General features: G+C 60.7%; 30 protein-coding genes. 8 read left to right on the forward strand and 22 right to left on the reverse strand.

All coding sequences use genetic code 11. The features are described from left to right. Positions 1-173 precede the first annotated feature (173 nt). The 6 genes from AC07OG_RS24790 to AC07OG_RS24815 form a co-directional block, all read right to left on the reverse strand. Positions 174-353: a hypothetical protein gene (locus AC07OG_RS24790; protein ID WP_060542851.1), complete on the reverse strand. Its 180-nt coding sequence runs from the start codon at positions 351-353 to the stop codon at positions 174-176. Between the two features lie 156 nt (positions 354-509). Then, positions 510-1679, reverse strand: a complete 1170-nt coding sequence (locus AC07OG_RS24795) for a lactonase family protein (RefSeq protein WP_495068361.1) — start codon at positions 1677-1679, stop codon at positions 510-512. Then, positions 1672-1971 (reverse strand): DUF5629 family protein, encoded by a 300-nt coding sequence (locus AC07OG_RS24800; RefSeq protein WP_495068362.1) that lies wholly within the window; start codon positions 1969-1971, stop codon positions 1672-1674. Before AC07OG_RS24800 ends, AC07OG_RS24795 begins: the two co-directional genes overlap by 8 nt. Before the next feature lie 178 nt (positions 1972-2149). Further along, positions 2150-3730, reverse strand: a complete 1581-nt coding sequence (locus AC07OG_RS24805) for an aldehyde dehydrogenase (NADP(+)) (RefSeq protein ID WP_495068363.1) — start codon at positions 3728-3730, stop codon at positions 2150-2152. 10 nt (positions 3731-3740) lie between these two features. Beyond that, positions 3741-4733, reverse strand: coding sequence for an AraD1 family protein (gene araD1, locus AC07OG_RS24810; RefSeq protein ID WP_495068364.1), 993 nt, complete (start codon positions 4731-4733; stop codon positions 3741-3743). A gap of 160 nt (positions 4734-4893) precedes the next feature. After that, positions 4894-6216, reverse strand: a complete 1323-nt coding sequence (locus AC07OG_RS24815; protein ID WP_495068365.1) for an MFS transporter — start codon at positions 6214-6216, stop codon at positions 4894-4896. Positions 6217-6409: 193 nt separating this feature from the next. On the opposite strand from AC07OG_RS24815, the gene AC07OG_RS24820 reads away from it, so the two are divergent. Both AC07OG_RS24820 and AC07OG_RS24825 read left to right on the forward strand, forming a co-directional pair. After that, on the forward strand, positions 6410-8146 hold the full coding sequence (locus AC07OG_RS24820) for an IlvD/Edd family dehydratase (protein ID WP_495068366.1): 1737 nt from the start codon (positions 6410-6412) through the stop codon (positions 8144-8146). Positions 8147-8449: 303 nt separating this feature from the next. After that, complete coding sequence (locus AC07OG_RS24825) at positions 8450-9169, forward strand: FadR/GntR family transcriptional regulator (protein ID WP_060542844.1); 720 nt, start codon at positions 8450-8452, stop codon at positions 9167-9169. A gap of 367 nt (positions 9170-9536) precedes the next feature. On the opposite strand, the gene AC07OG_RS24830 is transcribed toward AC07OG_RS24825, so the two are convergent. Further along, positions 9537-9914, reverse strand: a complete 378-nt coding sequence (locus tag AC07OG_RS24830) for a hypothetical protein (RefSeq protein ID WP_495068367.1) — start codon at positions 9912-9914, stop codon at positions 9537-9539. Positions 9915-10340: 426 nt separating this feature from the next. Between AC07OG_RS24830 and AC07OG_RS24835 the strand changes: the two genes are divergently transcribed. Beyond that, positions 10341-14144 carry a dermonecrotic toxin domain-containing protein gene (locus tag AC07OG_RS24835; RefSeq protein ID WP_495068368.1) on the forward strand — a complete coding sequence of 1268 codons (3804 nt, stop codon included), beginning with the start codon at positions 10341-10343 and terminating at the stop codon, positions 14142-14144. Positions 14145-14201: 57 nt separating this feature from the next. On the opposite strand, the gene AC07OG_RS24840 is transcribed toward AC07OG_RS24835, so the two are convergent. The 8 genes from AC07OG_RS24840 to AC07OG_RS24875 all read right to left on the reverse strand — a co-directional run bounded on the left by AC07OG_RS24840 (position 14202) and on the right by AC07OG_RS24875 (position 25437). Next, positions 14202-16586 carry an efflux RND transporter permease subunit gene (locus tag AC07OG_RS24840; protein ID WP_060542842.1) on the reverse strand — a complete coding sequence of 795 codons (2385 nt, stop codon included), beginning with the start codon at positions 16584-16586 and terminating at the stop codon, positions 14202-14204. A gap of 28 nt (positions 16587-16614) precedes the next feature. Further along, positions 16615-17667: a WD40/YVTN/BNR-like repeat-containing protein gene (locus tag AC07OG_RS24845; RefSeq protein WP_060542841.1), complete on the reverse strand. Its 1053-nt coding sequence runs from the start codon at positions 17665-17667 to the stop codon at positions 16615-16617. Positions 17668-18920: 1253 nt separating this feature from the next. After that, positions 18921-21578 (reverse strand): aminopeptidase N, encoded by a 2658-nt coding sequence (pepN, locus tag AC07OG_RS24850; protein ID WP_495068369.1) that lies wholly within the window; start codon positions 21576-21578, stop codon positions 18921-18923. A gap of 10 nt (positions 21579-21588) precedes the next feature. After that, positions 21589-22419: a DUF2797 domain-containing protein gene (locus AC07OG_RS24855; protein ID WP_495068370.1), complete on the reverse strand. Its 831-nt coding sequence runs from the start codon at positions 22417-22419 to the stop codon at positions 21589-21591. Then, positions 22416-22676, reverse strand: a complete 261-nt coding sequence (locus AC07OG_RS24860) for a YeaC family protein (protein WP_060540507.1) — start codon at positions 22674-22676, stop codon at positions 22416-22418. The genes AC07OG_RS24855 and AC07OG_RS24860 overlap by 4 nt, the downstream gene beginning before the upstream one ends. Positions 22677-22709: 33 nt before the next feature. Beyond that, positions 22710-23579, reverse strand: a complete 870-nt coding sequence (locus AC07OG_RS24865) for a rhomboid family intramembrane serine protease (protein ID WP_060540506.1) — start codon at positions 23577-23579, stop codon at positions 22710-22712. Further along, positions 23576-24547, reverse strand: a complete 972-nt coding sequence (locus AC07OG_RS24870) for a metallophosphoesterase (RefSeq protein ID WP_218424062.1) — start codon at positions 24545-24547, stop codon at positions 23576-23578. The genes AC07OG_RS24865 and AC07OG_RS24870 overlap by 4 nt, the downstream gene beginning before the upstream one ends. After that, complete coding sequence (locus tag AC07OG_RS24875; RefSeq protein ID WP_060540504.1) at positions 24547-25437, reverse strand: NAD(+) kinase; 891 nt, start codon at positions 25435-25437, stop codon at positions 24547-24549. Before AC07OG_RS24875 ends, AC07OG_RS24870 begins: the two co-directional genes overlap by 1 nt. A 111-nt stretch (positions 25438-25548) precedes the next feature. Between AC07OG_RS24875 and AC07OG_RS24880 the strand changes: the two genes are divergently transcribed. Continuing rightward, a complete protein-coding gene (locus AC07OG_RS24880) occupies positions 25549-26499 on the forward strand; it encodes a DUF1853 family protein (RefSeq protein ID WP_060540503.1) in 951 nt (316 codons plus the stop codon). Between the two features lie 176 nt (positions 26500-26675). Here AC07OG_RS24880 and AC07OG_RS24885 read toward each other — a convergent pair whose 3' ends face one another. Next, a complete protein-coding gene (locus tag AC07OG_RS24885; protein ID WP_060540502.1) occupies positions 26676-27236 on the reverse strand; it encodes an NADPH-dependent FMN reductase in 561 nt (186 codons plus the stop codon). Between the two features lie 176 nt (positions 27237-27412). On the opposite strand from AC07OG_RS24885, the gene AC07OG_RS24890 reads away from it, so the two are divergent. Next, positions 27413-27640 (forward strand): hypothetical protein, encoded by a 228-nt coding sequence (locus AC07OG_RS24890; RefSeq protein ID WP_060540501.1) that lies wholly within the window; start codon positions 27413-27415, stop codon positions 27638-27640. Positions 27641-27729: 89 nt separating this feature from the next. Continuing rightward, on the forward strand, positions 27730-28623 hold the full coding sequence (locus AC07OG_RS24895; RefSeq protein ID WP_495068371.1) for a LysR substrate-binding domain-containing protein: 894 nt from the start codon (positions 27730-27732) through the stop codon (positions 28621-28623). On the opposite strand, the gene AC07OG_RS24900 is transcribed toward AC07OG_RS24895, so the two are convergent. The 5 genes from AC07OG_RS24900 to AC07OG_RS24920 form a co-directional block, all read right to left on the reverse strand. Beyond that, the gene (locus AC07OG_RS24900; RefSeq protein ID WP_060540499.1) at positions 28589-29203 is read right to left on the reverse strand and encodes a GNAT family N-acetyltransferase; all 615 of its coding nucleotides are present in this window, start codon (positions 29201-29203) and stop codon (positions 28589-28591) included. The two genes, AC07OG_RS24895 and AC07OG_RS24900, sit on opposite strands and share 35 nt — an antisense overlap. Positions 29204-29217: 14 nt before the next feature. Then, positions 29218-31473, reverse strand: coding sequence for an Orn/Lys/Arg family decarboxylase (locus AC07OG_RS24905; RefSeq protein ID WP_495068372.1), 2256 nt, complete (start codon positions 31471-31473; stop codon positions 29218-29220). A gap of 509 nt (positions 31474-31982) precedes the next feature. Further along, positions 31983-32741 (reverse strand): DNA polymerase III subunit epsilon, encoded by a 759-nt coding sequence (gene dnaQ, locus AC07OG_RS24910; RefSeq protein ID WP_060540497.1) that lies wholly within the window; start codon positions 32739-32741, stop codon positions 31983-31985. 206 nt (positions 32742-32947) lie between these two features. Continuing rightward, positions 32948-33400, reverse strand: a complete 453-nt coding sequence (gene rnhA, locus AC07OG_RS24915; protein ID WP_060540496.1) for a ribonuclease HI — start codon at positions 33398-33400, stop codon at positions 32948-32950. 91 nt (positions 33401-33491) lie between these two features. Further along, a complete protein-coding gene (locus AC07OG_RS24920; protein ID WP_495068373.1) occupies positions 33492-34250 on the reverse strand; it encodes a methyltransferase domain-containing protein in 759 nt (252 codons plus the stop codon). 65 nt (positions 34251-34315) lie between these two features. Between AC07OG_RS24920 and gloB the strand changes: the two genes are divergently transcribed. Together gloB and AC07OG_RS24930 are read left to right on the forward strand one after the other, a co-directional pair. Beyond that, entirely contained in the window at positions 34316-35083 is a 768-nt protein-coding gene (gloB, locus tag AC07OG_RS24925) for a hydroxyacylglutathione hydrolase (RefSeq protein WP_060540494.1), read from the forward strand. 99 nt (positions 35084-35182) lie between these two features. Then, complete coding sequence (locus tag AC07OG_RS24930; protein WP_495068374.1) at positions 35183-36631, forward strand: LysM peptidoglycan-binding domain-containing protein; 1449 nt, start codon at positions 35183-35185, stop codon at positions 36629-36631. A 202-nt stretch (positions 36632-36833) separates the two neighbouring features. Here AC07OG_RS24930 and AC07OG_RS24935 read toward each other — a convergent pair. Then, the coding region (locus AC07OG_RS24935; protein WP_495068375.1) for a beta strand repeat-containing protein at positions 36834-41414 on the reverse strand (4581 nt) is incomplete at its 5' end.

A 41414-nucleotide genomic window follows, 5' to 3' on the forward strand; every position in this document is an offset into this window, starting at 1 on the left:
CGCCACAGGCAAGCCCCCTCGCCACAGGCAAGCCCCCTCGCCACAGGCAAGCCTCCCCCTCGCCACAGGCAAGCCTCTCACCACAGGCAAGTCCCCCTCGCCACAGGCAAGCCCCCGCACCACAGGCAAGCCCCCTCTCCACAGGCCCGCCCCCCGCCGCAAAAGCCGGACTTTCAGTGCTGGGTTTTGTGATCCAGCGCAGCGTAGAAATTCGCGCTCTGTTGCAGGTATTTCTGGGTGTAGCTTTGGGTGTGGGCTTTTCTGTCGCTGATTTCAACGTTGGCACTGGCTGGCAGGGCAACGGTAGCGGAGATGGCGGAAGCGGCGATTACAGAGAAGAGGTTGAAGTTCATGGCGCTAATCCTCGGAGTCAGTTGGCTTGCTTGCCCGGTGGGGCCGTGAAGCAAACTTAACCTTCGAGGGGCGATGCCTTGAAATGCTTTGTAGCATTACCAATTATCAGCGTCATCGATAAAAGCAGGCAGGCCCCATCAGCCGGGGCCTGCGGCCTATTGACGCACCAGGAACTTGAGGTCGCTCGGCGCATCCATTGGCAGTTTCTGCACGGTTTTACCCAGCAGACCGGTTGTTGCATCGCGCTCGACAACGACAATCTGGTTGCTCTTCTGGTTGGCGATCAGCAGGAATTTGCCACTGGGGTCGAGGCTTAATTCCCTTGGGTGATCGCCCTCCACGGCCCGGCGTTGCAATTCCTTGAGGTGACCGCTCGCCTGATCAATGGCGAACACCAGCAACTGATTGGCCGTGCCACGGTTGCTGACATAGAGGAACTTGCCGTCGGCCGAAGCATGCAGTGCCGCGGCTGCCTTGCCTGAAACCGCCTGACCGGCCGCCAGATCGATCATCTGCGTCTGCTCAAGCCGGCCATCGTGGTAGTCGAACACGGCGACCTGCGCACTCATTTCCATGGTCAGCCAGGCGTGTTTGCCATCGGCACTGAACAGCAAGTGGCGCGGCCCGCTACCGGGTGGCAACTGCACGAAGGCCGGGGTCGCCGGGGCCAATGGCAACTCAGGGTTGGCCTTGGGATCGAAGCGATAGACAAAGACCTTGTCTGCCCCCAGGTCATTGGAGAACACATACTTGCCGTCCGGTGACGGGACTGTCGAATGCACATGCGCCGACATCTGCCGCTCGGGATTGACCCGGCTCGATGGGTGACTGCTCATCTGCACAACAGGTTTGAGCGTGGCATCGGCAGCCACAGGCAACACCGCCAGGGTACCGCCCGGATCTTCGGCTACGCAGTAGTTACTGACAAACAAGTGGCCGGCATCCGCGCTGAGGCTCGAATGGGTCGGCTCGTTACCCAGGCTCTGCACCTGACTGATCAGACGCAGCTCACCGGTCTTGGGGTCGATCGAATAACTGCTGACGCGCCCGACCGGATCAGCCTGCCCCGGGCCGTTTTCGTTGACCACGAACAGGTGTCGCTGGTCTTTGGACAGGGTCAGCCATGACGGGTTTTCGCTGTTGATCACTTGCAGCGGCCTGGCGTTGATCTGCCCCGTGGCGCTGTCGAAGCTCAGACGATAAATGCCCTGGCTTTGGCCGGCGGTGTACGAACCCACGAGCAATTGATAGTCGTTGGCAGATGCGGACTCAAACCCCATCGCGCCGATGCCGCTGGCGATCAACAGTGGCCAGAGATTAAACATCCCCGGACGCTTCTTCACCGTCATCGTTGTCACCGCGAGTAGCCGTCATGCACACCAGCCGGTGCTCACCGGAATTACCGTTGATCAGCCAGCTTTGCAGGGTTGCATCGAACGTCGCCGCCTGAATCTGCGCCGGGGTGAACTCCCAGTGCTTGGCCGCGCGGCCATCCATGCATTCGATGTGCAGGTTGTCCAACTCATCGAGGGAGAATTCGAAAGCGTGCAGGCCGTCGATTTCCACCATATCGCAGTGTTCGAGGACGTTGAGCAAGGTATCGGTTACGGCGGTCATGGCAGTCAATCTTTGCAGGGAAAAACGCAATGATAGCGCATGCACCTGATGACTGTTCTACACATCCCTCTTGTGGGAGCGGGCTTGCTCGCGAATGCGCTGGATCAGTCGACAGATGCATTGACTGACCCACTGCATTCGCGAGCAAGCCCGCTCCCACAGGTATTGTGTTCGGACCTTACAATGCGTCGCGCGACGGGTTGCCATCCACCAGACGCTGAATGCGCAGCGGATTGCCATTCTTCAAGGGTTCCGGCAGCAAACTGTCGGGGTAGTTCTGGAAGCACACCGGGCGCAGGAAACGGTCGATGGAGAGCGTCCCGACTGAGGTGCCACGCGCATCAGAGGTTGCCGGGTAGGGGCCGCCGTGGACCATCGAATCACAAACCTCGACGCCGGTTGGATAACCATTGAGCAGGATCCTGCCGACCTTCTGCTCCAGTAACGGTGTCAATTCACGGAACTGTTCGAAGTCTGCCTGCTCGCCGATGACGGTGGCCGTCAACTGGCCGTGCAAACCGTTCAACGCCGCACTGAGTTGCGCCTGATCCGCCACTTCCACTACTACCGTGGTCGGCCCGAACACTTCCTCCTGCAGCGCTTCATCGCCATCGATGAGCAAGCTGACATCCGCCTTGAACAACTGCGGCTGCGCCTGATTGCCCTGTTGCGCATTGCCGGCCAGGTGCTCGATCCCCGGATGATCCAGGAGCTTTTGCAAGCCTTTGCCGTAACTGCTCAAGGTGCCAGCGTTGAGCATGGTTTGCGCCGGCTGATCGCCGATCAACCCGGCCACCTGCTGCACAAAGGCGCTGAACTGAGGGGAGCGAATACCGATCACCAGGCCTGGATTGGTGCAGAACTGGCCACAACCTTGCACCACCGAAGCCGTCAGGTCGCGGGCGACCGTATCGGCGCGTACCTGCAACGCCTGGGGCAGCACAATCACCGGGTTGATACTCGACATCTCGGCGAACACCGGAATCGGTTGCGCACGCGCTGCCGCCATGTCGCACAAGGCGCGACCACCCTTGAGCGAACCAGTGAAGCCGACCGCGAGGATCGCCGGATGCTTGACCAGTGCTTCACCGACTCCGCCACCGTAGATCATGTTGAACACGCCGACCGGCATACCGGTTTTTTCAGCGGCACGAATGATTGCGTCTGCCACCAGTTCGGCCGTGGCCATGTGACCGCCATGGGCCTTGAACACCACCGGGCATCCGGCCGCCAGGGCCGACGCGGTATCGCCGCCCGCGGTGGAAAACGCCAGCGGAAAGTTACTGGCACCGAACACCGCCACCGGCCCCAGGCCGATGCGGTACTGGCGCAGATCAGGGCGCGGCAAGGGTTGCCGTTCAGGCAGTGCGCGGTCGATCCGCGCGCCGTAGAAATCGCCCCGGCGCAGCACTTTGGCGAACAGGCGCATCTGGCCGCTGGTCCGTGCGCGCTCGCCTTGAATCCGCCCCGCTGGCAATGCGCTCTCGCGGCAGACCACGGCGACGAATTCATCATCGAGCGCATCGAGCTCGTCGGCAATGCCATCGAGAAACTGCGCCCGTCGCTCGGCACTCAGACTTCGGTAGGCCGGATAGGCCGTCGCCGCCGCTTGCGCTGCCGCATCGACTTCTTCAGGGCTGGCCTGAAAAAAATCGTGGGGCAAGGCTTCGCCCGTGAACGCATCAATGCTCTGCAGTTTGACGGTGCCGAGCGCGCTGCGCTGGCCACCGATGTAGTTGTGACCAAGAATCCGGATCATGCAAATCTCCTCAAAGTGTGCCGACGCTGCCGGGCTCGAATGCCGCTGCGACCGGGGCAATACCATTGATCAAAGGCGCGCCGAATTCGGCCTGGCTGATTTCGAACACGTCACCGGGTCGGGTGTGGATGCCGTCGGCGAAGGACAAGGTCGCGGTGCCGAAGAAGTGAATGTGCACATCCCCCGGACGCAGGAACTGGCTGTACTTGAAATGGTGGAATTCAAGGTTGGCCAAGCTGTGGCACATGTTCGCTTCGCCACTGAGAAACTCGTTCTGCCACAGCACTTCACCATCGCGCAGGATGCGGCTGCTGCCGGCCAGGTGCTGGGGCAACTCGCCGACCCGCAGTTCCGGGCCGTAGCTGCAACTGCGCAGTTTCGAATGCGCCAGGTACAGGTAATTTTTACGCTCCATGACGTGATCGGAAAATTCGTTGCCCACGGCAAAACCGAGGCGATACGGCTTGCCATCGTGACCGATGACGTACAGGCCAGCGATTTCCGGCTCTTCACCGGCATCTTCGGCGAACGGCGGCAGGGGAAACGGCTGGCCCGGCCTGACGACGATGCTGCCATCGCCTTTGTAGAACCATTCCGGTTGCACACCGGCCTCATCCGCCGCCGGCTTACCGCCCTCCACACCCCATTTGAATATGCGCATGGTGTCGGTCATCGCGGTTTCGTCGCCACTTTGCTGGTGCATCTTGTCCCGGGCCGAGGCGCTGCCCAGATGGGTCAGGCCCGTGCCGCTGACCAGCATGTGGGCAGGGTCCTGATGATCCAGCGGCGGCAGGATGCGTAGCTTCGCCAGCAGGTCGGCGTAGTCGTGACTGATGCCCAGGCCCTGGCTTTGCACCTGTTGCTCAAGGCTTGCGCCCGCCTCGATCGCCGCCAATGCCAGATCACGAACGGTGCGCGCGTCCTGTACCTCACGCACCAGACCGTTGTCGACCACGCCAACGCGGCGTTCGCCGTTACTCAACTCGAATTGAACCAGACGCATGAAATTCTCTCCTGTATGCAAAAAATCGAAAACGCCGCAGGACCCATGCGGGAGCGGGCTTGCTCGCGAAGAGGCCGTCAAATCCAACATCACAGGTGACTGACACTGCGCCTTCGCGAGCAAGCCCGCTCCCAGATTTGGTCGGTGTTAACCTTCAGATTCAGGTACGGGTCGCACCGCGCGCGCTGGCGGCAAACTGGTCAGCGGGCAACACGTGCTTGCGCTCCAGCAAGCGATACACCACACCGGTCAGCACCAGTCCGAACACCATCACCCCGGACAGGAAATACAGCCCCGAAGCCAGGTTGCCCGTGTACTCCTTGAGCGCGCCAATCACGAACGGACCGATGTAACCGCCGAGGTTGCCTACCGAGTTGATCAAGGCGATGCCCGCCGCCGCACTGGCACCGGCGAAGAAACGCCCCGGCAAGGTCCAGAACACCGCCGTGCAGGAGAACAGCGCGAACGCCACCAGGCACAACGCCGCCAGTTGCAGCACCGGCACCGACAGCCAGGCGCTGAGGAACAGGCCGATGGCGCCCAGTACATACAACACCGCCAGGTGGCCATAACGATCATTCAAGCGGTCGGAACTGCGCGGGATGATCAGCAAGCCGACGATGCCGAAAATGTACGGCACCGCCGAGACAAATCCGGTCACCAGATCACTGCCGCCAAACTGTTTGATCAGCGTCGGCAACCACAAGCCAAGGCCATAAATGCTGAGGGTCACCGGCAGGTAAAACAGCGCCAGCAACAGGACTCGCTTGTCTTTCAAGGCGTGCAATGGATTGCCATGGCGGGTCTGGCCGTAGGCTTGCAGGTCTTTTTGCAGCTCGCCGGTCAGCCAGTCCTTTTCGGCCTGGTCCATCCATTTCACCTGTTGCGGACCATCAGGCAGGTAACGCAACACCGGCCAGGTCAGCAGGATTGCCGGCATGCCGATGACGATAAACAGCCACTGCCAGCCGTGCAGCCCGAGTACGCCGTCCATGCCCAGCAAACCGCCGGCGACCGGACCGGTGATCATCATGGCGATGGGTTGGGAGAGGATGAACAGACCGAGGATCTTGCCGCGGTGGCGCACCGGAAACCACTGGGTGATGTAGTACAGCACGCCCGGGAAGAACCCGGCCTCGGCGGCACCGAGCAGGAAGCGCATCACATAGAAGCTGTTGGGTCCCTGGACAAAGGCCATGCCGATGGTGATGGCGCCCCAGGTGACCATGATCCGCGCGAACCAGCGTCGAGCACCGAAACGGTCAAGCATCAGGTTGCTGGGGATTTCCAGCAGGAAGTAGCCAATGAAGAACAGCCCGGCGCCCAGGCCGTAGGCGGCATCACCGAGGCCGATATCGGCACCCATGTGCAACTTGGCGAAGCCCACGGCGGAGCGATCCACATAGGCGATCAGGTACAGCAGGATCAGGAAAGGAATCAGTTTCAGCGTGATGCGACGGATAAGCCGCAGTTCCTGGCTCATGAGATCGGTCTCCGATTGTTGTTGTTATAGAACCTCGGGGGACGCCTCTGGCGAAATCTCGCCAGGGCCATCCCTCCGTTGCAGCCGACTATATAGTAATACTATTTACCCAACAACACTTCCAAACCGACGATTTTGCGCTTAAGGTAAGCCAAAGCTTGAACAATATAGTCATACAATAAGAGAATCGATCATGTCTGATAAGAAACCCACCCTGCGCTCCGCCCAATGGTTTGGCACCGCCGACAAGAACGGCTTCATGTACCGCAGCTGGATGAAGAATCAGGGCATCGCCGACCACCAGTTTCATGGCAAGCCAATCATCGGCATCTGCAACACCTGGTCGGAACTGACCCCGTGCAACGCGCATTTCCGCCAGATTGCCGAGCACGTCAAACGCGGGGTGATCGAGGCCGGGGGCTTTCCAGTGGAATTCCCGGTGTTCTCCAATGGCGAATCGAACCTGCGCCCCACCGCCATGCTCACCCGCAACCTGGCGAGCATGGACGTGGAAGAAGCCATTCGCGGCAACCCGATCGATGGCGTGGTGCTGCTGACCGGCTGCGATAAAACCACCCCGGCCCTGCTGATGGGCGCCGCCAGTTGCGACGTACCGGCCATCGTGGTCACCGGCGGACCGATGCTCAACGGCAAGCACAAAGGCAAGGACATCGGTTCCGGCACCGTGGTCTGGCAGCTCAGCGAGCAGGTCAAGGCCGGCACCATCAGCATCGACGACTTCCTCGCCGCCGAGGGCGGCATGTCCCGCTCGGCCGGTACCTGCAACACCATGGGCACCGCCTCGACCATGGCCTGCATGGCCGAAGCACTGGGCACTTCCCTGCCCCACAACGCGGCGATTCCAGCGGTGGATGCACGCCGCTATGTGCTGGCGCACATGTCCGGCATGCGCGCGGTGGAGATGGTCCGCGAAGACCTGAAACTGTCGAAGATTCTGACCAAGGAAGCCTTCGAGAATGCCATTCGCGTCAACGCCGCCATCGGTGGCTCGACCAACGCGGTGATCCACTTGAAAGCCATCGCCGGGCGCATCGGCGTGGAGCTCGACCTCGACGACTGGACGCGCATGGGGCGCGGCATGCCGACCATCGTCGACCTGCAGCCGTCCGGGCGCTTCCTGATGGAGGAGTTCTACTACGCCGGTGGCTTGCCGGCGGTGTTGCGTCGCTTGGGTGAAGCCAACCTGATCCCGAACCCGAACGCCCTGACCGTCAATGGCAAATCCATCGGCGAGAACACCAAGGACGCGCCGATCTATGGCGAGGACGAAGTGATCCGCACCCTCGACAACCCGATCCGCGCCGACGGCGGCATCTGCGTGTTGCGCGGTAACCTGGCGCCGCTGGGTGCGGTGCTAAAGCCGTCCGCTGCCTCGGCAGAACTGATGCAGCATCGCGGTCGTGCGGTGGTGTTCGAGAACTTCGACATGTACAAGGCGCGCATCAACGATCCTGAACTGGATGTCGATGCCAACTCGATTCTGGTGATGAAGAACTGCGGGCCGAAAGGTTATCCGGGCATGGCCGAAGTCGGCAACATGGGCCTGCCGGCCAAGCTGCTGGCCCAGGGCGTGACCGACATGGTGCGTATTTCCGATGCACGCATGAGTGGCACGGCGTACGGCACCGTGGTGTTACACGTGGCTCCTGAAGCGGCTGCCGGTGGCCCGCTGGCGGCAGTGAAGGAAGGCGACTGGATCGAACTCGATTGTGCCAGCGGCCGTCTGCACCTGGACATTCCCGATGCCGAAATGGCTGCGCGCATGGCCGATCTGCAACCGCCGCAGAACCTGATCGTCGGCGGCTATCGCCAGCTGTACATCGACCATGTGCTGCAAGCGGACCAGGGCTGCGACTTCGACTTCCTGGTCGGCTGCCGCGGCGCCGAAGTCCCTCGCCATTCCCATTAACCCTACAAATCCCCTGTGGGAGCCAGCCTGCTGTGGGAAGGAGGCTTACTGTGGCGAGGGGGCTTGCCCCCGTTGGGCTGCGTAGCGGCCCTGAAAAACAGCGGGACTACTGCGTAGTCCAACGGGGGCAAGCCCCCTCGCCACAGCAAGCCCCTCACCACAGCAAGCCCCCTGCCACAGTAAGCACCCTCGCCACGACAAGCACCCTTCTGTACAAGGTGCTCGTAGCTTTCGACTGATGCATCTCATTGTGCCTGCTATCATGCGCGGCACCCCCTCTCGCACAGGAACGCGCCGCTCCCCATGGATTACCGCAAACCCTCCGACCGCAAAAGCATGCACTCGCGCATTGTCCAGGAACTGGGTATGCAGATCGTCTCGGGACGTTTCCTGCCCGACGACAAACTGCCTGCCGAAGCCCTGTTGTGCGAGGAATATGCAGTCAGCCGGCCGGTCCTGCGCGAGGCCACCCGGGTGCTGGTCGCCAAAGGCCTGGTGTATTCGCGCCCGCGGGTCGGCACCGTGGTCAAGCCGCGCAAGGACTGGCACATGCTCGACCCGGATGTGCTGCATTGGCTGATGCAAAGCAGTCCGCAGAATGAGTTTTTCGATTTGCTGACCAGCGTGCGCAGCATCATCGAACCGGCCGCCGCCGCACTGGCCGCGCAATTCGCCACCGATGCGGACATTGCCTCCATCGGCGAAGCCTACCAGCGCATGGAAGCCGCCCCGACTCCAGAAGCGTTATTGCAACCTGACCTGGACTTTCACAGCCGCATCGCCGACGCCACCCACAACGATTTACTGGCCAACCTGTGCAACATGCTTTCGGTGGCGATTGCCGAGGCGTTGAAACATTCCAACCAGCGGCCAAACCTGCATGAACTGGCGCTGCCACGGCACAAGGCGATTCTGACTGCGATCGAGAATCGCGATGCGCTGGGCGCCCGGCATGCCACGCTGGTGCAGCTCGACGATGCACGCAGTGCTTTGAATGTGGTGCTGGGCACAGAGCTACAGTAAGGGCACATGGCAATCGACTGCCACTAGCACAATTTCAGCGCTGGGCGGTGGTATCGCACTAACGCACTTCAATCTCTTTCGCGCAATACCTTGGCCCTACAGCTCGGCGTCGCCCATGCCTTGTGCAGGCGGCGCTGTATCAGCCCAACTGCCAAGGAATGCGCCCATGTCGATACCCGCCTCGACCTCCCCGTTGAACATTCTGGCCCTCGCTGTCAGAACACAATTTGCCAACCGCCCGACACTACGCTCGGTTTTGACGAAGATGCTAGAGCAGCAGATCGTCGAAAAAACCGCCCCGCTCAATACCGACATCAGCTCGATCTTCCTCGACTTCCCCGATGACACCGGGGGCTACTCCAGCCACTCATTGGTCGATGTCGTATTGGGCTATCTGGCCAGTGGCAATGCGCCGGTTTTTTCCACCGCAACGGCTGATCGTCCAGTCCGTCTGGTCGATGCACAGCGGCAAAAAGTCACCTTCCTCTCGATTGGCGACACCACTGAAAGCACCTGGCCCGGCCTGTCGATGCTCGAAGATGTCATTCGCGAGCTCCCTTCGATTCTGCACATCGGTTTCCAGCAAGCCTTGGCCGACTACTGGAGTGAACCAGGCAATGCTGATTGCAGTCGCTTGCAATGGCTGAGCGACCAACTGCGCGACTCTCTCAGAGCCGCAGCCGTGCGCCAGTCGGGCACCGACGGGACAATACTGCGGCAACTGGCCGATCATCCGTGCTTGCAAGACCGCCCTGCTGAACCGGCCATCCACGCCTATACCCTGCAAGCCACTGCATCAAAGGGCCTGCTGTCTGCGTCATTCCAATCCACCGACCTGCTGGTCACCCAGGGCGCGAGGGCACTGCTGTGCAGCCTGTCCGGCACTCTTGAATCCTATGCCTCCATTGATGAGTTCAGCCAGGCATGGGGACAGAGGGTGCAACAGCCACTGCAGCTCGATGCATTCACCTGGAAGCGCTACGAGCCCGACGGCAATATTTTCGACGTGCAGGCCGCCCTGCTGCTCAATCAGCAACTGGAAGACCTCGCCGCGATCAAGCTTCCCGCAGGCCTCAACGCAAGCGAACTGGAAAACCTTTACGCAAGGGTAACTGACCCGGTTTCGCTATTCGCCGACGCGCCACCGATGCAACGCCAACCCCTGCGCCTGTTGCAATCGACCTTGCCATCATGGCTCAAGGACGCAGCGATTGCCGATCAACTGGCTTACCGCAAGCACAGCCTGGAGCTCGCTGGCGCCCGGCAAACCGCCAAGGGCAAATCCTGGGCCGAAGGTATCGAGGACATCCGGGCATTCACTGCCCGAACGCTGCACGAGCAGATGGTGGCGGATCACTCCGACGCACCAGATGTATCGTCCGATGACCTGGAGTTGACCTTTCACGTTCCCGTCGGTGATCTGGGCAGCGGCTACCTGGAATCAGTGAAAATGTCCCTGACCGACCTGGCCCTGAAAAATCTGGCGGGAAAACCCAAGGGCAGCATGACCCTGCGCCACCTTGATGGAAAACCACTGGCGCAATGGATGACACCTGAGTACCTGCTTGGGCTGGTCAGCAAAGTCGATATCGGCAAGCACTTTCCCGAGAGGATCAAACAGCTCCTGTTAAGTGACGACGCTGACGCCCGAAACCGCGAAGTTCTTTTTGCCAATGAACTCAAGGTGACATTACCGCTGGACGCATTGGCGCTGGCGATCAAGGGTGAACGCGGGTTTACCCGCCGTGGCTACCAGTTGATTGCCGCGCTGGTACAGCCCGCCCGTTCCGATCAGTTCGTCGGCGAAGACGATATTGTCGTCCGGCCGCTGGCTTTGCTGCGCAAGCCGGGAGCCGACGCGGACGAGGTCACCAACATGTTTGTGATCGAACCCGCCGACATCGACCGCGGCCCGCATATCCTTTACCGCCCTGTCTACCAGCAGTCTTTGCACCAATACCCGACTCGTGCAGCACTGCTCGCCGCCATTGCCGAACCGGGCGAGATCCAGACCAGCGTGCTGACCTGGCTGTCGGACCGTGCCCGGCCAATTTATGACCTGGGTGGTTTCAAGGAACCGCACATCGTCCATTTTACCCCACTGGACCCCTTCGGCCTGCCGGACAAACCCCGCCCCGCTACCTTGACCACCGCAGCGTCCGGCGAAGAACTGCTGGCGTCGCTGCACAACGGCAAACTGATGGAGTACCTGTTTGGCAGCAATGCCCGGGCGTTGGTCGACCTGGCCGACCGTGACTCCATTTCCAACACCGAGAGCCGATGGGCGATTTTACGCGAAGGCGGCTGGCTGCTCTTCAACACGGTACTGGCGTTGCCGCTCAGCACACCGCTGATGCTGGCCGGCTGGATGGTGTCGCTGACCAATAGCCTCATCGAGGATATTCCTGCACTCTCCAGCACTGACCCCAGCGTACGTGACCCGGCATGGATCGATTTTCTGCTGAACATTGCCATGGTGTTGCTGCACGCAGTGCAGTCCCCGGACTCAACGGACGCCCCCATTACGATTGAGAAAGACACAGGCTTGAGGGTGCTGCTGGAACCACTGCGCCGGCCGCCCGATCAACCCGCGCCACCGGCCCACCTCATCAAGCCAAGCACTGTCGGACTGCCCTCGGAACCACCGGGGGGCGGCACAACGCTGCTCGACTTCGACAAAACCCTGGCGCGCGATTCATCCGCGGCGCGACTGCTGGCAAAACTGCAGAGCGTACGTGTCGACTGGCCAAAAGAGCCGGTCGAGCCGATTGCAATAGGCACGCTCAAAGGACTTTTCAAGATCGACAACACCTGGCATGCGTCGGTCGCCGGGCTGTTTTTCCGAGTGAGCGTCGTTCCAGGTTCTGGCGAGGTTTTCATTATTCATCCACAAAAGCCTGGCCATCCTGGCATCAAACTTAAAACCGATGGCCTGGGTCACTGGACACTTGATCGCGGCCTCAAGCTGACAGGTGGCGGACCCAAAAGCAGGATTCAAGCCAAGCGCGCAGAAGTCGCCGCCAGCGTTGCGCAACTGATGATCGATAAACAACAGATCAATGCTCGACTCGAAACGCTTGTCACCACGCAAAATCAAGCACTCACCAGCGTCCGCCAGGCCAGGTCCGATTTTGAGTTGCAGCGGGAAAAGCTGGTGACTGCCTTCGACAACCTGGAAGCGGCCGCGCCAACGGAGAAGGACCGGATCACACAGGAACATCAAGTCGAGCAGGAAAAAACCCGGGCAGCCCAGATTGCATTAGAGGTCACCATGCGCTTATTGCGACGACGCATGGATGAATCCAAACCGGTACGCCGGGAACTGCTGGACATCCTCACCCGAATCCGTGCGCTGGACAACGCAGCCGTGCACGAGAGGGAGCAATTGCACGCGCTGTCCAACATCTCAACCGTACAAATTATCTACAGTGGCATGCTGCGCGACCTTGGTCGTGACCTGTTCATTACCTCGCGAGGTGAACGTGTGTCAGCGCTGCTGCGCCGGATGGATGAGCAGATGCGCCGTGGCGAAACGGACGCGTATGAGGAGTTTTTTGCGCTGCATAAAGTTGATCTGACCAGGGCAGACGCGCTGATCGAGTGCGCGATATGGCAGGAGCAAACCCTTGAGGAAATGGGCAAGGTCTCGGCGGCAGGGGCGGCTGCCCGCGATACACTTTTAAGGCAGGTCCAGCTGCCAGAGGTGTACTTTTCCGACAACCTGAAGCTGCAATCGCTCAATATCCATAAAGAACTGACGCTTGTCCGAACAGGCATGATCGATAATGAGACCGAGGCTTTCTTCATCAGCCAGATGGCCGGCAATCAATTTCAATCGGCGTATATCGCACACATTGAAACTCGCAGCAGGCGCGGCTACTCGCCGGATGAACGTATTTCGCTTTATGAAAGCGCAATCAAGCAGTACGCGCTCAGTGACCATGCAACCCGAGCGCTCGAGGAGCTGGGTTCGCGCCATGTGCGCGTGCAATACAAGGACGGTTTTATACGCCGCCTGGACGAAGCTCGCGTTCTCGCCGAGCAAGACCTGGCTGATGCCATCCTGGAGGTCGAGGAGGCTAAAGTATTGCCTTCCACGTCAAAGCCGCAAAGCCGCAAATCAGACAGCAAGCGCGTGTTCAAATCACGCAACAAAGGCACGCTCGTCGGAGACGTTCGCCCGTCGCAACCCGACGCGCAAGGAGAATTCATCGACATCCACGATTTTCAATCCGGCGCGATCATCGGCACCTTTCGTAAAAACCCGCAGGAAAATATCTACGTTGAAGTGGTACAGGCAGCACCTGTCCCGGCAAAACCGCCAGCACGGTCGGCGGCAACCATTATTGCGCAAGGGCGCAAGCTGCTGCTGGAGCGCGAAAAACGGGTCAAAATGATTAACCGCGAAATCAAACAACTCGATGACCCTGTATTGCGCGAAGAAAAGAGCCCTTGGGAATGGAACCGCCTGCTGGAGCAGCTCGCCGAAGAACTGGACTCAATCATCGACGAGCTGGGCCGCCTTGAAAATCCACCCCAGGAGACACTGACAGCCATCGAAGATTTTCGCGCCCAGGCACAGGACTTGCGGGAAGCAGGTCGGCAATACCGCAATGCCGGATACAAAAGGCAAGCGCCGACACCGGACAAGGTGTTTGCGTTATGGAAAAGCGAAGAGCTGGATATTCACTTGGTGAAAACCCGCGAAGCCACCCACGCGAAGGACTATCTAACGGAGTTTGCCATCAGGGACAAACAGTCCAATGAAGTCCTGTGGTATGCCCATTTTCACTATGTCGGCAGCGCCGGCCCCGAGATGGACTATAGCGTCGGGCACTTGAAACGCGCGGACCAACGCAACATCGGGTTCAAGGCCCAACTCAGGCAAGCGCGGGACAACAAGGAAGTCGTGCGAATCTGGCGCAGCAAGGTATCGCCCGACATGGCCAGAAAGCTGTTCTTTTACACTTCTTGATAACGCACAAAGCACAACGCCGCGATCGAAGTCGCGGCGTTGTTCATTGGCACAGGATCAGTGGGCGAACAGCGAATTGCCCTTCTGCCCCGCCAGCTTCTCCGGCTTGATCAGGAACCGCGCCAGTGCCGGCAGCAGCCACAGCGCACCGAACATGTTCCACAGCAGCATGAAAGTCAGCATCAGGCCCATGTCGGCCTGGAACTTGATGGCCGAGAAGATCCAGGTGCACACGCCGATGGCCAGGCACAGGCCGGTGAACAGCACGGCTTTACCGGTGGACTTCAGGGTCTGGTAGTAAGCCTCTTGCAGCGGCAGGCCGGCGCGCAGGAAACTTTCCAGACGGCTGTAGATGTAGATGCCGTAGTCCACGCCAATACCCACGCCCAGCGCCACGACCGGCAGGGTCGCGACCTTCACGCCGATGCCCATGAACGCCATCAGGGCGTTGCCCAGAACCGACGTCAGCACCAGAGGCAGCACGATGCACAGGGTCGCCGCCCAGGAACGGAAGGTGATCATGCACATGGTCGCGACACAGATGTACACCAGGATCAGGATGGTCAGCTCCGATTCCTTGATCACCTCGTTGGTGGCCGCTTCAATACCGGCGTTACCGGCGGCGAGGATGAATTCCAGGCCGTCCTTGTTGTTTTCCTTGGCGAACTCCTGCACCGCATGCACCGCACGGTCAAGGGTTTCGGCCTTGTGATCGTTGAGGAACACCAGCACCGGCGCCAGCGAGCAACTGTTGTTGTACAGGCCATCGGCCCGGGCAATCGAGTTGTTCAGCACATCAGGGTTACGCGACAGGGTTTCCCATTTCAGGTTGCCCTCGTTCATGCCCTTGATCATCTGCTTGGACACGGTCACCAGGGAAATCGCCGACTGCACGCCCTCGGTGTTCTGCATCTTCCACATCAGTTCGTCGATCGGCCCCATGGCCTCGTAACGCGAGCAGCCTTCGGCCTTGGTCTTGACCATCACCACCAGCACGTCGGAACTGGTGGAGTAGTTGCTGATGATGAAGTTGTTGTCCTTGTTGTAGCGCGAGTCCGGACGCAACTCCGGCGCGCCCTGGTCGAGGTCGCCGATTTTCAGGTTCTGGCTGTACCAGAGGCCGCCACCAAAGGCGATCAACGCCAGCAGAATGGACACCGGAGCGACTTTCGCGCTGGCAAAGTTAGCCAGCAGGCGCCAGAACGGATGCTCGCGGTGGGCGTCCTTCTTGCTGCGCTCGACTGCACGCTTGCTGATGCCGACATAGGAAATCGCCACCGGCAGCAGGATCAGGTTGGTGAACACGATCACTGCCACGCCGATGGATGCACCGATGGCCAGCTCACGGATCACGCCGATATCGATGATCAGCAGCGTGATGAAACCCACCGCATCGGCCAGAATCGCGATCATCCCCGGCAGGAACAGTTGGCGGAAGGTTCGCCGTGCAGCGGTCAAGGCGTTGTCGGCTTCGCTCGATTGCAAGGCAATGCCGTTGATCTTCTGCACGCCGTGGGAAATACCGATGGCGAAGATCAGGAACGGCACCAGCATCGAATACGGATCAAGCCCGAAGCCGAAGAAGTGCATCAAGCCCAGCTGCCAGATCACCGCCACCAGCGTCGTACTCAATACGGCCACGGTACTGCGCATGCAGTTGGTGAACCAGTAGAGCAGGATCAGGGTAATGACGAAGGCAACGCCGAAGAACATCACCACCATCACCAGGCCATCGATCAGGTCGCCAACCTTCTTGGCGAAACCGACGATATGGATCTTGACGTTGGGGTTCTGCGCTTCGAACTTGTTGCGGATCTTGTCTTCAAGCTCGTGGGAGAACTTGCGGTAGTCCAGCGCCAGCAACTTGCCCTGGTCCTGCGGGTCCGGGTAGGACTCCAGCAACGGGATGTCGACGATGCTCGACTTGAAGTCGTTGGCCACCAAGCGCCCGACTTGCCCGGACTTGAGCACGTTGTTGCGCAGCAGGTCGAGACTTTGCTGGGAGCCGTTGTAGCTTTGCGGGATCACTTCACCGCCGGCGAAGCCCTCCTCGGTCACTTCGGTCCAGCGTACGCTCGGACTCCACAGCGACTTGAGGCCGGAACGATCGACGCCGGAGATGTAGAACACCTCGTCGTTGATCTGGCGCAGGGTCTCCATGTATTCCTTGGAGAAGATGTCGCCATCGGTGGCTTCCACCGAAATCCGCACGGTATTGCCCAGGTTCGCCAGGTCATTGCGGTGCTCCATCATCTTTTGAATGAATGGATGCTCCAGCGGGATCATCTTTTCGAAACTGGTGGACGGCCGAATCAGCGTCGCCTGCCAGAACAGGAAAACGCTGACCATCAGGCAGATGAAGATCACTGCCGGGCGGTTGTTGAAAATCAGGCGCTCAAGGAGCGTCGCCTTTTCCTGATGAGGAGTGCTCAGGGAAGTCATAGCTGCACCTTCTTATTATTAACCCGGCTCATTTTCCCGCCTCGGTGCCGTTGGCCGAAGTGACGCGAACGCCGCCCTGCCCGGCCAAGATCAGATTACCATTGCCCGCCGCCGTGACCGCCGAGACGGAGATGCGATCCGGGCGATTGACCACGTTGAAGGTTTCGCCATTGTCGCTGCTGCGAACCACCGAGCCGCCGTTGCCGACGATCACGATCGAACCATCCTCAAGCAGTGTGCCGCCGGACAGGCCGAACTCCAGATCGCCGCGTTGGGCCTTGAGTTCGATCTGCTGCCAGGTGCTGCCGAAATCACTGGAGCGGTAGAGGTTGCCGCGCAAACCATAGGCCAGCAAGGTCGAAGGTTGCGCTGTGCCGATCACCCCGAACAGCGAGCCTTCATACGGACCTTCGAGCTTTTCCCAGGTCTGGCCCCAGTCGGCGGAACGGAACATGCTGCCCTGCTCGCCGACGATGAACAGCCCGGCATCCTTGACCGCCGCGAGCCCGTTGAGGTGGAACTGGTCTTCGTTGTCCAGGCGATCACTGACGTCTTCCCAGTGCTTGCCACCGTCGGTGGTTTCCAGCAAGGCGCCATAGGCACCCACGGCAAAGCCGCTGTCGACGTCCTTGAACCAGACATCCAGCAGCGGCGATTCGCGCTTCAAATCTTCGAATTGCTTGGTCCAGGTGATACCACCGTCCTCGCTGGCGAGGATCTGTGCATCATGGCCGACGGCCCAGCCGTGCTTGTCATCGACGAAAAACACCGACGTCAGCAGTGCCCGGGTCGGGACCCTGGCTTGAGTCCAGGTCGTACCCTGGTCATCGGAATACAGAATGTGCCCGCGATCCCCGACCGCCACCAAGCGCTTGCCTGCGTGCACGACATCGAGCATCAGGCTTTTCGCAGCCTTGGCCGATTCAATGGAATAAACAACGTCGGATGCCGGCGCAGCCGCAGCCAGCACAGGTGCCGACAGCATGGCAGAGCCCAGCAGCGAGAGCGCTGTAGCCAGCAACGCGATTTTGCGCAACGCCGGCGGGCGGCAGATACCCACACCCATGACAGGCTCACTCATAGACCTTCCCCCATTATTATTGTTAGGTCGTTCAACCTTTCAGGGCGCCGTAAGGGTGCGTGTCTGGATCAGTCTTTTCAGAGCATGGTTCTGAAACCCGCAATCCAGAGCCCCTTCGGAAGCTGGCTTATCCTATCGGTGTTTTTGAAGGGCTGACAATCGACGACACGTTATGTTTTGTTAACCGGGGGGATGTTTGTTTTTGCTGAATGGTTGGGTATTAGATGGGGTGATTGCGGTCGTGGTGGTCTGTGGTCTGTGTACATATCCGTTGCTGCGGTAACGGCGGCTTTTTTCTCTGTGTACATATCCGTTGCTGCGGTAACGGCGGCTTATGGTTTCGCTCTTACAGCGACTCACTTTTCCAAACGCCGGAGTGCCGGCCCAGCGAAAAGTAAGCAAAAGGCTTTGCCCCAGCGTACGGCACCTCGCTGAGGCTCGGTGTTCCCTCGCTACGGTGTCCATCAGGGGGCATCGCCTCCGGTCTGCTTCGCTACGACCTCCTCTCGATGTGTGCGGCTTCGCCGCACGGCGCTGCGCGCCCACCCCCCTGATGAACACCTACGCTCGGCCTGCCGAAGGGGCAAAAGATCAAAAGCAAAAGCGAGGCGGCCTACCGGCCGGCCTGATGGACCGGATATACATGTCTCCCCTGGGATTTGGACGGTTGGCAGGCCTCCATCGCCAGCAGGCTGGCTCCCACAGGGATTGGGTACAACCGCAAGAGACATGGCGGCTGGCAGGCCGCCATCGCTGGCAAGCCAGCTCCCACAGGGATTGGGGACAGCCGCAAGAGTCAGGTCGGCCGGCAGGCCGCCTTCGCGAGCAAGCCCGCTCCCACAATGGATCGGCGTACACCCCTCGCTTTTCACCACTCAACAGGCCGAGCGTTAGCTCGCCTGCAGCTTTTGATCTTGATCCACCCGCCCCGTCGGGAGGCTGAGTGGAGGTGTTCATCCGGGGGGTAGGCGCGTAGCGCCGTTCGACGAAGTCGAACGCATCGAGAGGAGGTCGAAGCGAAGCCGACCGGAGGCGATGCCCCCGGATGGACACCGGAGCGAAGGAACGCCGAGCCTTAGCGAGGGGCCGGACGCTGGGGCGAGCGTTTTTTTGCTTACTTTTTTTTGGCGCTTGTAAAAAAAGTGAGTCGCCGTAAGGGCGAAACCATAAGCCGCCGTTACCGAAGAAACGGATATGTACTCAATCAACCAAGACCCTGGTCGGCCCGAAGGCCGCCAAGGTCAACGGCTAACTCAAGCCAGACTCTTGCTGACCACCTCAAACACATCACTGGACAACTGCCCCGAAGCACGAATCCGCTCCAGCTCCCCTTTCATCAAGGCCTGACGAGCATCGTCATACTTGCGCCAGCGCGTCAAAGGCGCCAACTGCCGCGAAGCAATCTGCGGATTGAAACCGTTCAGCTCGATCACAAGATCCGCAAGAAAGCGATACCCGGAACCATCAGCAGCATGGAAGTTGATCAGGTTCTGCCCGGCAAACGCACCGACCAGCGCCCGCACCTTGTTCGGGTTCTTGATGTTGAACGCCGGGTGCTGCATCAACGCCTTGACCCGATCCAGACCACCCGGCAGCACACTGCCAGACTGGACGCTGAACCATTGGTCCATGACCAGCGGGTTGTCCTTGAAGTGCTCGGCAAAGCTGGCCAGCGCCTTGGCTTTCTCGGCTTCGAACGGCGAGTTGACCAACACGGCAAGTGCGGTCAGGCGCTCGGTCATGTTGTCACAGGTTTCGAACTGCTCCAGAGTCGCCGCCAGAACTTCCGGCTTGCCGCTGAGCATCAGGTACGACAGCGCGATGTTCTGCAGGGCGCGACGGGCAAAATGCTCGGCTTCGGCCACATACGGAGTTTGCTTCGACAGATCGCGGTTGGCCTGGTAACGCAGCCACAGCCCTTCGAACAACGCATCCGCCAGTTGCTTGCGGGCAAACTCGCGGGCGCTGTGAATGGCTTCGACATCCGCCACTTCACTGATCTCGGTCAGATAGGCTTCGCTTGGCAACGAGAGCATTTCGGCGACCATGGCCTGGTCCAGCGACTCGTCGGACAGCACGCTGCGCAGCGCAGAAACCAGACGCTGATCGAGCACCAGCGTTTCGCCCTTCTGTTGCTGTGCGATCAGCTCCTGCAACACTAGCACCGACAACTGCTGGCCGGCATCCCAACGGTTGAAACCGTCGCTGTCATGCTGCATCAGGAACATCAGTTGATCGCGGCTGTACGGGAAGCTCAGTTTCACCGGCGCAGAGAAGCCACGCAGCAACGACGGCAGCGGCTGTTCGGCGATGTCGACGAAGGTGAAAGTTTGTTCGGCTTCGGTTACCGAGATCACCCGGGTTGTACCTTGGGCGGCGGCTTCACCGGCCAGACGCAGGGCAATCTCACCGCCCTTGCTGTCGAGCAGGCCGAGTTCGACCGGAATCACGAACGGCAGTTTTTCAACCTTGTCCGGGGTTTGCGGGCAGCTTTGGCGGAAGGTCAGGCTGTAGGTTTTCGCCGCAGCGTCGTAGGACTCGCTTACCACCAGACGCGGAGTACCCGCCTGGCTGTACCAGCGCTTGAACTGGGTCAGGTCGACGCCATTGGCATCTTCCATGGCCTTGATGAAGTCATCGCAGGTCACGGCCTGGCCGTCATGACGCTCGAAGTACAGGTCGCTGCCTTTGCGGAAGCCTTCGGCGCCGAGCAGGGTGTGGATCATGCCGACCACTTCCGAGCCCTTTTCGTACACGGTCAGGGTGTAGAAGTTGGAAATCTCGATGAAGCTGTCCGGGCGCACTGCGTGGGCCATGGGGCCAGCGTCTTCGGCGAACTGGTGGGTACGCAGGTACGCTACGTCCTGGATGCGCTTGACCGTCGCCGAGTTCATGTCCGAGGAGAACCCGGCATCGCGGAACACGGTGAAGCCTTCCTTGAGCGACAGCTGGAACCAGTCGCGGCAGGTCACGCGGTTGCCCGACCAGTTGTGGAAATATTCGTGGGCGACGATCGCCTCGACCCGCTGGTGCGCGGCGTCGGTGGCAGTTTCAGCCCGGGCCAGCACGGCGCTGGAGTTGAAGATATTGAGGCCCTTGTTTTCCATCGCGCCCATGTTGAAGTCATTCACGGCAACGATCATGAAGATGTCCAGATCGTATTCGCGACCGTAGACCTCTTCGTCCCAGCGCATGGATTTCTTCAGGCTGTTCATCGCATGCTGGCACTTGTCGATGTTTTCCGGCTCGACATAAATACGCAGCGCCACGGAGCGCTCGGTCATGGTGGTGAAGGTGTCTTCGACGCACCACAGGTCCCCGGCCACCAGCGCAAACAGGTAGGCCGGCTTCTTGAACGGGTCTTCCCAGGTCGCCCAGTGCCGCCCGTCCTCGCCCGGACCCGAGGCAATCGGGTTACCGTTGGACAGCAGCACCGGATAGCTGTGCTGCTCGGCGACGACCGTGGTGGTAAACGTGCTCATCACGTCCGGGCGGTCGAGGTAATAGGTGATCTTGCGGAAGCCTTCGGCTTCGCACTGGGTGCAGAACATCGTGCCGGATTTGTACAGGCCTTCCAGCGCGGTGTTGGTTTCCGGGTGGATCCTGACGCTGGTGTCGACCGTGAAGGTGGTGCTGGTCGGGTGCAGGGTCAGGTGACTCTCCGTCAACTGATAGTCGGCGTCGCTCAACTCGCGATCAGCCAGGGTGACCGACAGCAGCTCCAGCTGCTGGCCGTCCAGCACCAGCGGCGGCAGGCCCGGGCCGCGCTCGGGGTTGCGGCGCATCACCAGTTGCGCATGGACCAGGCTGTGGTCCTCGAACAACTCGAAGGTCAGGTGCGTCTCGTCGATCAGGTACTCGGGCGCCTGATAGTCCTTCAGGTAGATCATCTTCGGTTGTTCGGTGCGCATGCTGGAGTCCTTATTGATGCACGGCGAGCTGGTAAGCCGTGTATTTACGAATATTGATCACGCCGGTATCGAAAATCAGGTATTGGCCCTTGATCCCCAGCAGCGTGCCTTCGACAATCGGGTTCTTGTCCAGGTTGAAGCTGACAATCTTCGCCGGGTACTGCTCAACCGGAAAGCGGATTTCAAGGGGCTCGACGTCGGCTATGGTCTGGAACGCCTGCAAGCCGAATCGTTCCTGCAAAGCTTGCAGGCCCTCGGCGCAGCTGTCGAACAATTGGTCACGAATCTGCGGCAGATCCACTGACACTGCATCGCCCTTGAGCAAGGCACGCCAGTTGGTCTTGTCGGCCACCTGAGTGCGAAACAGGTCTTCAACGAAGCCCGATTGCTGGCGAGTGGAGACGCGCATGATCGGCAATGCCTGACTGGCGCCCTGGTCGATCCAGCGGGTCGGTACCTGGGTGGCACGAGTAATCCCGACCTTCACCCCGGAGGAATTCGACAGGTACACAATGTGATCGGTCATGCAGAACGTCTGGCCCCACTCCGGCTCACGGCAGGTGCCGGCCTCGAAGTGGCAACGCTCCGGGCTCATGATGCACACGTCGCACTGGGCCAGTTTGGTCATGCACGGGTAGCAGTAACCCTGGCTGAAACTGGTCTTGGTCTTGCGCCCGCAATGGGTGCAGTGGATCGCCCCCAGGTATTCCAGGCGCACCGTGCTGCCGATCAACGGATTGACCGGAACCTCGGTTTCGCCCAGACGAAAAGCATATTGAACATTCGGCCCGTCCAGGCGCGCCGACATTTTGCTGATTGCACCGCGGCCAATCTCGATCAATGGATGGCATCCGACTTGAACAGGATATTGGGCACTTCAATCGACTTGGAGGCGCATTCCTGCGGGCCCATGTAACCGGTACGCTGGTCTTCGGGCAGGTTCTGGATCTCCCAGGCGATCATCGCCTGCAGCGACAGCTCCCGTTGCTCGGCGGTGAGTTTGCCACCGTCGGACCATTTACCGATTTCCACCGCCAGCTTCAGGCTCTCGTAGATATCGGGTGTGATGTTTTTGATCATTTCATTAAAAGAGGACATCAGGTCTCCGTGCTCTTTATTACATGTCTTGAATTAGACGGCCAGTTTACGGCGGTTGTACAAACCACCCAACAAACCGGTGAAGCATCCGATGAGTAACCCGCTGACGTGGGCCGCGTTGGCGATATCGCCGAAACCGATCATCGAGACCAGCCCGGACAGGCACAGCACCAGCCACACCAGCATCATCACCAAGACGCCGCGCGGCAGGCGATAGGCCGGGTTTGGCGCCAGCAGTTGAAAGATCCAGCAATGCCCCAGCAGGCCGTACAAGACGCCGGACAGGCCACCGAACAGGCTCGGACCGCTGAACAGATACTGGGTGAAATTGGACACCAGGCTGAACAGCAGGGTCAGGCCTATCAGGTTGATGCTGCCCTGGCGCGATTCGATACGCCGGCCCAGCTCCCAGTACCACATGCCGTTCATCGCCAGGTGCAGGATGCCGAAGTGGATCAGCATCGGCGTCACCAGGCGCCACCACTGCCCCGCCGCCAGACTGTCGGCCAGTGGCGTGAAGTGGATGTACTCGCCGACCACACGGAATTCGAGGAAGGTCAGCCAGCGCATGGTTTCCAGGTTGTCGCCCAGCAGCGTCACCGCGCCGACGATCAGGCTCAGCAAGAGCACCAGCGCGGTGGCCCTGGCATGTCGAACCTGCTCGGCGAAGCCTGGGCGGGCCCGGGTTTGCGCGACCGGTATGTCCAGTTGCTGATCGGGATCGCCCGCCGGAAAACGCTCGTACAGCGCACGAACGTCTTCGCTGATGTTGTCGGGCACCCACAACACCTGCTCACCCGCCTCTTCACTGACCCGGTGGGGCACCTGCATGCGTTGCAGCAATTTGACGAACCCGCTCAGGTCCACCGCCAGGGGCAGGCGCAAAACCGCTACGGTGCTCATCGCAGCACCTCCGGTCGCTCGACGTCGACCCAGACGAACTTGTTCGGATCAAGGCGGGTTTCCTGGTCCAGGCGATAGGCGACCAGTTTGCCGTAGAGCACCGCGCTGTAGTCCAGGCAGGCCAGGTTCGATCGGATGGGTGCCGGTTTGCCGCTGCGCCAGTAATGGCCGACGAACAACAGCGGCTCCTCGGCGCCATAACGCAGCAGGTTGTTCTTTTCGCTGGACGTCAGTGGCGTGCGGGCCACGGGTTCTGGCAAGGCGTCTGGCTGGAACACAATGTCTCCATAGGTTTTCGGGTCGTCTTCCCAGAATTTGGTGCGGAAGAACGAACGCACCAGGCCGTCACCGCTGGTCATGGTCAAGCCATGGGGCAAGCGCATGTCGGTGCCGCGCAGCAGGCGGTCGAACACGGTGCAGGCAAAGGTGCCCGACTCGGCCGATGTCTGCAGGAAGTGCTCATCGACACAACCGTTGGGGAACAATCTGCGCAGAGGCTCAATCATGCCGGTGTCCCAACAGGCGTGCACCACACGGAAGCGCCCGGCATCGAGGAACAGCGGCAGTTGGTAAAACCACTGCAGGAAGTCATGCCAGTCACCCGGATGGTCTTCGAACTGGGTCAGGGTTTCGTGCAGCAGGCGGGCATGGCGCGGGGTGTGTTCGCGCACGAACTGTTTGCCGCTACCGGGCAGCGCCGGCGTGCTCCAGCCCAGCGCGTTGAATTCATGGTTGCCCATGATGCACAGCGCCTGACCGGCCTCGACCATGTCATGGACGATGTGCAGCGCCTCGCGAATCCGCGGGCCGCGGTCGATGATGTCGCCGACGAACACCGCCATGCGCGAGGCATGGCGCCAGACGCCGCCCTGTTTGTGGTAACCGAGCCGGTCGAGCAAGTGCTCCAGGGTCAGAGCGCAACCGTGCACGTCACCGATCAGGTCGTAGCTACGCGCGGGATCGAGCATCAGTCGCCTCCACCCCCCAACTTGCTGCCCCAGCCGAGTTTGGTCCGGCAGACTTCATAATAATTGTGATCGAGGGGATGAATCAGGCGCAGCTTCTGCGCTTTTTTGCTGATGGTAATGGTGTCACCGGGCGCACAGGTAAAGTGGTTCTGCCCGTCACACGAGACTTGCGGGTAAATCTGCATATCCTTGGACACGACGATTTTCAGCTCACTGTTGCCATCGACCACAATCGGCCGGCCCGACAAGGTATGGGGGTACATCGGCACAATCACAATAGCGTCGAGCTTGGGATGCATGATCGGCCCGCCGGCGGACATCGCATAGGCCGTGGAGCCGGTCGGCGTGGCGACGATCAGGCCGTCGGCCTTCTGGCTGCAGACGAACTGACCGTCGATGTACAGCTCGAACTCGATCATCCGCGTCGATTTGCCGGGGTGCAGCACCACGTCGTTCAACGCGTCGCCCTGGCCGATGGCCTCAGCGTGGCGGCGCACTTCGGCCTGCAGCAGGAAGCGGTTTTCCACCAGATAGTGGCCGTCGAGCACTTCGGCGACTTTGACTTCCAGCTCGTCGGGACGGATGTCGGTGAGGAAACCCAGGCTGCCGCGGTTGATGCCGAGCACCGGAATATTGTGCCTGGCCAGCGCCCGGGCGGCGCCGAGCAGGCTGCCGTCGCCGCCGACCACAATGACCATGTCGCAGACTTCGCCGAGCATCTTGCGCGACGAGGTTTGCAGGCCATGCCCCGGCAGGACTTCGGCGATGGTGTCTTCGAGGATCACGTGCAGGTGACGATCGAGCAGAAACCGTTTCAGTCGGCGGACGGTATCCAGCACCTGAGAACTGCCCAGGCGACCGATGATGCCGATATTGCGAAATTGCTCCATGGGGCTCCTGCGGGGGTCGCGGCGAAAAGCACGATTATGGGCGAAAGCCGGCCATAGACAAAATCCTTTCAGCTTCAAGGGTGTCCCCGGGTTTCGGGCTATGCTCGCAAGATGATCCTATTTCCAGACTTGCTTCGCCTGCCCCACCAGTTGCGCCACCCCGAAGTGCGTGACCTGGCGTGGGTCATCCTGGCGCCGCCAATGCTCGGCGATACCCCGTGGCCGCAGCGTCACCCCTTGGCGGGCAGTGACTGGGTGCAGGCACCGGAGCGCCTGGAGCACTGGTTGCTGCAACTTGATCGCGACAGTTATGGCTTGTTGCACTGGCTGGCCCAGGCCCGCACCCGACGCCTGGGCCTGTATTACGAACGGCTCTGGCAGTTCGCCGTGCAGCACGCTCCCGGCATCGAACTGATTGCCGCCAACATGCCGATCCGTCGCGAGGGCCATACCCTGGGCGAACTCGACATGTTGCTGCGTGACCGCGATGGCGTGCATCACCTGGAACTGGCGATCAAACTCTACCTTGGCCCGCAAACCGGCGACGGCCAGGATACTGCGCAGTGGCTTGGTCCCGGCTGCCATGACCGGCTGGATCGCAAGCTGGCGCACCTGAGCCAACATCAACTGCCGATCTCGGCACGCCCGGAGAGCCGCGAGGTTCTGGCGGCGCTGGATATCCGCCAGTTCAGCGCCCATTTGTGGCTCGGTGGCTATCTGCTTTACCCGTGGCCGGGGCAGTCCGTCTCACCGTTGGGTGCGCACCCGCAGCATTTGCGCGGGCGCTGGCTACATCAGAAGGACTGGACAGCCTTTCTGGCCCAAAGCCCGCCCGGTCGCTGGCAACCCCTGCCCCGCCATGCCTGGCTGGCGCCGGCACATTATTCGGCGGAGCACACCTGGAGTCCGCAACAGATGGAGGCGTGGCTGGCCGAACTCGACCCACTGGCCCCAGCGCAGTTGCTGGTGCGCCTGACGGAAAATGCCCATGGCGACTGGGAAGAAGCCGAGCGGCTGTTTCTGGTGGCGGATCTGTGGCCGAATGTGCCGGGCAATGCCTGAGTTATTGCGGCGTGTGGTCAGGCCCCATCGCTGGCAGGCCAGCTCCCACAAGAGTCTCGGTCGATCACAGAATAGGTATACATTGGCGATCCTGTGGGAGCTGGCCTGCCAGCGATGGGGTCAACGCAGGCTAACAGGACAACCACAAACCCGGCACCACGCCCCTTACGCCGATATCAAACCTTCTTATGCTGCTCCACCCACTGCCCATAAGCATTGATGAAGCTCTGCAGAAACGGCTTGACCTTTTCGGACAACTTTCCCGATTCATCGAACGCCGTACCGGCACCACCCAGATAAGCTTCGGGCGCCTGCATGCACGGCACATCCAGGAACACCATGGATTGGCGCAGGTGATGGTTGGCGCCAAATCCGCCAATCGCCCCCGGCGAAACACTGATGATCGCCCCGGGTTTACCACTCCAGGCACTTTTGCCATAGGGGCGCGAACCGACGTCGATCGCATTTTTCAGCGGCGCCGGCACCGAGCGGTTGTATTCTGGAGTCACAAACAGCACCGCGTCGGATGAACTCACCCGTTGTCGGAAAGTGCTGTAGGCTGCCGGCGGTGAAGCGCCATCGATGTCTTCGTTGTAGAGCGGCAGATCACCGATCTCGACGATCTCGAGCTTGAGGCTGGCCGGTGCCAGGTCGGCCAGGGCCAGCGCGATCTTGCGGTTGATCGATTCCTTTCTCAAGCTGCCGACCACGACGGCGATCGTATAGACGTTGCTCATGGGAGATTCTCGACTGTCCGATGGAAAGAGCTTGTAGTTATAGATGACGATTTGAACAGTGGGCGACGAAAAAACACCCCCCCTGACTATTTTTTTCCCGCAGGAAAACTTACCTCGCCCAAGCACGGTCTACTGAGCCGCAAATTGAGTGATTAATCCCCAGAGGTTCTAAACAGATGGCAGCAGTACTCGTCGGTCAGTTTCATGCAAGAGATGCGCAAGGCCGTATCTACTCGGTGCACGAGTTTCAGGAATCCACCCCGGCGGCCGACGGCTCAGGGCCTGTCACCACGTATAAACTGGCCATCGGCGACCGCGTCAACAGAGTCGATGACAACGAGTTCATGCTGGTGCAAACCGGTGTAACTATCATCCGGGAACCGCAGACCGCTGTTGTTTCATAACCCGCCGTTATGAGCAGAAGTCATATGCGCACACTTGCGGTAGGATTCAGCCACTGACTCCTCCCACCTGCTGAACATGGACTTCACGCATGCGCTTACGCCATATCGAAGTGATCCAGGCGCTCCTGCAGACCGGTCACCTGGGCACCGCCGCCGAATGGCTGCAGTTGCCGGTGGCCGAAGTCGAGCATCTGTTGCGCGATGCCGAGGATCAGTTGGGTTTCATGCTGTTTGCCAGCGTGCGTGGGCGTTTGCAGGCCACCCGCGAAGCGCGGGAACTGCAGCTCGAAATTGCCAGGGTGTACGATGCGCTCGAACCAGTGCAACGCCTGGCCAACAGCCTGAGGCAATACCTGGCGCCACCCCTGCGCATCATCTGCACCCCGCCCCTGGCCCAACACCTGTTGCCGCAAAGCATCGCAACCCTGCGCCGACGCCTGCCCGATGCGCCCTGTACGCTGCTAAGCCAGCCCACCCGAGACATCGTCCGAAGCCTGCTGCTGCGCGAAAGCGACCTGGGGTTGAGCCTGCATGATCCCGATCACGCCGACATCCAGTGCCAGTTGATCGCCCAGGGAAAACTGCAACTGCTCGCCCCCCATGGCTGGCTGCAACCCAAGCAAAAGTACATCTCGCTGCAGGATCTGGCCGGCCAATCGATGATCGGTCTCGAAGGCCATGACCCCCTGAGCCCGGCGCTGGAGAACAAGCTGCACGCCCTGCGCCCGGCTCCGGTGATCCAGACCCGGGTCCAGACCCATCAGATGATGCGCAGCATGGTCGAGGCCGGTGAAGGCCTGGCCATCGTCGACCCCTTCACGGCCCTTGGCGCCCGGTCCTCGGGGCTGGATGCCTGCCCCCTCGCACCTGCGGTGCCAATCAGCCTTTATGCCTTGACCTTGAAGAACCACGAGCCTGCACAGGCGGTCCAGGCCCTGCTGGCCATCATCACGGAACAAGCCGCGGCGATGCTGGCGAACTGAGCGCGGTTTCCAGCGGGTTTTCGAACAATCGGTACCAGAACAGCGCGACTTCGGCGGTGTTCGGATCGATGCCGCGATAACGCAGATGGTCGACCCCGCCAACCACATAGCCACAACGCTCATAGAGTCGGCAGGCGTCGAGGTTGTTGTTCTGGGTTTCAAGCATGATGCCTGGCAGCTTTTTCTTGCGACTCCAGAACTGCGCGACGTCCAGCAGCGCTCTGGCCACGCCATGCCGGCGTGCCGGCGCATGCACGGCCAACTCGTCGATATGGGCAAAGCCGTTCCAGTTGGTGCTGACCACCAGATGTCCCACTGGCTGGTCATCGAGATAGGCCATGAAGATCGCACTGTCGGCCGCATCGCGAAAACTGCTGAACTCCTCAGGATCGATGCCGTAGCATTTACGATAAGGCGTGATCGGGGTCACCGGCCACTGCGCCACCGGTTTGCCAATTTGCGCGGCACCATAGGCCGCGACTTCAAAACTGAAGTCGCTGCCCCAGATGTAGGCGGCAAAACCGTCATCGGCAACCCGCACCGAGAGCCCTGGGTAATTCGGATTGATAACCGGCTGCATACTGGGAAAGGTCCTCACTCCTTGATGCAATCGACGGTGTATTGCCGCCCATTGCCCTCATCTTCATGTTGCAATCCGTGCACATCGGCCACGAACCCCGGAAAACTGCTATCGAACGTACGGGCAAATGCCAGGTAGTCGATGATCGAGCGAGTCGCTTCGGTAAAACGTTCGCCAGGCATGATCAAAGGGATTCCCGGCGGGTACGGCACCAGCATGACCGCGGCGATGCGCCCGTCCAGGGCATCGATCGACACCGCTTCAACTTCACCCCGCACCAACTGATCATAGGCGTGCGCCGGCTTCATCGCGACCTCCGGCAACACCGTATACATGCGCTTGAGGTGCTTGGCCGTGGCGTTGCTGCGGTAACAGGCATGCAACTGATCGCACAGATCGCGCAGTCCCATGCCTTGATAACGCGCCACATTCTGTTGCGCCACGCACGGTAGGCAGCTCGCCAGGCTGACGTTGGCGTCGTAGCTGCGCTTGAACTCCAGCAGTTCGGTGAGCAGCGTACTCCATTTGCCCTTGGTGATGCCCATGGAGAACAACACCAGGAACGAGTACAGCCCGGTCTTCTCCACCACCAGCCCGCGCTCCCAGAGGAACTTGCTGACCACTGCTGCCGGAATCCCGCGCTCGCTGAGGGTACCTGCGGCGGTGAGGCCCGGCATTACCAGCGTGACCTTGATGGGATCGAGCAACACATAATCGTCGGTCACGCCGCCGAACCCGTGCCAGTCGGCGTCGGGTTGCAGCAGCCAGTCTTCGGTAGCGACCCGCTCGATGCCTTCGACCGAAGGTGGCTGCCAGATTGAGAACCACCAGTCATCAGCGGCAATGTGCTGACGCAGATTGGCCAGCGCACGGCGAAAACTCAGGGCCTCGTCGAACATTTCCTGGAGCAGCGAGCGCCCCGCCGGCCCCTCCATCATGGCCGAAGCCACATCCAGGGACGCGATGATGCCGTACTGCGGCGATGTCGAGATGTGCATCATGAACGCTTCGTTGAAGCGATCGCGGTCCAGTTGGCGCGCGCCGCCGTCCTGCACGTGGATCATCGATGCCTGGCTGAACGCCGCCAGCAGTTTGTGGGTGGAATGGGTGGTGAACACCAGCGGACTGTCTTCGCCGCGGGACGTGCCCATGCCGTATCGCCCGGCGAAAAATTCATGGAATGCCGCGTAGGCGTACCAGGCTTCGTCGAAGTGCAATACCTCGACACTGTTGCCCAACTGTTGCTTGATAAGTTCGGCGTTGTAACACAAACCGTCATAGGTCGAATTGGTCACCACCGCGAGCTTGACCTTTGGCGCCCGGCCTTTGGTCAAGGGGCTGGCGTCGATCTTGGCCTGTATTGATTCGCGGCTGAATTCGCTTAGCGGAATCGGGCCGATGATCCCCAGTTCATTGCGCTCCGGGCACAGGTACAGCGGGATCGCGCCGGTCATGATGATCGAGTGCAGGACCGATTTATGGCAATTGCGGTCCACCAGCACCAGGTCGTCGCGGCCAACCATCGAGTGCCAGACGATCTTGTTCGCCGTGGAGGTGCCATTGATCACGAAGAAGGTGTGGTCGGCGCCAAAATTGCGCGCCGCGCGGGCTTCCGCTTCGGCCAGGGGGCCGGTGTGGTCCAGCAGCGAACCGAGTTCCGGCACCGACACCGACAAATCCGAACGCAAGGTGTTTTCACCGAAAAACTGATGGAACGCCTGCCCTACCGGGCTTTTGTGATACGCCACGCCACCACCGTGGCCGGGGGTGTGCCAGGAATAGTTGGAATCGGCGGTGTGTTGCACCAGTGCCTTGAAAAACGGTGGCAGCAAGCCATCGAGGTATTTGCGCGCAGCCCGTGCCACCTGGCGGGCGAGAAAGGGCACGGTGTCTTCAAATAGATAAAGAATCCCGCGCAACTGATTGAGCTCGGCCATGGCATCGGCCGGGGCGTTTTCCAGGGTGACTTTTTCGCCCAGGGCGAAGATTGGCAGATCGGGTGCACGAACCCGGGCCAGGCCGATCAATTCGGCCATGTTCTGCAACAGATGCGAGTGGGTGCTGGCGTCTTCCGAGGCAATCAGCATGCAGGACAAACCGTGGTAGGTCGACGCAACCAGCCGCCCTTCGGTGTAATCCACTGCCGAGACGATGCTGAACCCTTCCTGCTCCAGTTCCCGGGCAATGCCGCGCACGCGATCACCGGCCACGGTATCGGCCTTGATGTCGCGATGAACGATCAGGACCGGGAATTTCAAATCTTTATACATGAGGCTCAGTGTCCTGAGGCGGCAGACCTTGGCCTGCCAATCACCTCAGGGTAGAGGGTTGCAGCGGAAGTGGCGAGTGGGACGCCCCAATATGGGTCGGTCAATGTGATCAGAGGACTCAAGTGCAATCTGTGCATTTGTGGCTTGGGGGGCTGTGGCAAGTGGGGCTTGCTGTGGCAGGTGGGGGTCTCCTGTGGCAGGTGGGGCCTCCTGTGGCAGGTGGGGCCTCCTGTGGCAGGCGGGGTCTCCTGTGGCAGGCGGGGTCTCCTGTGGCAGGTGGGGCCTCCTGTGGCAGGCGGGGTCTCCTGTGGCAGGTGGGGCCTCCTGTGGCAGGCGGGGTCTCCTGTGGCAGGTGGGACTCCTGTGGCGAGGGGGCTTGCCCCCGCTCGGCTGCGAAGCAGTCGTAAAACCATTACATGCGGTGTATCTGTTGCACCTCAGTGGCGGGTTTTGGGGTCGCTTCGCGACCCAGCGGGGCGGTGCGGCGGTCCGACAAGCCCTCGCCACAATCAGGCCTGGCCTTGCGCCTCGGCCAACTGCACCCACAGCGCCGGAGCACCGGCGGATTTGCCGATGATCTCCAGGCGAGCCGCATGCCGGGCCAGGTCGTCTTCACTGGCGCGAATGATGCGCGTCAGCTGACGGTCGGCAGGCAAGCGGCGAATTTCCGTGGCCGAGTTGTCCGCTCCGTCACCGGAACCGTTGCCATCGGAAGCGTTGCCAGCCAGGGAAAGGCTGGTCTGGCCGCCGGTCATGGTCAGGTAGACGTCGGCAAGAATCTCGGAGTCGAGCAAGGCGCCGTGCAGTTCACGACCGGAGTTGTCGACACCATAGCGCTTGCACAAGGCATCGAGGCTGTTGCGCTGCCCCGGGTGACGTTCCCGGGCCATCATCAGGGTATCGAGGATCGAGCAGTGTTGCGTGATGTCCGCGCGATCGTGCTGCCCCATCAGGGCAAATTCGTTGTTGATGAAGCCAACGTCGAACGCCGCGTTATGGATGATCAGCTGCGCGCCCTTGATGAACTCGAAGAACTCGTCGGCCACTTCATTGAAGCGCGGCTTGCCGACCAGGAATTCGTTGGTGATGCCATGGACGCCGATCGCGCCCTCATCACTCTCACGATCCGGCTGCAGGTATACGTGGAAATGCCGGCCAGTCAGGCGCCGCCCCATCAGCTCGACACAACCGATTTCGATAATCCGGTGGCCGTCGGTCACCGGCATGCCGGTGGTTTCGGTATCGAGTACAACGGATCTGGTGGCCATCAGTGCTCAGCTCTCAATCGGTCAATCGTGCAAAAACGCGGATCTTAACATGCTCGCGGCTGTGTTTCAGGTAGACCGTGACGCGCCCTTTACGAGCAAGCCCGCTCCCACATTGAGACCGGAACCGCACACGATTTTGTGCTCAGCAGGGATTAAATGTGGGAGCGGGCTTGCTCGCGAAGGACACTACGCGGTTTGCAGCCGGGCTAGGCCTGCTTGTACCCGCGCACTTCGTCCACGCCACGGTTGGCCAGTTGGTCAGCCCGCTCGTTGCCGTGATGGCCAATGTGCCCGCGCACCCATTTCCACGTGACCTTGTGGCGGTTGACCTGCTCGTCGAGCAGTTTCCACAGGTCGGCGTTTTTCACCGGCTCTTTCGCCGCGGTTTTCCAGCCACGCTTTTTCCAGTTGTCCATCCACTCGTTGATGCCCTTCATCACATACTGGGAGTCGGTCACCAGCAGTACCTCGCAGGGGCGCTTGAGCTCTTCCAGGCCGCGGATCGCGCCCATCAGCTCCATGCGGTTGTTGGTGGTATTGGCTTCGCCGCCCCAGAGTTCCTTTTCCACGCCCTTGCACACCAGCAATGCGCCCCAGCCGCCAGGGCCCGGGTTGCCTTTGCAGGCGCCGTCGGTGAAGAGTTCTACGCTATCGCTCATGCCAATCAATCCAGAATATGCAGTGGCTCACCGATCGCTGATCGACGACGCCTGAAGCCGGGACTTGCCCGGCCGGAAATAAAAAGAGTTGTTACGGCTCGATGTTGCGCCGGTTGACCTTGGCCATTGGCAACGGAATCAGCTTGCCCATCGGCTCGCGACGTTCCTGACGGACCGGCCGCAGGCCTACCACGATCTTGCGTGCCACCAATAAATAGAAGCCGCCACCGGACAGCTGCCAATCACTGGCCTTGCGCTCCCAACCGGCCAGACGGGTCTGCCAGGTGGCGGAAGCAAGCGGCGGACGATAGCACCCGAAGCGGCGTTTCTCCAGCGCGAAGCCCAGCAGGTTCAACCAGTCGGCAACCCGCGACGGCGAAATGCAGCGGGCCTTGCGCAGGGCATCATGGGCGAACACATGGCGCAGGCCCCAACTGCTCCAGGGATTGATCCCGATGATCAGCAGATGCCCGCCGGGTCGCACGCTGCTTGCCGCTTCACGCAACAAGCCGTGGGGTGACAGGCAGAAATCCAGGCCATGCTGCAGCACCACCACATCGGCGGCATGCTCGCTCAACGGCCAGGCCTGCTCCTCACAGACGATCTCGACCCCCGGCAACGGCGCGCCAAGGCGCACGTTACGCTGCACCTGAGGCGCCGACGGCGGCGTCTGGGCCGATGGACCGTAATGCACAAGGTAACCACCGAAAAACCGCCCGAGTTCGTCTTCGAGCATGCGCCGCTCTTCGTCCAGCAGGAATTGCCCGAGGGGACCGGCCAGCCAGTCACGGGCCGCGCTGATCAATGCCAGCCAGTCAGGATCGGCCTGTGCGAACGCTTTATCAGTCATTGCATTCTCCAACGCGCCAGGAAGTTCTAAGATGCACCAATGTTTTCCGCTTGGCGAATCACTCGATGATACAGATCACTGCCCTGCCCGCCTTCACTGACAACTACATCTGGTTGTTACAAGACCACAGCACCCAGCGCTGCGCCGTCGTCGATCCGGGCGACGCCGCCCCCGTACAGGCCTGGCTGGCCGCGCACCCCGGCTGGGTGTTGAGCGATATCCTGATCACTCACCACCACCATGATCACGTCGGCGGCGTCGAGCAGCTGAAAAAAGCGACGGACGCAAAGGTCAGCGGGCCGGCCAGTGAAAACATCCCGGCACGGGAGGTTGCGCTCAAGGACAACGACCGCATCAGTGTGCTTGGCTGGGAGTTCGATGTCTTCGCCGTCCCCGGCCATACCCTGGGGCATATTGCCTACTACCATCATGGCCTGCTGTTCTGCGGCGACACCCTGTTCGCCGCCGGCTGCGGACGCCTGTTCGAAGGCACGCCGCAGCAGATGCACGACTCGCTGACCCGCCTCGCCGCGTTGCCTGAGGACACCCTCGTCTACTGCACCCACGAATATACCCTGAGCAATCTGAAATTTGCCGCGGCGGTCGAACCGAACAATCCGGACATTGCCGAGCGCCTGGCCAAAGTCACTCGCCAACGAGAAGCGGGGATCATGACCCTGCCGTCGACACTGGCGCTGGAAAAGCTCACAAATCCGTTCCTGCGCACCGGCGAAACATCCGTTAAAGAAAAAGTGGACGAACGGACCGGCACCGATAACCTGGCGCCAAGCACGATCTTTGCTACGCTTCGAGCTTGGAAAGACAAGTTCTAAACAAGCGGCTGCAAGGTGTTGAAATTCTGAACGGTTGACCTCGCAAGGTGCGCTTTCTAGAATCGTCCGATATTTTTGCCCGGAACTAACTTCCAGCCAATGTCGTCACCTATTCGCAAAGCCATCAGTTCAGACGCATTGACCCGCTTGGCTCAAGCCATCGCGGTGGCTGTGTCCGCCACACTGGCGGGCTGTTCCAGCCATGCGCCGCAGACCGATGCGGCGCACACGCCGAACATCGCCGCGCGCGCCAAGCAGAAGCCGGTCTGGCTCAGCGAAAAACCAAGCCCGCAAATCCCCCAGGACGTCTGGGAGCGCATGCGCCAGGGCTTCCAGTTGCAGGACGAAGCAGGCGTCAACCCGCGCATCGAGCAACAGCGCCTGTGGTTCGCCAGTAACCCGTCCTTCCTGGAAAACGCCGGCGAGCGTGGCAGCCTTTATATCCACTACATCGTCGAGCGCCTTGAAACACGCAACATGCCACTGGAACTGGCCCTGCTGCCAGTGATTGAAAGCGCCTACAACCCGATGGCCTATTCCCGGGCCGACGCGGTGGGTCTCTGGCAATTCATCCCCTCCACCGGGCGTTACTTCAACCTGCGCCAGACCCGTTTCTATGATGGCCGTCGCGACATCACCGCCTCGACCACCGCCGCGCTGGATTACCTGACCCGCCTGCACGACATGTTCAACGGCGACTGGCTACTGGCCCTGGCCGCCTACAATGCCGGCGAAGGCACCGTCAGCCGGGCTATCGAACGCAACGAAAGACTTGGCCTGCCGACCGATTACTGGAACCTGCCGCTGCCAGCCGAAACCCAGGCTTACGTCCCCAAGCTGCTGGCCCTGTCGCAAGTCGTGATGGCACCCGAAGCCTATGGCGTGAACCTCAACCCGATCGCCAACGAACCGTATTTCCAGGTCGTCGAAATCAATCAGCGCATGGACCTGTCCAAGGTCGCTGAAGTGGCCAACATCGACGAAGACGAACTGTTCCAGCTCAACCCCGCCTTCAAGCAGCGCACCACCATCGACGGCCCGCAACACCTGCTGGTGCCGACGTCCAAGGCGCAGTTGCTGACTTCCAGCCTGCAAACCATGCGTCCGGAAGAGCTGATCAGCAAGAAGTCGCTCCAACCTGTCTTCGAAAGTGCCGACGGTCCGGCGGTGGCAAGCGCCAAACGCAGCTACCGGGTCAAGCGCGGCGACAGCCTGGGCTCCATCGCCAAGGCCAACAACGTCGACGTCAAAGACCTGCAGCGCTGGAACAAGCTCAGCGGCAAGAACCTCAAGCCAGGCCAGAAACTGGTCATGCAGGACACTGGCAAGCGCGGCTCCGGCCGGGTCAACACGGTGGTCGCGGCCAACTCCAAGACCCGTAGCGGGAGCACGAAGGCGCAGACCCAATACAAGGTCCAGCAAGGCGACTCGCTGTACATCGTGGCCAAGCGTTTCAATGTTGAAATGCAGCACCTCAAGCGCTGGAATCCTCGCGTGGGCAAGGCGCTCAAACCCGGTCAGATGTTGACGGTTGCCAAGCCACACTAAAAAAGCCCCTGATATCAGGTAACGCTGTTCACTGAAGTGTGCACTCGATTAAGTGAACAGTATTCCCTGATATCAGGGGTTTTTTATGGTTCGCAGACTTGAACAACCGCATCGCCCAGGATGCTTCATGCGTGCATGGCAATCCGCCCAATCGACGCCCCCGTGGGCCAGCCTGGGCTGGCCCACGGGGAATCAACGAAGATCAGAGGAAGAAATCACCGGCCGCCAAGGTGGTAATGCCAGTCAGCTGGATGGCGAACTCCGCCGTGCCATCCACGTCGGTATTGCCATACAGGACCCCGGAAACCAGCTTGAGCTGGCCGGCGGCCGTGAAGTTGGCGGTCGATGCGAGCAGGGTGCCGCTGAAGGCATCGTTGGCCGCCGTGGCTCCATTGGCATCCAGTGTGGACAGATCAATCTTGTCCTGGCCCCGGACGAAACCTGAGACAACATCCCAGGTAGCATTCGTCACGCCCATCTCGGACAGGGCGTTGAAAGCAAAGATGTCGTTACCGTTGCCACCCACCAGGGTGTCCTTGCCGGCTCCACCGATCAGACGGTCGTTGCCCTCTCCCCCCGACAGACTGTCGTTACCCGCTCCGCCATCCAGTACGTTGGCAGCGCTGTTGCCCACCAAGGTGTTATTGAGGCCGTTACCGGTCCCGTTAATCGCCGAAGTCGCGGATAAGGTAAGTTTTTCCTGGTAGTTGCCCAGCGTGCGGGTAACCGAAGAGATGACCGTGTCGACACCACCATTGACCGAGTCGGAGGATTCGTTGATCACGTCCAGCGCGTTGTCCACGTAATAGGTGTCATTGCCCAGTCCGCCGGACAGCGTATCAGCCCCGAGTCCGCCATTGAGGACGTTGGCGGCGCTGTTGCCCACCAGGGTGTTGTTGAGGCCGTTACCCGTGCCGTTGATTGCCGCAGTACCGGATAAGGTCAGCGCTTCCTGGTAGTTGCCCAGCGTGCGGGAAACCGAGGCGACGACCGTGTCGACACCGCCCGCGTCGGAGGACTCATAGGTGACATCCGACACGTTGTCCACGTAATAGGTGTCGTTGCCCAGCCCGCCGGACAGCGTGTCAGCCCCGAGTCCGCCATCCAGGACGTTGGCGGCGGCGTTGCCCACCAGGGTGTTATTGAGGCCGTTACCCGTCCCGTTGATTGCCGCCGTACCGGATAAGGTGAGCTTTTCCTGGTAGTTGCCAAGGGTGCGGGAAACCGAAGAGATGATAGTGTCGACACCGCCATTGACCGCGTCGGCGGATTCACTGATCACGTCTGACACGTTGTCCACGTAATAGGTGTCGTTGCCCAGTCCGCCGGTCAGCGTGTCCGCCCCGAGTCCGCCATCCAGGACGTTGGCGGCGCTGTTGCCCACCAGCGTGTTATTGAGGCCATTGCCCGTCCCGTTGATTGCCGCAGTACCGGATAGGGTCAGCCTTTCCTGGTAGTTGCCAAGGGTGCGGGTCACCGAAGAGATGACCGTGTCGACACCGCCATTGACCGAGTCGGACGACTCATTGATCACATCCAGCACGTTGTCCACGTAATAGGTGTCGTTGCCCAGTCCGCCGGTCAGCGTATCCGCCCCGAGTCCGCCATCCAGAACGTTCGCGGCGCTGTTGCCCACCAGCGTGTTATTGAGGCCGTTACCCGTTCCGTTGATTGCCGCAGTAGCGGATAAGGTGAGCTTTTCCTGATAGTTGCCAAGCGTGCGGGTCACCGAAGAGATGACCGTGTCGACACCGCCATTGACCGCGTCGGCGGACTCACTGATCACATCCAGCACGTTGTCCACGTAATAGGTGTCGTTGCCCAGTCCGCCGGTCAGCGTGTCCGCCCCGAGGCCGCCATCCAGGACGTTGGCGGCGCTGTTGCCCACCAGGGTGTTATTGAGCCCATTACCCGTCCCGTTGATTGCCACGGTACCGGTTAAGTTAAGCCTTTCCTGGTAGTTGCCAAGCGTGCGGGAAACCAAGGAATTGACCGTGTCGACACCGCCATTGACCGAGTCGGAGGACTCATTGATCACATCTGACACGTTGTCCACGTAATAGGTGTCGTTGCCCAGTCCGCCGGCCAGCGTGTCAGCCCCGAGTCCGCCATCCAGAATGTTGGCTGCGCCGTTGCCGGCGAGGTTGTCCGCATAGTTTGAGCCGACAAGATTCTCGAATCCGCTCAAGGCGTCGCTACCAGAACTGCCCGTCCCCTGAACACCCGTGAGGTCCAGATTGACCGTCACGCCGCTGGTGCCCGAAATCCCGAGCCGATAGGAAACGGTGTCCGTTCCCGCGCCGCCTGCCAGGACATTGTTGCCAGTGCCGGCATACAGGACGTTATTGAGAGCATTCCCGGTCAGGTTAGCGGCCACTGCACTCATGATTTGAGCGTTTTCGACGTTCTCCTCCAGCGTGTAGTTGGCCAGATAGCTATTGACGGTGTCGATGCCGTAGCTGGAATACTCCATTACGCGGTCGCCGTCGTTGTCGACGACGTAAATGTCGTCGCCGGCGTCGCCAGACATCGAATCGGCCCCGGTGCCGCCATTCAGCAGATCGTTGCCCAGGCCACCATAGAGCGTGTCGTTGTTGCCCTCGCCATAGAGCTGGTCATCGCCGTCATCGCCATTCAAGTAGTCATTGTCGCCGCCGCCGTACAGCAGATCCTTGCCCTTGTCGCCATACAACCAGTCATTGCCAATGTCGCCGCGCAGGGTATTGACCGCATCTGCCGCATCGGCAATGTCGTCCCCGACCCAGTTTTCGCTGTAGCCTGCACGCAGGCTGTCGTTACCATTGCCGCCGTCGAGCGTATCCGAACCGCTGCCACCCCAGAGCTCGTCATCGCCCTCGCCACCGGTTAGACGGTCGTTGCCGCTTCCCCCCAGGACGGTATCGTTGCCGGCCTGCCCGTTCAGGGTATCGTTGCCTTGATTGCCGCTCAGATAATCGTTGCCGTCGCCGCTATTGAGTTGGTCATCACCCCGGGCGCCGAGCAGCATGTCCGCCAATGGCGAGGATGCCAGGGTCGCGTCAGTATCGACGGCGCCCGTGCCGAGCCTGGCCAGGATTGTCCCGGCGCTGAAGCTGGCAGGGTTGAGGCCGACGTTACCGGTGAAGAGAATCTTCAGGTCGTTCGCATCGACTAACGCATCGCGGTTGCGGTCCATGAACAACACTGTCTGGTTCGTCCCGGCATTGTAGGCAGTCCAGAACTCCAGGAATCGCGTGTCCGTCGTGTCCGCTCCGGCCAGAGCCGTGCTCTGCCCCACCGCCGCCGTGAAGCCCGCCGCGGCCGCTCCCCGCCACACCACCGGCACGTTAGATGAATACCCTCCCAAACCGTTGGTAATGCCGGTGTCGATGACGTCCCCTTGGGCGGCATTGAAATCGGTGATCAGGTCCGGGGTCGCCACCGGGCTGTATAACCGGTTGCTGCTGAGCAGGTTGTAATCCTGATTGAACATAAAATGATCGGCCCCAAGGCCGCCGGTCATGACCGCCTTGTCGCGACTCCCATAGCCCGCAGCAATCAGAGAGTCATCACCCTCGCCGCCCAGCAGGGTGTCGGTAAAGGCTCCCACGACGCCCCCCGAAAGGCCGGCAAACAGAAAGTCATTGCCCGCGCCGCCCGTCAGCGAGTCGCTGCCCGCGCCACCGTCGAGCCTGTCGGCACCATCCCCGCCGTCCAGGGTGTCGTTGCCATCGTTCCCATAAAGTTGATCGTTGTCCGCATCCCCGTTGAGCCGGTCGTTGCCTGCCCCACCTGAAAGGTAGTCGTCGCCCGCCCCGCCATTGAGGATGTTCAGTGTACCCGCCGCGTCGGAGGCATAGATTTGGGTCGAGTCCATTGGGCCGTCGGCGAGAAGATAATCTGCATCGTCGCCTCCGTTCAGGGTGTCGGCCCCGCTACCGCCATATAACGAATCCTGCCCCGCGCCGCCATACAGGGCGTCGGCGCCGCTACCGCCGTACAGCCTGTCCATGCCCAGCCCGCCGAGCAGACTGTCATTGCCCGCGTCGCCGTTGACTGTATCGTCACCGTCGAGCCCATCGAGGGTGTCGTTACCGCCGAGCCCAAAGGCCAGGTCGTTCCCGGAGGACAGCGCCGGCATCGTATTGGTGTCCGCGCCGGCGGTACCCACTTTCACTGTGAAGGTCCCGGCGCTGAAGCTGGCGGGGTTGAGGGCGACGTTACCGGTGAAGAGGATCTTCAGATCGTCCGCATTGACCACCGCATCCCGGTTGCGGTCCATGAACAATACCGTCTGGTTCGTCCCGGCATCGTAGGCCGTCCAGAACTCCAGGAATCGCGTGTCCGTCGGGTCCGCTCCGGCCAGGGCCGTGCTCTGCCCCACCGCCGCCGTGAAGCCCGCTGCGGCCGCTCCCCGCCACACCACCGGCACGTTCCCTGACAGGCCGTTGGTAATGCCGGTGTCGATGATGTCCCCTTGGGCGGCATTGAAATCGGTGATCAGGTCCGGGGTCGCCACCGGACTTATGCTCATCAGGCCATAGTCCTGGTTGAACATAAAATGGTCAGCCCCCAGCCCGCCGGTCATGACCGCCCTGTCGCGACTCACGTAGCCCGTCGCCATCAGCGAGTCATCACCCTCTCCGCCCAGCAGGGTATCGGTAAAGGCGCCGGCGCCCCCCAACGTATAGCCGGCACGCAGGATGTCATTGCCCGCCCCGCCCATCAGCGAGTCGCTGCCCGCTCCACCGTCCAGCGTGTCGGCACCCTCCCCGCCGTCCAGGGTGTCGTTGCCATCGTTCCC

The organism is Pseudomonas sp. GW821-FHT09H03 (genome assembly GCF_059415945.1).

Excerpts from the sequence above, each read along its gene's own strand:
- AC07OG_RS24790 (WP_060542851.1), bottom strand. The coding sequence starts at position 353 with ATGAACTTCAACCTCTTCTCTGTAATCGCCGCTTCCGCCATCTCCGCT.
- AC07OG_RS24795 (WP_495068361.1), bottom strand. The coding sequence starts at position 1,679 with ATGTTTAATCTCTGGCCACTGTTGATCGCCAGCGGCATCGGCGCGATG.
- AC07OG_RS24800 (WP_495068362.1), bottom strand. The coding sequence starts at position 1,971 with ATGACCGCCGTAACCGATACCTTGCTCAACGTCCTCGAACACTGCGAT.
- AC07OG_RS24805 (WP_495068363.1), bottom strand. The coding sequence starts at position 3,730 with ATGATCCGGATTCTTGGTCACAACTACATCGGTGGCCAGCGCAGCGCG.
- araD1 (WP_495068364.1), bottom strand. The coding sequence starts at position 4,733 with ATGCGTCTGGTTCAATTCGAGTTGAGTAACGGCGAACGCCGCGTTGGC.
- AC07OG_RS24815 (WP_495068365.1), bottom strand. The coding sequence starts at position 6,216 with ATGAGCCAGGAACTGCGGCTTATCCGTCGCATCACGCTGAAACTGATT.
- AC07OG_RS24820 (WP_495068366.1), top strand. The coding sequence starts at position 6,410 with ATGTCTGATAAGAAACCCACCCTGCGCTCCGCCCAATGGTTTGGCACC.
- AC07OG_RS24825 (WP_060542844.1), top strand. The coding sequence starts at position 8,450 with ATGGATTACCGCAAACCCTCCGACCGCAAAAGCATGCACTCGCGCATT.
- AC07OG_RS24840 (WP_060542842.1), bottom strand. The coding sequence starts at position 16,586 with ATGACTTCCCTGAGCACTCCTCATCAGGAAAAGGCGACGCTCCTTGAG.
- AC07OG_RS24845 (WP_060542841.1), bottom strand. The coding sequence starts at position 17,667 with ATGAGTGAGCCTGTCATGGGTGTGGGTATCTGCCGCCCGCCGGCGTTG.
- pepN (WP_495068369.1), bottom strand. The coding sequence starts at position 21,578 with ATGCGCACCGAACAACCGAAGATGATCTACCTGAAGGACTATCAGGCG.
- AC07OG_RS24860 (WP_060540507.1), bottom strand. The coding sequence starts at position 22,676 with ATGTCCTCTTTTAATGAAATGATCAAAAACATCACACCCGATATCTAC.
- AC07OG_RS24865 (WP_060540506.1), bottom strand. The coding sequence starts at position 23,579 with ATGAGCACCGTAGCGGTTTTGCGCCTGCCCCTGGCGGTGGACCTGAGC.
- AC07OG_RS24870 (WP_218424062.1), bottom strand. The coding sequence starts at position 24,547 with ATGCTCGATCCCGCGCGTAGCTACGACCTGATCGGTGACGTGCACGGT.
- AC07OG_RS24875 (WP_060540504.1), bottom strand. The coding sequence starts at position 25,437 with ATGGAGCAATTTCGCAATATCGGCATCATCGGTCGCCTGGGCAGTTCT.
- AC07OG_RS24880 (WP_060540503.1), top strand. The coding sequence starts at position 25,549 with ATGATCCTATTTCCAGACTTGCTTCGCCTGCCCCACCAGTTGCGCCAC.
- AC07OG_RS24885 (WP_060540502.1), bottom strand. The coding sequence starts at position 27,236 with ATGAGCAACGTCTATACGATCGCCGTCGTGGTCGGCAGCTTGAGAAAG.
- AC07OG_RS24890 (WP_060540501.1), top strand. The coding sequence starts at position 27,413 with ATGGCAGCAGTACTCGTCGGTCAGTTTCATGCAAGAGATGCGCAAGGC.
- AC07OG_RS24895 (WP_495068371.1), top strand. The coding sequence starts at position 27,730 with ATGCGCTTACGCCATATCGAAGTGATCCAGGCGCTCCTGCAGACCGGT.
- AC07OG_RS24900 (WP_060540499.1), bottom strand. The coding sequence starts at position 29,203 with ATGCAGCCGGTTATCAATCCGAATTACCCAGGGCTCTCGGTGCGGGTT.
- AC07OG_RS24905 (WP_495068372.1), bottom strand. The coding sequence starts at position 31,473 with ATGTATAAAGATTTGAAATTCCCGGTCCTGATCGTTCATCGCGACATC.
- dnaQ (WP_060540497.1), bottom strand. The coding sequence starts at position 32,741 with ATGGCCACCAGATCCGTTGTACTCGATACCGAAACCACCGGCATGCCG.
- rnhA (WP_060540496.1), bottom strand. The coding sequence starts at position 33,400 with ATGAGCGATAGCGTAGAACTCTTCACCGACGGCGCCTGCAAAGGCAAC.
- AC07OG_RS24920 (WP_495068373.1), bottom strand. The coding sequence starts at position 34,250 with ATGACTGATAAAGCGTTCGCACAGGCCGATCCTGACTGGCTGGCATTG.
- gloB (WP_060540494.1), top strand. The coding sequence starts at position 34,316 with ATGATACAGATCACTGCCCTGCCCGCCTTCACTGACAACTACATCTGG.
- AC07OG_RS24930 (WP_495068374.1), top strand. The coding sequence starts at position 35,183 with ATGTCGTCACCTATTCGCAAAGCCATCAGTTCAGACGCATTGACCCGC.